Below are 43,942 nucleotides of genomic sequence, written 5' to 3'. Positions count from 1 at the left end.
TCATAGACTCTTGTCTGAATTAATTTAGACGGTACTTCTTCTACCTGTTCAGCCATTTAATTTCACCAGCTTTCAGAACCATATCATTCTCAATCTTTGTTTCGAGGAATATTTTAGCACGTATTCCTGCAGATTCCCAAACATATGTTTCTGAAGTATGACTAAAATTTGCGCTCTAACCTAAAGCAAAGTTCTGGCTTTCCTTACGCTAATTCAACTTAGAACCTACCTGCTATCTCTTACATATAATCAAACACATTAAGTACGTTTTTCGCCACTAGTGTTATACTCCTTTTCTCTTTATTTTAACTTACACTGTTATTGTATCCCTAAGTAACCGATAATGCAAGCACAAAAAAGGCCCTAACAGAAATTAATCTGCTAGGGTCTCGGATTTTATCAACGTTTTGATTATAACACTATCGGCAAGGTCATGCTAGACCTTTTTCAGGTATTGCGCCGGTGCCCACTGTTGGTTAGTGCCTAACTTATACCAAGTCCCGCCTTTCATTTCCTTTTTAGCGAAAACCTGCCAGCGGGTGTTGGTCTTGATGTACTTGCCCGTTAAATGGCCGTCACCGTCACGGAGGGCGATTTTCCAGTTTGGATCTTTGTTAATTACAGGGGCATAAACCGTAAACAAGGGCTTGGCCTCTGCCTTTGCCGCCGTCTTCTTTGCCGTTTCCTTCTTTGGTGTAGGTTTAGCCGCCTTGGTTTCCACGTTGATGTCTGCTACTGCCACATTGCCGTCAACGTTTAAGCCCTTCCAGTTTGAAGTAAACTGCCAGATTGCAACGCCGTCCATGCTCGGGAAATAGCCGAAATCAGCGCTAGAAACAGCCGCCATCGTTGGATAGCTAGCAACCCACAAGCAAGTCCCAAACTTTTTCACAATCTGTTCCGTGTCGATTGAGGACTTGAGCAAGGCTGCCCCTGAATACAGGCCCGGACGATAACCGGCTGCCTTAATCGTGGTCATAAAGGCCAGAATAGCCGCCGTGTTGGCCGATCTCGTGGCGTTAACGGCATTGGCGCTCGATGATTCCCAGTCAAGCCAGAGCATGCGTTTCTTGGAAATGTCGGCCTTCTTAACCATGCTCAAAAAGTAGTCTGCTTCCTGTTTGGCCCGGCTAGCCGATCCGCCGAAATTAGCGAAATGGTAGGCATGAGTATAGAGGTGATTTGCCCGGGCGCTTGCTACCTGCGCTTGTGCCTTAGGGTTGATGTAACCCGTGCCCTCGGTCAGCTTGACGATAGCAAAGCTTGCCCCTGCCTTGTGATATGCACTCATGTCTGTAGATTGATAAACCGCAACGTCCACGCCGTATGTTCTAGCCATTGATCTTTACCTCCACCGGGCTGTCGTCCATTACAACGCCCTTGCTATCCTTTGAAACGCTCTCAGAGCCGCTCTCAGCCGTTTCAGCATTACTTGCGTTAGTTTGGCTATGGTCGAAGCCGGAAGCCTTCCAAGCCGCTTGAATCGCCCCGTACACCATGGATTGGGTAATTCCAGTAATGCCCTTCTTTTGAAGCTGTTCCGTGATGATCTCGGCGGCGTATTCCCGCTTTTGAGTGCCTCCCATGCCGCTATATTCGGCCTCGTTGACCGCCCACACGGCCAGCTTGCCGATCGTGTCGATGGTCTTGCCGGCTGCGGATTTAGTGTCAATCTTGGCCTTGTATCTCGTGTAAACAGACGCAATCACGGCAAGGGCAACAGTGCCCAACGCAAAGATTACGTCAAACCAGTCTTTAGCTGTCATTTTTATCCTCCTTCTTATTGCCGCTTGTCGAAGACATAGCGACCGCTTTCTGAAGTCTGTAGATTTCTTTTTGTCTAGCTTCTAGCTGCTTGTCTTTCTGTTCAAGCAACTTTGTAAGCCGTTCGTTTTCTTGATTTAATCTAACAAACTGATCTTGCGTTTCTTCCTTGTCATTTTTGGCAACGCTTAACTTATAAGACGCCAAATACATGATAAGGGTTGGAATTAAGGGCAGTGCTTTAACAAGAATGTCTTGCCATTTAATAGTAACCACCCTTTCTAATTAACAGAATCATCTTCTTTTGTGTCTTCCGTGGGGCTGATCTTTGCCATGTACAAGGTAACGAAAAGCAAGGCCAGCTCGGAAACGCCGCTAGTAATCATGTTCGGGACACCCATTGGAGCAAACAGACCGTGCATGAACTCGGTTGCGCTCATTAGAGTGTAATAGGCGCTTGCCGTGGCGATCAAGAAACGGTTTAGGGCAACAGAATGCCGTGGGCCAAGCGCCCATTTAATCATTGCGATGCCAACGGAAAGCCCAATAAAGCCCACAGCGCTGTCATTTTCAAGCGCCGTAATCCACGCCGGTTGTGGAGGCCAAAAGAAATAATGGTGATGCGTCAACAGCATGACACCGATCACACTCAGGTTTGCGCCAACGACAAGATGCAGGACGTTTTGGCGGGCACTAATGCCCATTCTTTTCAGTCTTGCTTTCATCGTCATTGTCATCACCTTCCAGCTTTTTGATCTTGTCTTGCAAATCATAGATTGTAGCCATAAGTTTGATGTTTTCACCGCTGATTTCATTGACCTTGGCAAGCAAGGCCCGAATCATAGCGTCTTGACTTACGCCGTTTTCCATGGTCAGGCCTCCTTAATTGCTTGAAGTGCTTGACGTGGTTGAAGTGTCAGCGGAAAGCCATGCGATCATCTTCTTTTTGCATGCAGCCAGCTTTTCGTCATAAGTCATTTTTTCAAAGGTTACGCCGTCGGCCAAGTCTGACTGGGTTAAACGAACATACCCGTTGATATATTCCCCGGTTTCTTGGTTACGGCCTTCAAGAGATGCCGTCATAGCCAGAATGCTGTGCTTTTCTTCATCACGTTGGTAGGAATCGTTTGCAATGTAAATAATCATTATCTGTTCTCCTTTAATAGAAATTATGCAAAATAAATAAGCCTTTCGGCCCTTTTCTGTTTGACATTATGCTTTTGGTGGCGGCCTTGTTTCACTCATTTTCACTCCTATTTCAAGGCTTTAAGTTGCTTTTTAAGGGCCTGTACCTCTTCTTTCAGCGCCTTTACGACCGGAAGCAAGGCAACCCCGATACGGTCGTAGTTGATACCTTCTACTTGGCCGTCTGCCCCGTAGTTAACAAGCATGTCAAGCCCGGCGGCGTCCAAGTCGTCGGCAATCAAACCGTAGTAATAGCCCGGCTTCTTATTGTTTTCCGGATCTTCTTCATAACGCTTCTTTTCAGCCTTGTCTATCCACTTTTGCGGGGCAAACTCAATCAGCTTATCACCGTAATGATTGTCTGCGTCTTGAATGTCAGTTTTGTATTTCCGGGCGGAAGAGCTTCTTACAAGCGCCCCGTCATTGGCAACATAAACGTTAGCGCCGGCTGATGTAGTTTGAAGGTAGGTCGGGTATGAATGGAAATATTGTGCTTGAATTGCCACTCTGCCCAAGGTGTCAAGGTTTATCCAGTCGTTAGCCCAAATCGAAACGTTTCTTGCCTCTGCATAGAGCTGATTACCACGCTCATTGACGCCTGTTTGATACATGCTAGCGCCGTTGTGAGAATAAGCAGTGTTCCCGCCAATCACCAGCTTTGGCTTTTTGGTCCATTTAGCAGCGGAAGAATCTGTATAAGTAGGGCCGCCCAGCATTACAAGCGGGGCTTTGGTGAAAATGGAAGCCGGCTTGTCAAGAGCGTTTGGCAAATTGATGCCTGACCCGGCTTGCCCCACGTCTGTATAACCAGTTCCGGCCCCGAAAAGTGAACCGCCGGAATAATCGCTAGTTCCGATCACAACCCCTTCACGGCCCTTGATAAAGATCCCGTTCAATGATGATGAAAGCAAGTTGCTGTTAAACCCGATCGTCCCGTAAAGTTGGCTATTAAGCGTTCCGGAATAGACATTGTCGCTGTTCCAAATCGGCGTTGTGCTGAATTGAAGCATGCCGTCCTTGGCAACCAGCCCGGCGTTGTTGCTATTAAGAACTTTCAGCGTCGTGTCATTGATCCAAAGACCGTTGGAATTGCTGTCCGTGTAATTGTGTAGCCCGTCCTTATTCATCCAAAGGTGCTGGCTTGCGCTTTCTTGGAGGTGGTAGCCGTTGCCGTCAATCCAAAGCTTGGTGTTATTGCCCATGTCAAGGTAGAAGGATTTGCCGTCAATGGAGATGTTAAACCCGCCGTCGGTTGAATAGAGCTTGCCCTTGGTGAAGGCAACCGTCCCATCGTCAAGGTTGATGTCTAGGTTTGTCCCGGAAATTCTGCCGGAAGTTATGCTGTTGGCGTTGATGCCTATTGCCGTGATGTCGCTGAAATTCAGCGTACCACCGGAAATGCGGTCAGCGCTCATTGTCCCGGCCTTGATATGGTCAGCGGTCAGCGTGTATCCGTCCGTTACCTTTACATCGCCGTCGAGGAGAATCTTTGTCCCCGTAATCCTCACGCCCTCTGTAGATTGATTAATGGCCGTGATGACGTTTGATTTAAGGTTGTCGGAGTTGATATGCGTTGCCCAACCTGACCATGAACCCGTGTATTCCTCGGTGTAAACGGTGCTTGCGTTGTCCTTCCAAATCCGGTGATAGATCCGCTGGCCGTCGTCTGAGGTGATAACACGCAAAAATGCCCATGCGTCAACCGGGGAGTTGGTCAAAGTGCCTTTCAGCAAGTAATACCCGGCTGTCTTCATGTTGTGCACGTCCGTTGCCGATGTAATCACTGTAGCCTGCTTGGAAGCCGTGATTGCCGAGGTAATCTGGCCCGGAATAGCGTTGACGGTCGATACAAGGCCGGAATTGGCGTCACCGACCGTTGCTTTCAATTCCTTGGCTGTCTCTTGCAAGCTTGAAACATTGCCCTCTGCGTTGCTTACACGGGTAGTCAGGCCTTTCGATGTCGCTTGCAGCGAGGATATATTCCCCTTTGCGTCCTTCATGTCAGCCGTGAGCGAGGAAGCAGTTTGCTGGAGTGAGGAAATATCGCCGTTGGACGGTTTCCACGGTGTGGCTGTGTCACCGTATTCGAACTGTGGTCTTGCTAATTGAAGCAGTTCGCTAGTGGTCGTAGTACGTTCAATTCTGGGAGCAACATATCCATTCGTTGTTGCTGTGATTGTGAACGAATATCTAGTCCATGTCGGTGTGTACGTAAATATTTGGTTGTCGCCTATTGCATCTGCCCTATTGTATGAGCCTTCCTGTGCACTATTCAAAGTAATGTAGAAGCCAGCCGTATGATTGCTGTTGTCACCAGACTTTGCATCGATTGAGAAGGTGTACTTTCTACCTGCCTCAACAAAGACATATTGCTTTAAACCATTCCATTGTTGCGTGCTGGTCTGAACGATTTGGCAGTCATTTCCACCATCGTGATAGAAGTCGCCTTTATCCCATAACGCTAAGTTGCTCCAAATCGATGAATCATTTATTTCTCTGGTGTTACTAAGCAAGTTGCGCCCGCCGGTGCTAATCGTGCTGGTCAAGCTATCAGCTTTCTGTTGGAGCGCACTGATATTGCCTTGCGCATCACTCATTTTTGAAGTCAAATCGGTTGCCGTTTGCTGAACGCTTGAAATGTTTTTTTTGTTGTCCGCTACCGAACTTTCCAAACCCGAAGCTGTTTGTTTGAGTGTGGAAATGTCCCCCTTGGCGTTAGTGAGTGATGTTTGCAAATCAGTCGCTGTTTGCTTGACGTTGGAGATATTGCCCTCTGCATTGGTTACCCGGGTTGTGATGCTGTCCATCGTTTGCTTAATGGAGCTTACGTCTGTGCCCGTTGCAACACGCTCCCACGTTGTCCAGCCGCTATTATAGTTGCTACGCTCGTAGGCAACATTGTAGCTGTCTTTCCTAATCCGCTGAATCACCCGCGACTTGTCTGAGGTGGCGGTAACCGTAGCCATGAACCAAGCGGAAATTGGTGCATTTTTTGCGCTAAAGTCTTGAATCAAGTACGTTCCGGCCGTGGTCAGATTATTCATGTCAACGTTGCTGGTCAGTGGTTGCGCATTGGCCTTGTCGTTGATGTCTTTCTGCCATTGTTCCGGCAACTTCCCCACGGTGGTTTGCAAATCGGTTGCGGTCTGCTTCACTGCCGAAATATTTTTTGCATTGTCGCTTACACTTGTTTGCAATCCCGAGGCCGTCTGTTTCAGTGAACTTACATTGCCTTCCGCCGTGCTCATTCGGGTTGTCAGACTGTCGGCCGTCTGCTTTAATGTGCTGATATCGCCCTTGGCGTTGCTCAATCCCGTCTGCAAGGAATCGGCCGTTTGCTTTACGGTGCTGATGTCGCTCTTATTATTACTAATCTGCGTCTGCAATGACGTTGCCGTGGCTTTTATCGAAGCAACGTCCCCCTTGGTCGTACTGAGGTCTGCCTTGATTGCATCGGCCGTTTGACTGACTGTTGAAATAGCTTGGTCGGTGTCCTCCGGGGCGGGTGTCCAGTCGGTTGCCATTGTGCCTGTTTCAAGCTTGACTCGTGCAAAGCACGCTGCCACTGCACCTGTCACTTGCAGAGAGAGCGTGCCATCATCTGCGGTTGCTGTGGACTTAATCTGTCCAGTAAACCTCTGCCACTCTGTCGTCAGCGTGTGCGTCGGTCCATAGTCTGTAAGTGATCTGCTTGCTTTGACTTGAACAGTGCTATCAGCCTTGGCATAGAACGAATAAGAGTACGTAGTGCCAGCCTTCCACACTTTTTTTACCGGGCTGTACACCCGCATGTTACCCACGCTGTTCGGGGTGTATTTCAGATAGTGCCCGTATTCTGTGCTACTTTCAACAGACAAACTCCCGGCATCTGCTACCCAGTTGGTTTGTTCGTTTCTGAAATCGCTATTGATAATAAGGTTTCTTCCGCCTACCCGGATATTACTTACGGTCGTGCTGATCTCCCCAGCCGTCTTCTTGACCTCGGCTATCGCACTCGAGTTAAACATTATCATGCTGTCGGCCGTGGACAAACTCCCGGACAGCTTCCCGGTCTTGCTCTGCAATTCGCTGGTAGCCGTTGCCAATGACCCGGCCTTGTTAGCCAAGCTGTTCTGCGTTACGTTGTTCTGCGACTGCACGGCTGACAGACTGCTCTTAACGCTTGCCATCTCTTCACTCGTGGCCGTGCGCATGCTTGCATCTACCGCTGTGAGGCTGTTCTTTACGCTGGCAAGGCTATCGTTTACGTCACTCTCCATTTGGCTTGCCCGGTTATGCAAGCTCGTGTCAATGCTTCTGAGTTCTGCAACGGATTGGCTGTTCTGCGTGCGCAAGCTCTCAAGCCTGCTGTCAACCTCGCTCGTGGCCGTTGTGGCGCTATTCCACTGGCTCTCTGCCGTGCTTGAAATCTCGCTCTTGGTCTTGGTCAGCTCTGAATCTGTTTTCTTGTCAAGGGCTGCGATTTGGGCTTTAACTTCACCATCTAGCGGCGTCTTGATCCATGAAAATTGGCCGTCGTTTTCTTCATAGATCCAGCATTCAACGTTGTTACCGTTTTGCTTGTACCAGACATCGCCCTTTTTGGGGTTGCTTGGTGTACCTGAAAAAGATGGCGGATAAACGTTATTCCCGGTTGCCGTATGACGAACTTGCAAAGCTTTAACCACATTAGTAATTGAGTTAGCTGAACCGCTGTAAGAATAACCGCCGGCATTAGATGATGATTGGTTGGCTGAAATTGTAGATTCAAGCCCCCCGTTGAAGCTCATCGTGTATCCATTGATTGGCACGTTGAACGAGTTGCCCTGCGTGTCAGTCAAGGTTACCCAGTCGCCGGCTTCAATGCCCGGGTTGCCGAACCAACTCAATGTGTACGGATAGTAAGTGATGTCCTTAATGTCGGTCCAGATCGTATCTAGCAAGTTTTCAGTCATTACATCATTTGTCAGATCAATCTGGCTGCCCGTTGTCTCCCCGGCTTGAAGAGTACTCGTGTTGTCGACTTCCTGCCCGTTATCGTCGGTTGTCGTGCTGTTAACAGTAACTTTAATGCCGCCTGTTTTGTAAGTAACCTCGTTTTTGGTTAGGCCGGCCTGCATGTACTCGCTCGGGGAAATGGTGTAATCCGGAGTTGCGGTTGTACGGATTGTAAGCTGACCGTTACGATCAAAAGTAGCAAAACCTGCGTAAAGTTGGGCAATCCAACCCAGCGCCGTTCTAAGCGTCTGCTTGGTGATCGCCTTAGTGATGTTTGGCAAGGTGGGTAAATGCTGTAACTCGCCCGTGTTGACCGTTACACCGCCTTGATTGGCAATTTCTGCAATGATATCAAGAGCGCTAGCCGGATAGGTCAGCTTTGACGTATACGAACCTTCAAGCTTACACATTTGGTCCAGTGCTTTGATCGTGGTCAGGTTGTTGTTTCTATCCCTGTCGACCTCGGAAATGATGAAAGTACCTAATGGCGTATATTGGAAAGTCCCGTCAACGAGTACACCAATTTTCGGAAGAACGGTCAGACCCTGCTTGAAGGCCTCAATTACGCTCGCAAACTCGATTGAAACGGAATTCTCATAGGTTGAACCGATTCCAAGCGTATCGCCGGTGAAGGCCGCCGCATCATAGCTCAAAGTATTGATCTCTGTAGCTTGATATTCAACGTCTCCAACCTTGACGACAATGTCTAAAGTCCGATCGGTTGCCGCCCATGCCTGTTTAACTGCGTCCGTTTGTGAAAGCATTTAACCCCTCCTATTGTTCAACCAGATCAAAGCTAACGTCTTTCCAGAAATACCCGCCTAAATTGTCAATGAATGTCAGCGCCGGCGTGGTTCTATCGCCAACGTAAAATGTCCGGGTTGCCATTGCACCGTCAACCGGATCAAGATATTTAACCGTGAAAAACTCGTCCTTAACGGCGTTTAAAAGCGTTGAACACTCTTTCAAGGTTAATGGCGGCCATTGAGCGGAAATCTTGCGCTTAGTGGCGACCCGGTCACGATGGAGCTTGCCCTTGGCGTCTCTCGTGGCTTTTGCATCGATGTCTTGAATGGTTACCTGAAAGGAAGACGGCGTTTTAACCGCTGTCCCAGAAATAATAAGGCTGTAAGTTGCCAATAATAATCATCTCCTAAATCTTTAACATGTTGCGTCCGTTGGCTTGGTTGAACTGGTTAATACCCCTAACCGCAACCTCGCCCAACTTGGTTGAATCAACTTGAATGGTTACATTGAGCGGTTGGCTAGATTGCCCGCTATTGCCCATATTAGCCATCTGGAGGCCTTGCAAGATAGCGTTGACTATAGTTGCCCCTACGTCACTAGAAACGCCCTGTGAGGCCATTCCTGCGTTTTCTGCGTTGAAGCTCGTTTGACTGAATGCACTCGGCATTCTCAGGCCATCGCTAAAGTTGACGTCCATGAACTTCATGGCTTCCTGAATGAGCTGCAATGACCGGGCTTTGTTAGTAAGTGGCAAGACCATTTCCGGCTTGTCGCCTTCACCGGCCAAGTAAAGGCCTTCTTTGTTGATCCAGCCGCCGTTTTCATACCGCCGTGAGCCTTGAGGACCGGAGTGAAGCCATTCCATCTTTCTGTGACCCCAAATTGTGGTCCAACCAATGGAATTTGCCCAATCGGAGTTGTTGAAGAACGCAAGTAATTGGTCATACGGGTTCATGATGTTTGTATGTCCCTTAACGGCGTACGCCTTGAATGTTGGCGGGGTGTACTGCAAAATCCCCCGTGCCTCGTTGCCGCCACTGTTGACGTCATGAATCTGCTGAACGACGTTGCGCCCGCCGGATTCGTTCTGAATTACGGCTTGTAGCTTTTTGATGAACTCGTCCGAAGGGTGTACGTGCATTTGGGCCGCCGCTCTGCGAATCATTGACGGGTTGTAATCCCCGCTCATGCTACCGCCGAACTTCTTCAGGAAATTCTTTGCCCAATTTACAAGGTTGTCTTTCATTGTGCCAACAGTCCCGGCGAAAAACTTTTGCCCGATTGAAGACTCTTGGTTGTTTTTGCCAACAAACTTGTCAATCAAGAAATTAATCAGCTTAGACGGGTGGGTAATGTCTGAAAGCACGTCGTCAAAGGCGTCACTAACTGAACTTGCAATGCTTGAAACCGTTGAAACGGTGAAATTGCCGATGTTGCTCATCGTCTGCTGCAAGTTTTTAAGCCATTCAGACCAGTCACCAATACCGCTAGCATAATGCGGTAATGAGTTCATGACCTGCTTTACTTGACCCGCCGGCATAACCTTAGTGCCCGCCGGCATGTCTAATAACAGGTTTCTAACGGCCGGGAAAAGCCCTGTTTTACCGTTTGGAAGTTGGTAGGCTTCCTGATAGTCAGCGCCCTCTTGGTCGTTAACAAGCGCAAGCCCGCCCGGGTGTCCGTTGGTCCCGTTTTTATACTTGAAAGTCCAGTCAAAGGACCAATTAAACCCGGATTGGCCGACCTTCTTCAAGGCCCAATTAATGCCTTCACCAACCTTCTTAATTACCGACTGAATCGGGGCAATGATCTTGTTAGCAAGCTTGCCAAAGGTCGTTGTAATGACGCCCCAACCTTTCTCAACGGCTGTTGAAATGTTTTTGCCAAGGTTTCCAGCCTTAGTTACTAATGACGTAAACGTGCTTGAAACCTTGGTTTTAGCACTGTCCCAATGGTTGCCCCAGTCTTCTTTAAAGTTAGGCCACCAGTTTCTCATCTTGGTATTAAAGCCACTGAACATGCTGCCAGCGCCGGAAACCATGTCACCAAATACGCCGCTAGTGCTAGTGCCAACCTTGGTTTTTACACTGTTCCAGTGAGTGTCCCACTTTGATTTAAAATCGGTAGCAAAAGTGCCGACACTGGTTTTCATCGAGTTCCAAGTTGAAGATGCACCGGATTTAATCTCGTTGAAGATGCCGTTTTTACCGCCATCTTTGACCTTCTTTTTGATTGCGGTCCAATGCGTACCCCAGCTAGATGTGAAATCAGTCTTGAAGCCGTTCCAAGTCGTGGTGATGTTTCCCCACATATCGGAAGCACCGCCCTTAATCTTGGTCCAAACCCCGTTTTTGCCGGTTACGCCGTCTTTAATGCCGTTCCAGCCTTCCGACCATGTTTTGCCAAAGGAAGTCTTGAAAGTCTCCCAGCCGCCTGTAATGTCGTTCCAGCGCTCGCTGAACCATTTACCAAGCCCGCCGAATGCGTTGGAAATTGAACTCCAAATTCCATTGCACCAATTTCTGAAAGGCTTGTTGGTCTTATACAGGACCGTGAAAATCGCTACCAGAGCGGCGAATGCGGCCACAACGGCCATAACCGGGTTGGCTGAAAGAACTACCCAAAGTGATTGAAGGCCTTCACCAAGCGTGCTTAAACCGGAAACAATCTTAGTCCATGCGGTTTTAGCAAGGGTTGCGATGAAACTTGCCACGGCTTCCATGCCGGAAATCATTTTTGCCCATGCAACTTTAGCAAGGTCAACAACGACGTCATACAGACTTGAAAAGCCGTCAACAAGCTTGCTCCAAGCCGTTTTGGCAAGCGTTGAAACGAACTCGCCAATAGCCTTGACGCCTGAAATGACCTTTGACCAAGTCAATTTAGCAAGGTCTTTAATCGTGCTTCCTAAATCTGAAAGCCCGCTTGTGATCTTTGACCAGCTAGCGCCGGCAAGGTCTGAAACCGTGCTCCAGATTGTCTTTAGCTTGCCGCCAAAAGTTGAAAGGCTTGAGGTCAGCTTTGACCAGCCAATTTGCGCAACGTCCTTAGCATACGATCCGATCAGCTTGATGTTCTCGCCGATCTCTTTGATCTTTCCAAGGCCGGAAAAGTCGGTAAATGCGCTCAAAAGTGTCTTGAATACGCCCTTCTTTTCCCAGACTTCCTTGACAACGCCTAACATGCTGCCAAATTTGGACGTCGCTGTTTCAATAGCGCTTGTAGATACCTTGAACGCAAACCAAGTCATCAAAACTTTAGCGACATTTTCAATCAGTGTCTTGTGCTTTGAAGCCCAATCTGAAAGCCCGGTTAATGCCTTTGTCAACAGCTTCAAGCCGCTGATTACAATGTCCCCGGTCCATTTAGCGATTGGCTTCAAAAAGCTGTCCCAAACCCACGTAAACGCCGGCTTAGCCGCATTGATAACCGTATGAATCAGCTTCAAAGCGGCCGCAAGAGCGTCCATGGCCGCCGGTGCAAGGTCTTCTACCGCCCATTTAGTCAATGGTTGCAAGACGTTTGTCAGCGCCCAATAAAGCCCGCTGAAAGCGTCCTGACCAAGCGATCTAACACTTTTAAGAAGGTTGTCAAAAGACTTGAGAATTGGCCCAAAATTGAGGTTTTGATCGAACTTAACCCAGCTAGCGGAAGCCTTGTCGATATATCCGGCATAATCGTCAACCATGCCAAGCAATGTTTGCCAGATTGATTGACCAGTACCGCCCGCTTTCCAAGCCTTGTCAAATTGGCCCGCTAATGCGCCGACTTGATCCGCCAAATTGTGGGCGTAGTTGATTAAGTGCGCAAAAATGCTTTCACCAACGCCGGAATTGAACGCATTGCGGAATGAAACGCCAATGTCGTTTAACAGCCCTAAAACCTTGTTTAAAGCGTTAAAAATAGCTTGTACAGTGCTTGTTCCCCGGCCGTGGTCTTCCCATGCCTTGGCAAAAGCTTGCCCGACGTCACCGACAATGCCTAATAACGTTCTGAATAGGCTTAACAGCTTTTCAACCGTCTTTTCACCAGTGCCATTGGTCCAAACGGTCTTGAACGAGTTGCCGACATCGCCAACAGCCCGGCCCAATTCGGACCAGGCCCGCTTAGCGGCATCAATGACTGATTGACCTTTAGCTGACCATGCTTGTTTAAGCGGGTCGAACAGCTCGCCCATAAGCTTTTTGAAGTCCTTGGCCGCCTTGAAAGCACCGCCGTTCTCGTTAATTGGCGTGTTGAAATTCAGCCCGCCGCTTGTGCCAGTGCCGGTTGTGCCGCTCCCCGTGTCTGCTGAAACGCTTGGAACTTCCTGCGTTTCCTGCGGGGTAAAGGTCTTCTTTGGCGTGCCTTGGAACGTGTCTGAACTGCTGCTCTTGTCTTGGTCTAAGACGTTGATTTCATCAAAGCCCATCAGGCTGTTTTTGGTGTCCTCAGCGGCTTTCTTTTGTGCTTCCCAAGCTTTCTTTGCCTTTTCGTTTGAGGCGGAAATTTTTTCATTTTCCTTTTCAACCGCCGCCCGGCCTTCTTTGTTGGCCTGCTGAATCTTCTTATTGGCCTCCCGAACGGCTGCGGCTTGTTCCTGTTGCTGTTTCTTTAAAGCGCTGCTTGCTGAATTTGACGCCTTTGACGTGTCATTTAACGCCTGTACTTGCTCATAAAGTCCCTTGGCGCCCGCTCTGTTGGCTGACAGGCTAGTCCCGGTCAATGCACTTACAAAGCTTGCAATATAGCTTGTAGCCTTAGCTAATGCGCTCATTAAAGCGTTGATAGCCGGCAAAACCGTTTGATAAATCGGGTAGAAAGCCGTTAACAGGTTGACCTGAATCTGATTCAACGAGTTAGAAAACTGTTGATTGGTCTTCAGTGCGCTCACGAAAGAGCTGCCAAGGTTCATGATCGCTTGTGAAAGGAGTTGGAAGACAATGATTTGACTTGCCAACATTCGCATGGTCCGACTAAGACCGCTTGCGCCCTCTGAAGACGATCTAAGGCCCGTAGAAGCCCGCTTCCCTGCCGTAAGGGCTGACATACCAAACAGACTGAAATGGTTTCTAGCCGTGCTTATTGCGCTTCCTATGCCGGATAATTTCTCTTTGATACCAGAGAAAAAGCCACCGCCGCCGGAACTTGCTGATTTTTTAGCCAGCTCATCGGTTGAAGCCAATGAGGTATTAAGCTTGTCGATCGTGTTTTTAAGCGCATCGCCTCGGTCCTGCGTGTATTCGTAAGACTTTTCAAGGTCGTCTTGATGTGCAATCAGCTTGTCAAGGATTGAATCCTGTTTGTTGTACTCAGCCTTGATGTCTGAGGTATCTTCCCCGGCCTTTTCAGCCTCAACATACGCCCGTTTTAACTCGCTAACCTTTTGCCGTTGCTGTTCAATGGCGACTTCGTTCTCGTCCATTGATTTGGCGATCTTATTAAGAGTGTTAGGAATGTCACCAAACTCTTGCTTCATCGCTTGGGCTAATGCCCGTGCTTGGTTTTGGTAGCGTGTCATTTTAATGCGGGCTTGGTCGATTTGAGCGTCCACCCGTTGGAGTTGAAGCGGATCACCGCTAGACTTGACGCTTGAACGGCTGTTCATAAGCTCAACCAGCTTGGCCTGCTCTTGCTTGGCTTGTGCCATTCTTTCGTTGACAGTGTCATACAGGTCTGAAACGTCCTGCTTTGAACTCTCGCTCTGTTGCCGGATCACGTCATCAATGCCCGGGTCTGCCTGCTTAACGATCTTTTGCGCCGGTGTATCGGACCAAATGCGATCTGAAGCCGCCTTATATTGCTTGTAAGCTTCCTGCATGGCCGTTGGGTCAAAGTTGCCCGACATTGTAACGCCCTTCGTTGCTTCCGAAAACTTGTCGGCCGCCTCGGCCGCTTGTGTCATGGCCTTGTTTTCGTTGTCAGTCCACGTTTGGATTTCAACGGCTTCATGCTTCTTTGCATCGGCCGTGCGTTGATAGGCTTGCTGTTTCTTTTCCTCGGCTCTAACAGTCGATTCTGCGGCTTGATTGGCGCTCTGAACCCCGCTATTGGTTGCCTGCTGTGCCCGGTTTAAGTCGTTTTGGATATTGTTTGCAAGGCCGTTTGTCTTACTTTCAATAAGTTGATAGATCTGCTGGGTTTTTGAGATCAAATCCCCGTAATTGGCCTTGAAAACGACTTCAAGCTCTTCTAATTCCATGTTACCCTCACCACCTTTCTATTTACTTAATCTTCTTAATCTTTTGTGCTTGGCGCATAAACGCCTGTTTCATCTTGAGCCATTCCGGAATGGCTTCTTTCGGCTGCGGTTCCATTTCCTTGATGAACGGGTAGGCCTTTTCAACCGATGGCATTTTATTAGGATCATTGAAGGCATAGGCGATTAATTGAGCCAGCTCGTGGTCCATGTAAGCCCGCTTTTTAAGCTCTTCCTGTTCCCGCTTCTTATTTGCCCCAACTTGAACCATGATTTCGTTGAAGTCCATATTCCAGAACTCTGTAGCCTCAACACCCGCTGAAACAGCCTCCGGATACATATCTTTTAACAGCTCTGAAACGGTCGAATACTTCTTTACAGGTCCGTTTCCTCGTTGTCCAGATCCAGCAGATTCATTTCCGGCTCCGATTTTGAAGTAGTCTTCGTATTCTTGGCCTTGTTGCCGAAAAAACCTGATTCTTGAAGCAAATCACTTACATTGCTGAACAGGTCAACGGTAGTGCCGCCATTTTCGATGTAATCCTCAAAGGCTGAAATGATGTCTTGATCTGAAACGCCGTGGGTTTTGTTTGCCCCTTGAAGCACAATCAGCAATTCGTTAGCTGGTGGGAGTTGTGCATTGCCGTTAGCGTCCATAAAAAGTGACAGGATTGACTTGTGAAGCCGCTTTTCGATTGCCAGAATTGCCTTGCCGTCCAGCTTGCAATCCAAAGTCAACTTGCCTAATTGAATGCTCTTGCCTTGCTTTACCATGTTTATTTTTCCTTTCGTTTAAACCGTTATTTTTGCCCTCTGAGGGGCTATAGAGCGCTGGGGAGTCGAACCCCAACGCCCTTTGTTATCACGCCTGTGAAGACGTGGTAGACGTCGTGGCGGTGCTAGTCGTGCTAGTTACTCGCCGGCGCAAAGTCCGGGCCATCGCTGACAGTAATAGTGATAGTGAATGACAATGCGGCGTTAGTACCGAATGAATCAGTCTTGATTACGAATGAACCAGTAAAGGTTGCAGTCGTACCATCGCCAAAAGTAACTCTCCACTTATATTGCTTCTTATTGCCTGACAATGCGGCCAAGGTCTTAAAGTTGTCGCCTTGGTAAACGCATTGGAAAGCCAATGATTGAGACTGTTGAAGCCCTTCGATTGACTTTTGACGGGTTGAAGCCAAGTCGGTTACATCAATGGTCTGGGGAGAACCGCCCATTTCAGGAATGGTCTTAACGCCCGGAATTTCGTTGTACTTGGTGCCATCTTCGGAATATTCAAGCTTGGTACCTTGTGAAGACAGCCCTTCCATGGTTGCAAACTGTTGCAGATTAAATAACATTGGTTATCCTTTCTAATTTTCATAAACTTTCAGCGAATCATTGTCGACAACGCCTCTAAACGTGATTCCAATCCTTGAAATGTCGCTTAAATCTTGGTCAACGGCCGTGTATTTAAAGCCCATTGGCTCAAACTTGCCGATAATTTCGCTTGAAATATCATCTAAAGAACCTTCACCGAAAATATCCACGGTGAAGGTCCATTCTGTTAATTGTTCTTTTTGGTCAGCGTCCTTAAAAACGCTCTCGTGCTGTGTGCTGTATACAACGCACGGAAATTCAGTCATTTCGTCGGGGTATCGTGGGGAAATGTGCCCGGAAATGTCTGAAATTGAGTCCAGCGTTGAATATACAAGCGCTTTTACGTCATAGATCATGAAAGCCCCCTGTCTATCTCGTCTTGAACTCGTTTCTTGATGATCTCATCGGCCTCTTTTGACACCTTTTCAACGGCTGGTGTCATGAATTGGCGGGCAGGTTGGCCGTTTGTACGATAGAAATACTTGTCTTTAATCTTGATCCGTGGCATTCCATAGATTTTCTGTAGGTCTAAGTCGACTTGGTCAGCGGGAATAAACCAAGGGGTTTGTCTATAGTGCAAGGTAACGCCGTTTGGAACTGTTTTTGGGGAGGATTCCCCGTTTCTACCAGTACCAAATTCACGATATATCGCAACCGGGTCATTAGAGTAAAGCCGGCCGATTATTTGGCCTGAACTGTCAAGCTTGACCTCGGTCATGAGGCTTCTAGTCAGCTCACCGGTTGACCATTTAATCGTGCTTTGAAGCTCTTGAACGGCATATCCTTCGGCTTTGTCCAGTACATCAGCTTGGCCTTTCTTGATACCCGATTCATAGAGTTTCGGCAACTTGCCTAATTTCTGCTTCAAACGGTCAAGGCCTCGAATTTCAAAACTCATTTTGCGTCAACTCTCTTTTTCAGAGTGACGTTTTTGTGGGTTGAATACTCTTGAACGGACGTAATTTCATAGTCGGGGTCGGAATTGGCGTCAACGTACACGCAGAGGCCATTATTTTCGCTCTCCCCGGCTTTGATCGCGTTGCCTTGGTATTTGCCCGTAAGCATGTAAGCGAGGCTCTCGCCGTAAATTTGGGCGTTTACAGAGCCACCCGCCGGCTCAATGGTCATCTTGATTGGTTGGCCGTCTGACCAGCCTTTTTTGGTATAGCCGTATTTGTCTTTGGTACTAACGTACTTTTTCAAATAGACGGTTCTAAGCCGTTTCACCGCTAATCTCACTAGAACGTCACCACCTTGGCCGTCCGGTAGCGCATCAAAGCCTGCTTAATGTCGCTAGGCAAGCCGATTTCATAGCTCTCGCTTACTCCACCTTCTGAACGGCTAGAATCACCCTCAGTCCCTTGACGATTGAACATTACGATCACTAACTGTTTAACGTAAACGCCCATGTTACCGACCAACTTTGTTCTATTGGTATAGTCAAGGACTTGAGCTAATGCATCGTCGTACATGTCGCTCAAAAGGTCGGTATCGTCGGTTCCCAAGCGCTTTGAAAGGGCGCTCACTACTGAATCCTTGTCCATAAGATCACCTTTAAGCCAAAACTTGAGCTTGGAATACTTCGTCAACAGCGGCAAAAGTTGGCAGCATGGTTGCGGAAGCAAATTCCCAAGTAGCAACCGGGTCTTCACCGGATTCGTAAATCTTGGCAAAGACGTTGCCGATTTGAGCGGCTTGAACAGCACCAGAGGCAACAACACGCAATTCGTCCGGGGTTGGCCCGTAAAGCTTTTCGCCCAACAAATCGTCATTCATAAGGACAATGCGGTTTTCTGGGAAGTAACGTTCGGAAGTGTAACCGCCCTTGCCGTCTTCGGCCTTGTACTTGCCATCGTAAGAACGAATGATAGGCAAGCCACGGGCAGTTAAGAATGCGTCAAGGTCAGCTTGACCAAGAATCCGGCCTGAATTAGTCCCGTACACTTCCGCAATCAGCTTTTCATTTCTGTAGATGTTTGACAGAACTTTCTTTGAAGTCAATGCACGGGTTGGCGCAATGTCCAGCTTGTCAGACCAGTCTTCCAAGTCCTTCAAGATGTCGGCATCAGTGGTTGACCATGCACCAGACTTGGAAACATCGGCTTGGTGCGCCTTTGGAACACCGTAATCAACAGCGATGTTGTTCTTCTTATCGGTAATCTTACCGGTTGCCAGCATTTCCATAGTCATTGCTTCACCACGGGCCAGAACGCCTTGAACAAGTCGGTCAATGTCGTTATAAACCTGCCGGCGCAAATATTCTTGTTCAGCCGCATCACGAGGCTTTGCCAATGCGTACAGGTCGCTTTCCTTGAGCTGCATCTTGTTCTTTACGTAAGCCAATTCAGCGGTCATCTTTTGGGCGTCCCGTGAACGGGTGGTTGCTTCGGCGTCGAATGCTGAATAGTCAGCGATTACCGGCGTCCGGTTGCCTTCCAGCAACATGTCAACTTCAAGAGTGTTGACCTTGCGGGCCGGAAACAGAGTGTCACCCATCAAAGTCGGCCATTGGCGGTTACGGGTGTAATCCAACAGGTCATTTTGTGGGAAAAGTTCGGTAATTGGCGTTGCAAATTGTTGAAGATTGAAATTAATGTTCATGTTTACTCCCTTCTATTACTTGCCTGACGTGGTTGAAGTAGTTGACGTCGTTGACGTGGTTGAAGCCTTAGATTCGTTGTTGTCGGCGTCCATAAAGTGGATTGAAGCCATTGCGGCGATTGCGTCGCTTGATGGTGCTACCGGCAACTTGTCTTTCAGAATCCAGCCTGCACGGATAACGCCTACCAATGCCGGGTTGTGGTCAACGTAAACGTCATTGATAGTCACGCCGATTGCCTTGCTGTCGTTTGACGGGTAAACAGTGCCCGCCGGAACGTACTTGTGGCCGTCATCGTCGGTCTGAACGTTGTAATTAGTGGAATCGATCGTTTCAGTGAATGAAACAAACTTTTCGCTAGCCATAAAATTAATTTGGCTGCTGTTGGTTCTTTCTGCGTACATTTAGTACTCCTTTCAATTTATTTCCAAAAACTTTCAGAAAGCTTCTTTGCTCGTTCTTTCTCGTTGTTGGCGTCCTTAGCCATCTTAGAGCCTTCACTTTCAACCGCCTTGCCCTCTGCGCCTGCACCCGGGGCACCGGAAGACTTGGCTAAGTTGATTTGCGTTTGCTTATCTACTGCATTGCGGAAAACGGTCGACATGCTCTTGTATTGGTCTTTCAAGGTTTCAGTGCTTTCAAGCTTGAAAAGCCCGGCCAGTTCGGTTGGGAGGCCGTCTTCACCTAATTTGGTAATGACATTGGCCTTGTTTTCACGAATGGTCAGCTCTTTTTCCTTGGCTTGCAAGGCTTCGGTCTGCTTTTGAAGCTTATAAGCCGCCTTTTCTTCGGCTGTCATGTCGCTGATTTTCTTCTTCTCAGCTCCTTCAGATTCCCACTTTTGGCGGGCCTTGCTCAATGCCTTTTCAAGCCGCTTGTCAACGGTGGAATCCAGAAATGAATTGAACTCTTTTTCCGTTTGAAACGTCTTGAAAGGCTGATCTTGCCCCTTTTCAGTGTTGTCTGAATCGTTGTCAGCACTTTCGGCTGCTTGATCTTGGCTATTTTCGCCATCTTCGGCGAATTGTTGCAAATTAAACTTAAACTTGGTTTTCAGAAAATCTGTCATTTTTAATCCTTCCTGCTCGTAAGCCCATAAACGTCACTTTTTTGACCGCAAACAAAAAGCAAGCCCTCAAACGGCCATAATGGCCCCATGAACGCCTGCTAGCTGAATTGCGGTCGGTAACTCTCATACGCTTGTAATGCTCTCGGTTGGGCCTTTTAACGCCTTGCTCGGGGCGATTAATTACAGTCTTGCGATTATCTTAATCAACAAGATGATTACTAAGATCATGATTACGTCAAGAAAGCAACCACAACCCCGGTAATGTTCATTTTCATTCATTCGATCACCTTTCTTATAGGTGGATTATGGCAATAGAACGGCAAAACGGGTGCATTGGTGGCAAATTAACGCCCGGTTGGGCATCGGCCACGTTGAAAATCTTGCCATTCGTTGCCCTGCAAATCTTGCTCGTGCGTTGGTCTAGCACTGCCTCAAACTGGTATTGCTTGACCCCACGGGCTTTCCAGCGGTCAATCTTAACGGCGTTGGCAATATAGTTGCTTTCCGTTCGGATTAAGCGCTTTGCATTGAACATGCTAGTTTGAAATTCGGTCGCTAACGCCCTTGCCATTGCTGTCTCAGTCATTCCGCTCATCTCGTGGGCGTTGAAAAGCTCGGCCAGCCTCTGCGCTAGCTTGTCGGTGTTCTTCCAGATTCGCTCTGAGTAATTAGCACCGTCCCATTTGCGGCTTGCAACCTGCTTTGTGTAATCGGCGGGTATCTCGGTCACTCTATCGGGTGCTTGGTCAGTGTCAGCACTAACCTTTGTAACCTGTTTCCCGTCTTTGTCCTTGATTACAATCTCTTTTTTGCTGTTGGTTGTCAGCTCATCGCCTTTCTTCAGCTCAAATTCCCGCTCTGATTGAAAAACAGCACTCTCTGCCGTTGCTTGCTTCCATGTATCCTTAGCAATCTTTGTATAAAGCTCTTCATTCTGCTTTAATTCCGTTGCTCCGGCGTACTTGGCGGAAATATAAGCCTTGGCCTTTAGCTCTTCTAGGCGTGTTATACGGCTTTTAGCGGCAAGCTGATTCAGGTATCTGTTGATTGCCGCCGTTGCTTCCTTGTCCTCTATCGTGCTTGCTAGCGCCTTGATAGAGACTAGCTCGCTAGCACTAACAGACGTGTCAAGAATGTCTTGAACTTCCTGCTCTGTCATGTCGTCTTTGAAATAGCGGTCATAGATCTTCCGGACCTCAGCGCTCAAATACCTTTGTGCGATTATGTAGCCTTGGTTGATCTTGGCAATCCGGGTTGATGTGTCGTCATAGGCTTGTTGTTCATAGGCCATGGCTCTGTCTATCCAATATTCCTTGTTTGGTTTGACGGTCATGGCGTCACCTCTGCCAGTCGGTCACAACGCTGTCTATCTTGACATGCTCCGGATACTGTTCAGCAAGCTTGCTCATCGAGTTCAAATAAGCCTTATACAGGGCTTTATTGGTCTTTGTGTAAGGCATCAAGACAACAGACAAGCCCGCTCTTGCGAGGCTCTCAGCGCCTTCTACGTTGATTTCTAGTGATTGCGTCAAAGCGGAAACGGCTGCGCAAACCAGATCATGACCATACGGGCCAAATCCAGCATGTCCACTAACTGTTAGCTGAATTAGATCCCCGCTTTGCTTGCTTGTCAGTCTTATCATCGGGAACCTCCTTGTCCTTTCGGCCTTGGTCTTGCTTGCCTTGGCCTTCCATGTAATCCGGATTGCCTTCAAGCATGGCCTGTTGTTGGGCCTTAATGGATTGTGCTGTCTGCTCTTGCATCATCTCATCAACCTCTTTCGGGTCGTCAATGTCAGGCAACCAGCTATAAGCAATCTCCCTTGGAATGTGCCCATCGGCCGCAACGACGTTAGAAACGGCCTCAGACAAGTTAACAGGAATGTTAGGCGTGATCTTGATACCACAACCGGAAACATCGGCCGCTTGTCCACGTACTGCAAGAATGTTCTGAATGAGTTTCAGCCGCTTTCTAAGCCCCTCTGTAAAGTATCTAGTCTTAGTTGCTAACAGGTTTAGAAGCCCAAATAACTTGTATTTCATGGCCTCACCGCTAACATTGCCCATAAAGTTGCTGTCGTTCATGTTCGGAACATAGCTGGTCTTGTGAATATCATCTTCCAATGACTTTTTAAGCAATTCGACTTGCCCCTCATCGAACGTCTTAACCAACCATTCAGCGCTTGCCCCGTCGCTCTTACTTGGCGCATTGTTAATAAAGCCGTGCTTTAAGTCTGCTTGGTCGTCCTCGTTGATTCCAAATCCGTAAAAGATCAATAGAGCATCAACGAACGCCTCTTTGTCGCTTACTCTGTCACTTTGGATAGTGTTGTAAGCGTCAATCAAGCTCACTTCCTGTTCAAAGTCGCCTTGTCTTTCCTCGTTATTGCGGTATTCAACGATTGGAACATCGCCAAAATAATGCGGGCGAATTGTCTTCCGGGTTGATTCGTCAATTCGGTAGCCCTCAAGGGTGCGGTATTCAATAATGGTTGTCTTCGTGTAAACAGTGATTAACCAGCCATTTTGAACGCCGTCTAAGTCAAATTTCTGTTGTGCATAGATAGCAAATAACGGCTCGTGTTCTACCGTATCATCAGTAACCATGACAACCGCCCGGGGGTCAATGCACTCAATCTTGGTTTGCACTCTCTGTCCGTTGATCGGTTCAGGCAACTCTTTCAAATACAGAATTTCATAGCCGTATCCCATGACAGAACAGTCTTTTTCAAGCTCTGTATCGTGTTTCTGCAAGTCCATGGTGTCCATTTCATCAAGCACGGCATCGATATTCTTGCCCTTGGCTGCGGTGTACTTGATCGGATTACCAGTCATGAAACCGACGTTCATATCAGTAATGTACTTGGCATGATTGACCGTTACTTTAATGTTTTTGGTGGTTCGGTCATTATTAAAGATTCGCTTTTGAATGTCCTGCTTGCCGTCATAGTAATCAGACAATTTCTGTAAGCGTGGCTTTTCAAGCATCAGCTTATCTAGCGCATGATTGACAATCTTGTAACTTGGATCATCAAACGTGTTGCCGTCTTGACCGAACAGACTTGCATCTACTGCTAATGATGTCATTTTGCCCCTTTCTAGCCCCAAATAGACCGGGGCTTGGTCTTTATATTCATCTTGATTCCCCGCTTGTGTCGGGTGTAAATTCCATATCTCACGGCGTCCATTACGTCGTCATGTTCTTTCAGTGGCTCGCCGGTCTTTTCATTCCAGACATACTGGTAAATTTCATCGAGGAAATCTTCTACTTTGTCTTTCACGTAAAAGAAATGCCCTGTTTTCATCAAAGAGCCGACTGTTTCAACGCCTGCCATGATGGATTTATCTGCGTTTTGAGACATCAAGCCGGCTGTTCTGAACGCCTGTACGTGCTCCGGGCGTGCGCTATCGCAATAATATCTAATTCCCCGGCCGTATCGCTTTTGAATGTCTTTAGCAACGTCAATCCAGTAATCAATATATTTATGCTTGCCTGTATGCTCTTCAAGTAAGTATGTATTGCCGTCGTCGTCGTCACCAAAGACAACAATAGAGGTCTTGTGTTCAAAACCCCAGTCGACGCCAACATAGTAATGGAGCGGCTTGTCCGGGGCTTTGCTAATGCCCATGCGCTGTTTATCAAAGTCCGAATAGACAACGCCATCACCGGATACCCACAAGCCCAAAATAGAGCGGTCATAGAACATGCCGCTTGGCGTTGATGCCTTTAATGATGTTACATAGTCCTCAGGCAAAAAAGTATTATCGTCTAGCGTAAAGCGAAAAGACTTAATCCCGGCCTTGTCGTTCGCATTATCGATATAGTTTTTCTTCAGCCAGTGTTCGGGGCTGTCCGGGTTGGTATCGCAAATAATCCGGGCGCCTGCCTTTGAACAACGGTTTACAATTTCTTGAAAAACAGATTGCGTTGATAGCGATGTTTCGTTTATGTAAGCGCCGTAACTGGTCATACCACGAATAGAGCGCATACCTCTTTCATTCCCCGTGTAAGCCGGGACAATCTCAACGCCAAAAATATGATAATGCCCGTTTCTGTCCGGGCTTAGCTCAATGCCGAATGTGTTTTCAAGTTCTGAAAGTACGTTGTTTCTGATCGTACCGTTTGAGAACCCGGCCAGAATGTATTTAGGGTTCGGCTCGCCTTCCTTTTCAGCAAGTTCCTTAACTCTTTTCATTTCATACATGAAAATAAAGTTATTTATGAAAGTCTTGCCAGATCTAACTGCCCCGTTCAGAATCAGTATCTTCCACCGGTCTGTTAGATAACTCTTCAGCACCGTTGCTTGTTTCTTGGTCAACAGATCCGCTACCGTCATCAGCCGTCACCCCCTTTGCCAACTTATCAAGGATTTGCTCTAACTGCTGATTGCCTTGATCTTCCATGTGGTTCAGCATTTCAAGCTGTCTCTTGGATATTTCGGCTTGGAACTTGGCCTTTTCAGCTTGCGCCTTGGCCTGCTCTGCTTGGGCGTGGTTAAGCTCTTGATAGCTCTTTTCCCGATACTTTTCGGGCATTCTGTTCTTCATGAGGAACATAAGCGCCCCAACGTCCGGCGGTAGTTTGTTTTCAACGATGGACCAAACAATCTTTTCATGCGTTTCAACATGCTCAACGGCTGCTATCGACGCTTCTTTTTTGCTTGCGTCCGGGTGCTCTTCCAGATAACGCTCTGCATAACGCAATCTGCGGGCTTTTAAGACGCCTTCATCGACTTTAGATACCCTGTACGTGGTCGTGGTTGTCTTAGCCCCTATGGCCTTCTTAAACAGCGCATTTTCCAATTCTACGTTGACTACCTGCTTGCCTTTTTTAAACGCCTCAAGAAACTCCGGGTGTCGCTTTTTCCATTCGTATAGGGTTGTCGTTGAAATGCCCATATTTTTTGCGATTTGCTCATCACTTAGGCCGTCTCTTGCCCAACCTTCAACCAATTCTATGTTTTCCGGCGTATACCACTGATTCCAGCTAGTCCGTGATTTCTTCTGTTTCTTGGGCTTGGCTGTTTGCTTCTGCTTGGCTATATCTGTCACCCCCCTTTAAGCAAAACAAAAACAGCAATCGAATTGACTGCCGTTTCATTTCTATGAGTTCTTAAACCCGTCGATCCACCAACTGGCATTGGTGTTTTTCAATGTGTTTCTGCCGTATTTACGCAAAAACTTGAAATACTTGTTAATGTTTTCCTTGTAAGTGTTGCGGAAACTTTCTTTTGACATCTTAGATTTGGCCTGAGCGTCAAGGATTGTAATCTGACTAGTCAACTCTTTCTTAACGGTGTCATAGAACTTGTTAATCGCCTTAGTGCGGGCATCAATGACCGCCTTTTCCTCGGCTGTCTCATTCTTTCCATGCTCTGCAAAGCTCAAAGACTTGCGCCGGTCGCTTTCCACGGCCTTGTCTAAGTCGTCATGCTCCCACCAGAGAAAGCTTTGCATCTTTTCAATAGTCAAATATCTTTGCCACCGTGGAACTGCCCCGCTGTCGTTAAAAGAGCCGGCCTGCAATTCCTGCTGTGAAAGTACGCCGTATTTTCCAAGCAAGTAAGCTCGGTCATCTAAGAGATCTCCCCAGCGCTTATAAGATTCGTCTTTACTGCTATGTTCGATCGACCAATTATAGGCTTCAACAAAGTCATTTCTGATCCTGTTTGCCCATTCAATTTGCTTGTCAGACCCTTCAAGCTTCGGTAACTGCTCGGCCTTAATCGGGGTGTTGTAATCCTCGCTCTCGGTCTTGGTCTTTGTCTTGGCTCTCTTCTTAACCTCTGATTCAGCATGTCCAGAACGTGTTACATAGAAACTACGGCCGTAATACGCGCCACGTCCACCCATTGTTATGATTCACCTAGTCTCTTTTTCATTTTCTCGCCAAACGATTCAATCGGAATCAGCGTCGGATCACCTTTCAGCTCATCGATTATCTGCCCGTAATACAGGATTTGCGTTGGCTGTAGCCTGTCTATCATGGCGTTGTAACCTGCTAAAAAGCTTTCTTTCGTCTCTTTGCTCTGCATAACGCCAACCGTGCTTACTGCTACCGGCTTGTGTGTTGGCTCTCCGTCAAAACACCATTCAAAGCTTGATTCATCACTCCATGCGATTGTTGGAATGACGCTGATTCCTTGCATTTCCATGTAAGCCCCGATCCAGTGCTTCCGGTAATGATTCCAGATCTGCATTGCCTTGGGGAAATCCACATACAAAGAAAAATCCGGGCTTGTAACGTACGTTGCCCTTTGTAAACGGGTAATTTGGCGGTCAATCTGCGTCCATTCACGTTCAAATTGATAGTCGTCAATAAAGTGATGTACGCCAAACGCTCCCGGCTCTTTGTACGAATTCAGCATGTTGAAGCTGATCCAGTCCACCGGCTCAATAAAGTCAACGCCCTTAATTTCAGGAATCCCATATTCTCCGACCCCGTCAAACAAGGCTTTTTGTGCGTTTTGAAATGGCGCTTCAAAGCCGTCATCTTCGTCTTCCAGATCGTCTTCAATGTCGTCTGTCGGTATATCAAAGCCAAAATCGCTCATGTCGATGTCTGTTATGTCTGCCAGCTCGGTTTCCAGCTTGTCCAAATCCCAGTCGGCCGCCTCGTTTGTCTTGTTGTCTGCAAGTCTGTAGGCCTTAACCTGTTCTTTGGTCAGGTTGTCTGCCACTACCACCGGCACTCTGGTTAGTCCTAAATGCTTTGCGGCCGCTAGTCTGGTATGACCAACAATGACAACGCCATTTTTATCTACCACAATCGGCTGCTTCCAGCCAAATTCTTGAATAGAGTTGGCAACGGCTTTAATAGCGCTCTGGTTCTTTCTCGGATTGTTTGGATACGGCTTGACGTCGCTAATTTGCCAATCTTGCACAATCATAAGTCAATCGTCTTGCCTCCCATTCGTTTAATCTGCGCTTTAAGGTCATGGTATTCTTTGCGGATCTGCGTCAATTCGTTTTCAGCTTGCTTTCTGTTCTTTTTCAGCATCTTGATATAAGCCGCTCTATCGAATTTTTGCCCGCTAAACTGCGCCATTTCCTCAGCACGTTTGACCTCACCATTAAGCCATGACGTGTTACCAGTCAGCGCCCATGAGCGCTTAACTACTTCGTCATGCCATGCGCTCGCTTTTCGTCTAAGGGCTTCAATTTCGGGACTGGTCTTGTACTGCTTTTCCTTTGGCTTTGACGCATCTTTTTCAGCTTTCAGCAAATCAAAAGCCTTTTTATAGTTGTCAACCGATTGCTGATAAGCCCGGCGCTTGTTTGCGTCCTTTTCAGTCTTTAACAGCTCCCTAATCTCTTTTTGTTGGAGAAACGTTGACTTCTTAGGCCGGTCCTCCGGTTTCATGTAGTCCTTATTTCTCCAGTCCGTAATGCGCTTTTTCCACTCTTCAACGGAAATCACGTTGCTTTTACGGGTTGTGCCATAATAAGAACCTCGTCCACCCATTTTATCCCTCCTTTAGGCAATAAAAAAGAGCGCTGATTTAGCGCTCCGTGTTATTCATCATCTTCGTTATCTTCAATCTCATCACCGCCTGTTAAATCATCAAGCGGATCATTGTCTACCAAGACTGAACCAAGCTCATTTACTGCCAGCCAGAACGGCCAGCCAATAAACTTGTTTTCAATCGTCGGGTCGTCCACAAGCCAACAATAGCTCTTGCTTCCTAATGCTTGAAAGCTTTCGCCAATGTATCTGCCTAGAATCAGGCCGTTTTCTTTTGCATACTTTTCAGCAACTTCTAGTGCTTTTTCTTTAGTTAGCAATTCTTTCATTTTTTCTCGCCTTACTTCATTTTAACCGGGCGCACAATGCTATTTTTTTACTAGTCTTTGAATGTCAAACTCTTTATTGTCTGATCGCATAAACGTAAAGCCATATTGGTCAATCATGCCAAGCAGTTTCTTTCCCAAATACTTGCCCATTGTCTTGGCCTTTCTGCCAGTTTGTGCATCAACGTAAAGCAAGCCTTTTGCTGTCCGCTCTACGTTGATTGTGTGCCCATTCTTGCCTCCCCGCCAACCCCAAGAAATAATACCATGTTGGCCCGGTTGCAGGCCTTTTAACAATTCTTGGTCAACCGTCGCCGGTCGTTTTGTCGTTCGCCTTGGAAGTACAATCATTTCTGAACGGCTCCGAATGAGACTATTAAATTCTTTGTAGCCTATGTCCCCTCTCTTGCCGCTGTTGCTTTCTGCTTCAACCAGATAACCACGTCTGCGCATTTCATAAGCGATAACAGACCGTTGGCAATTAATACTGTAAGCCTTGTTTGCCTTAGCAATCTGCCGCATTTTGCCAACCGCTGTCGCATTTTTGTCAAAAGCTGTTTCAGCCGCCCGTTTCATGCCTTGACTGCCACTCAGCTTGTCCCTTAACGTATCAAGATAAGCATGGAAAGCCTGATCTGCGGCTCGCTTGTTTGCGGTATACTCTGCCCGGCCTTCAACGCCGCCGTGGTAGCTTGGATTAGCATTGTGGTTGTCCGCTTGGTCAACCTGCATCCGCTCGCCTTTATAAACCCCTGTAGCCGGGTCTTTTTGCAGCTTTGGTGCCTTTTGTTTCTCTTTCTTTTCCTTGAGCACTTTCTGTTTTGATCTAAGCGCACTCCCTCTTCCGCCCATATATCCTCCTAAGTGAAAAATACCCGCCAATTAACGCTGTCCAGCTTGGCGGGGTAATTATAACGCCGCCGGGATTCGAACCCGGCTAACGCATCGCAATGTTTGCTCTTGCCTGTCGTGTCGTGTCTAAGCAGGCCCCTTATCGGGGTTATTTGAGCAATAAAGAGTAACAAACCTCCGCAGGTTGAAAGCTCTCTCATGACACGCTCACCGTCTGATAGTTTACCCGGGTCATCGCATGTCTAAACCTTGAGGAAGGAGTCGAACCCTCAACAAGGCTGAAATACTAGCTGATAACTAGCAATGACTGTCAAACGACACTGCTATTACAACAACCGCCCGGAACCGTCCGGGCAAAGGCCTGTGCCGGAATCGAACCGACACTAGAACCACTCAGGCCTGCTAATAATTTTTTGGAAAAGAAAATTAGTGCAAAAATGCAATTACAATGAGAAACTCATCTACTGTTCACTACCCGGCAAAAGAGTGAAGGATGTATCAACAAAATAAAAATAGGATCACACCAGTAAAAAATATATCTTTAAAAGAAAGAGAAACCTTAAAATATGACAAAATAATTTTACATACCAAAAGGTCGCCCCGGGAAAAAGTGAAACCGGGGCTATAAGCGCCGACGGATTCGAACCGCCTTGCGCCTATTTGCATCAAAGTCTTGTATTCCCAATGCAAATTTGAAGCAATTATTACTAAATAATGATGTGTGTTGTGAAAAACGATGTAAAAACGGAAATTATTTGAATTAAAAGTAGAAAACAAAAATGTTGGTTTTTGCTGTCGCTTAGTGCCCGTATTTGCGGGCTATGCTCTTGTTTAAAAAAGACATTTTGAAAAAGACTAAGCCGCTAACAACCACAACTAGCGGCTAAACTGATTGCGGGAATCGAACCCGCCACTTCCGGCGCTTGCAACATAGACTTAGTTAGATCTTGATCTCATTTATCTATTGCCGTAAAGCTGGCCCTCTGCCAACCAGTTCAATGTGTATTCCTGCTCATCGAAAGCGATCTCCTGCCTTGAGTGTCTTTCAATCACTTTCGACAATACTATAATAAAGCGTTTCAGCCGCATCTAATCCGCAAACTTTGCGCAATTTTTGGCCCTTTGCATGATTTGCAAGCATGGTTGGTCCTGAACATGATAGACAATCTTCCAATACTCGAACCGGTCTGCAAATTCGCATTGCGCCATGCGCTTCTTAAAGTCAAATTGCCGATCACTGTAGCCTATCTTTTGGGCAATCTTGAAGTTCTGCAAGCCTCTAATGTAATAGTCAACCAGAATCTGTTTATAAGGCTTTCTGTAATCAAAGTCTGAACAATTTTGGATAGTTGCCACAATGGCGTTAACGACCTGCCCGGCGTACGTGCCTTCAATTATCTTGGCTTCCTGCGCATTGCCCGGCGATCCGCTTGGCATGCCGTTCATTGAAGGGCTGCTAATGTCTGTCCGGTGCTTGCCGGAAAGTCTTAAATACCGTTCAAAATCGTGTTTCAGGTATCTGTCCACTGCCTCGCCGGTTTTCTGTGGGTCAACTTCTAACATGAAACTCATAGAAACGCCCCCAAATCGTTCAGAATCGCCTTAGGAAGCTTTGTAATGTCGGTCAAGGCATAATCAGCCATGACTGCCTTAGAAAGGCCTCTATCGTACACTAAAAGGCCATAACCGTCGGCCATGCTGTCACCGCAAACAATGGTTTTGATATTGCCAAAATTGTTGTATACAGAAAACCCGGCCGGGACTGTCTGCGGTGTAATTCTTTTTGCTGAAAGGTAAACGTGATAGTCTTTCATTCTCTAGCACCCCCAATAAATCGACATGAAACTTGTAATCATTAGCACTGTAAAGGCTAGAGTGCTAATCCACGTTGGTTTAAGAATCAGCCAGATCACCGCAAGGATCCACAAGCCCCAACTAACGCTAATAATTGTCGCCGTCATTGTCCACCTCTTCCATGATTCTGTTTTCAATTTCCTGCAAGACACGGGACAACCGCCAACCTGCCAGTCTGTCCTCCGTAAAGAATCGCTTGTCAAAAGACATAAGCGCTCTGTTTTCTTTCATGACTACGATCTGCTTGCCTGTCTCCGTAACAGTGTAGCCATAGATCTTATAATTCTTAAAACTCATTCCAATTCCTCAATGGTAATCTCTACTCTTGCCTCTGGTCCGTACACCTTAACGGTGTTTGTCATGACAATCTGCTTGTCGTCTTCATAAGCAAGGCCATTTAAGGCATCGTACACGCCCTTTTCAATGTTGTCCGTGTCAGGCTTCTTTGTCGGCCATTCTAAGCCCTTCAAGCAAGCTTCCGTCCGGGATTTAGAATATGACTTCGGAACTCCAAACACGGCCTTAATTGAGATCTTAACCGGCTTTGTCAGCGGCTTTCCGATGTAAGCCTGCTGAAAGCTTTGGGCAATCTTGGCCTTGTACTGCCGGGACTTGGGCGGGTCGTACGTATGAACGAACTTGCCTTGTCTTGCAAATCTTGGCCGGCCTTGTCCGACCGGATCACCATTTACCACAAAATCAATCTGCATTGTTCACCTCGTCAATAATCGCCGCTATGTCTTCCGGCTTAATGCCTCTGTCAATCAGCTTGCCAAAAACGGCTGCTGTCTTGGCCTTGGCAATGATGTCGGCATAATGACTGCCAAGAAACAGCTCCCCGGCCAATTCCTGCCCTTTGTGCCAGCTATCCAGCCAATCATTTTCTTTCATTTTCCTGCTCCTTTAACTCGTCTCATGTCTCTCGTCTCTGTCTGCTTATCTAATACACAATTTCAGCGCTGTAGTCGTACTTCGTAACTCTAATTGCGTCTCGCTCTGCCTGCCGTCTCAGCCTGTCAGCTTGTGTCATAGCTGTTTGTAAGCTCAAATAGACCATTGCATGACCGTGGCTGTTATGCACGATCTGCCAAGTCAGGCCTTCCCGACGCATTACTGCCCACAAAGTCGGGTTCTCGTTGTCTCTAATCCATGTCGTCATACTCTTGTGGCTATTCTTCCTTCAATGCCTCCGGGCTTGACATCAACCGCCAAGGCCTCATCAATCGGGACAAGCATGCTATCAACAGCCTCTTGCCACGCTTCCGGCAACCATCTTTCTTTTTCCTGCTTCAATTCGTCCATGGTGTACGCCAATTCGTCCAAGCTCTCCCGGCTGGTGGTGCCGTAACATACCAGAAATTGGTTGTCGTCACCAATGCGGAAAACTTCCCAATAACCCGGTTGGGGCTTACAGTTCAGAATTACATACCTTTCCGGCTTTTCCCGCTCTTCTTCGGGCGTTTCTGCAAATTCAACCATTACTTTCAGCGCTTCCGTGTTGAAGATGAACGTTTCTTCACCAAAAAACGTCCAATTGTCATCGCCTTTTGTAAGCCGGGCAACCACCGGCGGATTGTCGTAAACGCCTTGCCCAAAATAGGCAACCGCAACCCCGGTAGTCATGAACGTTTCCTCATAGGCAACAAGCCCGTGCGGCTTGCCAACCTTGTTAAATGCCTTGATAAACTCGCTAGTCTTCATTGTCTTGCTCCAATTCCTTGACCTCATCAATAATGAACTGCACTACCTCACCAATAGACGCTGCTATCGCCAACGCAAACAGCGCCGTGAACGCCATCTTGAAAAATTCAAGCATGCTTACCCTCCTCTGTAGATTTATGAACTTGCCGCTCAATTTCAGGCATTTTTGACCGCAAAAACTCATACAGGCTCTTGACCATAACCGGTAATTGTTCATCGCCCAATTCCCTAATATTGGCTGATTCTTTCTGCAATTCCTCGATTTTCCCTGCCGTGTTGGACATCTCCCATTCTTTCAGCAATGTGTGTGCAATTTTGATGTAAATCTGCTGAAATTCTTTTGGGAAATAGCTTTGATGTGTTTTGATCCATTGCCAGACATCAGCGGCACGATCCGTCTGAGGGAGCTCCCAGCTATACGGCAATTTATGGACAAATTCGGCTGCTACGCCTAATTCGCTCTTTTCGCCACGGTGTTCCATTAACTTGTCATAGTGGTTATTAAGGTTTTCAACATGGCTAACAGCGCTCCAAGGAATTAAATGTTCCCGGCCGGATTTGTCATAAACCAAATACACTTTTGAAAGCGCATTGCCACTATCGAGCACTTTGCAAAGCTCATCAAAGCCTACCGTTGCGTCCAAGCAATCGCCATTAGCGAAATAGAATCTAGTTTGAATTTTCATCGGTAATTCCTTCAGCTTTCTTTCTTGATGTCTCGTTTGTGAATCAGCTTGATTTCGTCTCCGGGTTTCCAGAGATAGATTCCGCCTCTGTCGGCCTCCTGTCTCATCAAGTCGTAATTCCCATTCCGTTTCTCGCCAATAATGACCGGCGGAACAACCTTGTAGCCTTTTAAGATCTCACCGCTTTTCAGCGTCACGGTTTCCTCTTCGATCACATAGCCAGTGTCTACCTCAAAATAGGACTTTCCTTCCAGACCTCCCCCCGGCCATTCAGCCTTACTATTGCCGAAAACCGGTGCTGCTCTTTTTACCAAATAAAGCATTGTTTCCGGAAACTCTGTATAGCACTTCCATGTTTCCGGGTGGATAACCGCTGTGTGCATAGTCCCGAATGGCTTGCCTGACTTGGTAGAAACAATGTTGATGAAATTCACGTCAATAATTCCTGCGATCAAGTCAAGGCCTTCCTTTTCTGCCACTCTAGTAAGCGTGTCAGCCAATTCAAGCGTGTTCATGTCTTTTCTCCTTCACAATTTGCGGTGCGGTCTAACGTCAAAGCTGACTTTCTTGATGTCGTGGGCGTATACCGCTTTTGTTCTTTCGCCGTCCCAGATCCACATTCTCCCCCACCGTTGCCAATCGTCCGGGAAATGAAAGTCAATAACTCTGTAGCCTTCGATCTGTTCACCGTATTCTGTTTCAATGGTCGCCTTCCCTGAAACAGTCCCATAATCGAACCAGAAACAGCGGGTTAAACGAGAATGCTCATCTTGCGTCTGCATGTTGTCATCTATTGGGGCGTCCAATGAAATGACCGGGCCAACCCGGTTGATGTAAATAACCATATTTTCGAAAAATGAATAGTTTATTTCGCATCTCCACAAGTTCTTACGCATCAATGATTTAAAAATCTCTCCAACGACTTTCCGCTCTCGCAAGCTCACGATATCAATGAAATGCTGATTGATCGGGTTGACTTTCGCATAAAAGCCACCCCAGCGGGCAATCTTGTTGAACCGCTTTACAAAAAACTCGGTCGTCATTTCTTTCTTGAAATCATCAGAATCCATGTTGTTTCCCCTTTGCCATTTCTTTGCAAACATGGTCAATCCTCATGCTGTTTAGCAAGGGCTTCAAAGTCTGCTACTAACGCTTGATAGCGGTCTGAGGCTTTCCGAATTTCTCTCGGGTCGTTGGCAAGATTAATCATTTCAACGCCAATTTTGCCAAAATCTTTTCCTGTAGCCTTGCCGCTTTCCAGCAAGTAAATAACAAGCAACTTCAGTGCTTTCAGCAACAGCCGCTTATTGTCCATGTCGTTGACAACCCTTGCCATGTAATCGATCCAGATTCCGGCAAACACATCGGCGAAATCTTCCGCATTCAATTCCAAACTGTATTTCTTTTCGTCTTTTTGTTCTTTCGGCTCTTTCATTTCAGGTCTCTCTTTCTTTTAACTAAAACGGCAAATCGTCACTCGAAACGTTGATGTCCGGCTCTGGTTGCGCTGGTGTACTCCAACCGCCCGCCTGTCGGCTGAAATTGCCCGCTTGTGGGGCTTGCGGTGTCGGCTGTGGTTGATTGCCTTGAGCTTGGTTAAAACCGCTCTGTGGGGCGTTATAACCGCTGTAATAGTCCCCTGATTGTGACCGTTGACTTTCCAACAGCTTAAAGTCATGGCACATCACTTCAGTAACATAGACTTCCTTGCCGTCCTTGCCCGGGTAATGCCGGGTTTGGATAGATCCGGTAATGCCAATCATGCTGCCCTTGTGCGCATAGGTTGCCAAGTTCTCGGCTTTCTTGCTGTATTTGGTGTTCCAAATTACACAATTAATGTAATCTGCTTCACGGTTGCCCTCTGCGTCCTTCGTTGACCGGTCAACAGCCAAGGTGAAAGTCCCGACTGCCGTGCCGTTTTTGGTCGTTCTCAAATTTACGTCCTTAGTCAAACGGCCAACCAATACAACGTTGTTAATTCCTGCTGACATGCTATTTCTCCTTTTCTCTTCTAGCCTTGATCTTTTGCGCCCAATCTTCGTTTTTGATCTGTACAAAAGCCCGGGCAACTTCCTGCTTGTATTTCTGTTCGTGTAGATTCATCTCTTCCTCTGAGTTGAACCCCAACCGCTGCCAATTTGGCGGCACTTTCTTAATATTCATCTTGTTTCTTGTCTCCCTCGAAAAAGCAATATTTTTGGATCCACTCCGTAGTAATTCGAAAGTTTCTCCAACACTTCCCTTTTTGTCTTGCGCCTCCCATTTTCATACTGAGAAATGGTTGACAACGGGATGCCAGTCGCCTCTGAGACTTGCTTGAGGGTCAGCCCCCTTCTTTCCCGTACACGCTTTGCCCCCATTGGCGTAACCGTGGTGCAGCAATACCAAACCGGTTTAGCAAAGCGGACACTGACCGGGCAGTCGTCTTTCAAATAGTCAACACTAACGCCGAAATAATCAGCTAACAGCCCCCACATTTCAGCCGTAGGGCTATTTTTTTCGTTTTCCCAACGTGAAATTGTTACGTTAGTTATTGGCTTCTTTCCGTGCTGGACTAAAAATATTGAAAAGTCGTTGGCTAAATCACGCAAAGAGAAGCCTTTTTCAGCTCTTAATTGCTTAATTCTGTTCATGTCCCATCATCTCGATAATTGTTCTTTTGATCTTGCTATAGTCGGCATAGCTGTAATTGACCGGATTCATGAGCATCACGCTAATGGCAATTAGAACGGCCTTAACAGGCTTCCGGTAGACGTGGGCATAATTTAACCACGATTCCCTTGCAAACCTCGCTACGGCCTTCTATAGCGCTTCTAGCGAATGCTTCAGCTAAAAGGCTCATACGCCCTCCAGCCGTTTGTCTGAAATGCCTGAGAAATCAAACCGGGTATTTGCCGAATTGGCAAAAATTCTAGAAAAGATCTTGGAATCATAGACTTGACGTAATTGCTTGTCAGACAAGTTTGTTGTAATGATGATTCTGTCTTGATTCTCCAAAACGTCATAGATCACGTCTTGAACCCACCGGCTGGCTTCCTGACCTTGCCGGCCCATTGAAGACTCTGTACCCAAGTCGTCAATGCAAAGCAAATCAACGCTTGTCATGATCTGAATTGCCTTTTCCTTGGTCCAGTACTCAGTCGGGTCTTCAAACGAGTTCTTAATCTTGTTAAACAGGCGGGAAATGTTGACAAAGGCCATTGTCTGCTGGCTTTCCTTGTGCACTTTCTGCATCAAAGCCATGGCTAAATGGCTCTTTCCTGCGCCCGGTTGCCCGTACAGGACCGCATTGTGTGCGGTGTTTTTGGCTGCGAAAGCGTCTGCCGCCCGGCTAATTTTGTGTTTCATGAACGCCTCCCGGGTGTTTGGTGCGGCCACAAAGCTGTCAAACGTACATGCCCACATTTTCGGGCTGACAAGCGAATTGTCTCTGAACTTTCTTTCGTTGATAGACCGGCTGGCCTTTTGGTCGAATTCGGCCTGCATCTTCAATAACTGCTCATTCTGGCATTCAGGACAATAAGCCTCGTCCTGCTTTGTTCTCAAAGAGAAATACACCAGCTTGTCGCAACCATGGATAGGGCACTTCTGCCCGCTTCTTTTGGCTTCCAGTGCGTTTTGGAAAGCCTCCATTGCAATGCTCATCTTGCTTCCCCCTTTTTCATCGACGCTTGAACACGATCAAGATAATCGTTATCAAGCGAGAATTTGACGATTTTGAGATGGTCTTTGTCGTAGTACTCACGCAAGCGCTTGTACTGTACACGGGCTTTTGAATAGCTGGTGTACAACATCGCATGCCGTGTACTTGTTTGTAAGATCTTCCATTCACTGAAAGGCCGATCATTACGGCCAATCAGCGCCCAAATCTCTTGTTGATCTAACAGAATCTGTGTCATTTTTAATCCTCCCTAGAACGGCAGATCATCTTTGTCCGGATCCCAAGTATCTTTAAACAGGTCTTGGTATTCCGGCGGCGTATCGTCCTTTTCTACTTTCTCGTTCAGGTACTGGTCAAACTTATTTCCGAAAAGAGTTGACGGGCGTAAGTATTGATTCATGTTTCTGCCGTCTTTAGATACTGTGTCTGCCCAATCAGCAACCTTGTTGTCAATGACTGTCTTGAAGTCATCAAGGCGGTTGCCTTCTTTCCAACGGGCTTTAATCATCTTTTGATTGCCTGCCACATTCTTGTAGCGAGAACCTGTTTTCTCGTTAAGGTAATCAATGATCTGTTGATAAGGGATTCTCTCAGCGGGGGTGGTAGAGCTTTGCTCTACTCTATCCTCTTCTACTGATATATTCTCTTGATCTCTTAAATTGATATATTTAGGGTCGTCATTGCGACCTACCCTCGGTTGCGCCTGCGACCTACCCCCGGTCGTGTCCTCGGCCAACCCTTGGGCGCTCCCACGACCTAGTGAAGGGCCAAGGGTTATATATCTTCCAAGAATCTGCTTTTTGTCATCGCTATAGACAACCTGCCGTTTGATGTATCCTCTGTCTTCCAGCAAGTTCAAATAGCCTTTAAGGGCTGTCTTCTTACAGTCAAGCCGTTCGCACAACAGGCCGTTTGACATGTAGAACTTGCCCGTTGCGTTCAGCATGGTGAAGATTTCACCAAACAGAATGATCGCTTTTGGCTTCTTCAACAGCTCCGGGTCTCGTGAGACCTTCGTTGGAATCATCAAAAAGAATTTACTGCCTTCAAATTCGCTCATTGTTTCCTCCGTCTCTCCCGGGCATAAGCCCGCTTGTGCTGTCTCCTTCGTTCGTCTGCCCGGCGTACGCTTGGCGGGACTTCTTCCGGGCTAACAAGAATGTCAACGACACTCACACCCATTGCTTCGGCCAAGTAGCGGGCCATGGTCAAGCTTGGCTTGTTATGGTAGTGAAACCACTTTGAAAGGAGATCACTATCAATTCCAGCCTTTTCGCAAAGCTTGCGGGCTGAAACGTGATTGACCCTCAGCCATGTCCGAACGTAAACAACGTCCAGAAAAGGGGCATCATCTCCGTAATGCCTCATTTCCAAGCTCCCGTTGCCTGCACTCTTTGAACAAGAGCCATGTTTTGCGCTGATTGGTGCGCCCATGCGTCAAGCTCTTGACTCTTTGGACTGCCCTTGCCGGCTTGCATGGCTTCCGCATAGAGTTGAAGCAAGGTCGTTCCGTTGGCGTCAACGATCACGCCTGCCGCTTCCTGCTTGGTTGCCTGCTTGGCTTCAAATTTGGCGGTCGCTTCTGCCCGCAGCCGTTTCTGTTCGGGTGTCTGCCGCTTGATTGGGCGGATCGGCTGCGAATTGCGGTCGTCCGTGTTGTCCAAAGAGTCTGCGTCGGTGCTGTCGTCCAGTAAGAACAGCTTTAGCAGGGCATACTTAACGGCATAGCTTGAAGCCGTGCCCATGCATTGCTCGGGACTCATTCCCTTGTGCATGGAAAGCTCTGCGTAACCGTGGACAACTACGCTTCCTTCATCGTCGGTGTAGGTTGCGGTTGCTACGGTCATTGCACGCCCGACGATCTCTTTGATCTCTTCGTCGACATGCAACTTTGCCCCGTACTTAACAAGCAATGGCTTGGCCGCCTCGTAAATGTCGGTCGCTGACCGGTACTTGTAATGCCCAAAATCGTTGTCTTTGCTTTTGCCTACTTTCATTTCTGATTGAATCAAAGTGATGGTAGGTACTTTCTTTTCAGTCATCGTTCTGTCTCCATTCCTGCTTCAAGGCCTCGTCATAGACCTTGCTGATAACATCGTCAATCGCCTTTGCGCTTAGTGCGTACTGAACGACCTGTTCAATCGTTCCCGCATAAGTGTCGGGCAATTCGCTTTTCAATTTCTTTAAGTACCTGATCGACCCGGCCGGCGACTTACTCGATTCAACCGCCTCAACATAGAGACGGCTTTCAAGCTCGCTGACTTGGTCGATTATCTGGTCTTGATAGCTCTTTAAGATTTCAGAAATCGTCATGATGTTCCTCATAGTCTTCAATGTCGTGCAACAGGCTTTCTAAGTCGTCCAGCGTTGCGTCGGCTAAGAAATCCCCGATGTCTTCAATGCTTCCAAGCCCCGTGGATTCTAACAGGACGCCCACAACCGTTGTCCGGTCGATCTCGTCAATCAGGTATTCCCGTTGGGCTTCCTCGTCGGGGTTGTCAACGTCCATAAGCTCGGCGGCCTGCTCCATGATGAACTTTTGCCGGGCTTCAACAATCATGTGGTTTTCAATCTGCTCCATTTTGTGGTACACTTCCTTTGTAGATTTATTAGATATTAGATTGTCTCGCTGCGCTTCCTTACCGGGAGCGCTTTTTGTTTGCCGTCGTGAATGCGTTTGACGCTTCCAACAGCTTTTTGATTGTCTCTTTTGACACCAAACCACCTCCTTTCTAGTTGAAATACTTCTTCTTATCCGGGTCGCCAATGACGACACCGGCCAACAGACCCAACACAAACCAAGCAACGCCTTCAATTACAGAAATCATGTTTACCTCCTAATTCACTTTGCCAACCGCTCATTCCAGTCAATTTCTAACTGGTGTTCTTCAATCCAAGCGGCCGCCCGCTTTTCAAAAATGATGGTCCCCCTTGACCCCTCGGCCCGGTGCGGGTTGACACACCAGCCGCCGTTGGCCCAATCGGTTTCAGGGAATCGATCAAAGACAAAGGTTCTGACCCATTCTGCTGACTTTCCACCGCAATATTTACGGCGGAACTCATTGATTCCGATTGTTCGGCCGGTCAAGTCCTCTTCCAGCCGGGGGCGTTGCTCTTGAACTGCCTTGGCGATCATCTCAGCCAAGGCATTTTCGTTAATCAGATTCATTGTTGTCTCCTTTCAAAATCTTGTTAAAGCGTGATCTGCCCTCTGGTGTAATGAACGTTTGGGGAAAACCGGAATGGGTGTCCTTCACTTCAAAGTAGCGGCCAACGTATTGAGCGTATGGTTGAAGACGTTTGTTAGCGTCTCGGTAGACGTACTTGCGGTCTAACAAAGCGTTGATAAACTTCTTTTCTTTCAAGTTAAGTAATTGAGCTGTCCGGCGGAAATTCGTTAAGCCGTGTTTGTCGATTACCTCGTCGTAATAGGCAACTTTTGGTGCTTGCAACTTGAGTTGCTTTTGTGCCAATTCCCGTTCTTGCTCTTCCTCAATCCAACGCTTGGCCCGTTCTACTTTGTTTTCGATCATGTAACTGTCAGGCTTTTGGTAGCTTCCAGTCTTACGAATGTCTGGCAATACTTTGCTGGTCACCCAATGTTTGAAGACCTTAGCGGTTGGCAACTTAGATGAAAGAATCAGACCATAAAGTCCAGATTCGTTGATTAACGTCATTTCTCTGCGCTGACCTGCGTACTCGATTTGGGTACGCAGGGTGTCTTCTTCATCAACATGCTTTTGAACAGCGTTACGATAATTTGAGTAGCCTAGGGCCTTGGCAACATCATTGCCAACAAACCAAGGTTGGTTATCAATGAGCAAGGCTCTGATTTTGGTCTCTTCAAAAGAGAAAGCTTTGATTTCTTTTTCGCTCACGTTATATCCTTTCTAAACGTTTTGTTGAACTTTATTTTAAAAAAATGCGGTAGTCGACACCAAGCGCTTTTGCAATGGCAATCGCTTTGTCGGCCGTAAGCTTTCTTCTACCGTTTAGAATCAAGCTTACATACTGCTCTGAAATGCCCATCTTTTGGGCAATCCAGCGATTTTTGACGCCTGAACGCTTCACTTCTGCATTCAGCATTTCAAGAGCGTCGTTTCTTAATACAGACATAATGCCTCCTTTCCACTAAACGTTTTGTTTAGCTATTGATGTTTACATTCTACTATACATTATGTTTAGAATCAACCCTTTTGCTAAACTTTTTGTTGTGGTTTCTTTTCATACTGTTTAGTTTGGCGTAAAATGTGCTTAAAAGTATTGAGAAAAGGAGGAAACTTAAAATGTCTGACATTAGCACAAGACTGACATATTTGAGAGAGCGCCAAGGTTGGACAAAAACACGGGTTGCGCAGTCGCTCGGAATGAGTCTCCAAAAGTACGCCAACTATGAATACGGAAGCCGTGAACCGGATCTAGAAACGATCTCAAAGATAGCAGCACTTTACGACGTGTCCACTGACTACCTTTTAGGTAGAGAAAAGCCTGAAAAAAGAGAAATCGATCTTGCAAAAGATCCGGAGGTTCTTCTTTATAACGGTCACAAGGTCTCGCCCGATGACATGGGAATCATTAAGGCAATTCTTGAAAGACACGAAGGCAAGAATTAACAGCTATGGATAATGCAATCGATTTTGCAATTAATGCTGTTCTTGGCTATGGTGTAGGTATAGAAATTACCTACCAGCGGCCTGATTTCAAATCTTGCGCCGTAGTACAGCATAATTTGGTAATCATTAACCCTAATGCCAATCCTAAGCCAATGCTCCCCTTTGTCATTCTCCATGAACTAGGCCATATCGTGTTAGCACATCATGAACTTGATTGCGTTTCACCCTCGGCCAAGATCAAGCAGGAACACGAAGCAGACGAATTCTCAACCGAATTGATTTGGACCTACTCCCAGCGGTTGGGAATCAGCTATAACAACGCTTATGACTTTATGTCAGCGTTTGGAATACCTAGCAAAATGTTTGGCACGGTGGTTAATTTGATGAAATTTAGTGTGTGATAAATCCGACTGTCGAAAATTCGGCAGTCGAAAAAAGAAAGAGTGAAAGAAAATGGATGACAAGAAAACTACTCCAACGAAGAAAACAGAAAATACTGAAAAGAAAGAACCGAAATTCTGGAAGGGCGATACAGCAAGCGCCTTTGCTTACGCCATCACGATTGGCTTCTTTGTAGGTGCAGCCAACATGATTTTCCTTCATTGGGGCTGGCACCCGGGCACTGTCTCAATGATCTTGACCTTTTTGATCGTTGGCACTAACCCGGCTTTTGCAGACAAACGGACGCCTGAACAGCGCAAAGCCGACGCAGACAAGGCGATGCAACGGATCCACGAAGAACGGCTTCAAAAGGAAGCCAAGGCCGCTAAAACGCAGGCACAAGCAGACAAGATGGACATGCAATTAAAGAAGAATCAGCTAAAGATCCAAAAGCAACAGATTAAGGACATGAAACACTCTATTAAATGCCCTCATTGCCATAGTCACAACGTCAAGCCCATCGGCGTGCACCGGAAAGACTTCAGCCTCAGCCGTGAAATTATGTGGGGCTATGGATCAGGATCAAACGGCAAAGCAACCAAGAAAACTGATTTTGTTTGCATGAAATGTGGCAAACGGTTTGTTAGATAGAATAGCGCCAACATGGCGCTTTTTTCATACCAGCGTAGTTGTAACTACGGAGGTTATAAAATGCCTTACATTGAGAAACGAAACGGAAAATGGCGGGCCAAGGTCTCTTGGAATGGTGTAGATGGAAAGAGACACACAAAATCAAAGCAAGGCTTTGATACCAAACGGCAAGCCATGCAATGGGCGGCTGAAATGGAAGTTGCCAAGGGAAAGAAACAGATCTCTAATCAGGACCCGGTATTTGCGGATTACTACCTTGACTGGCTGAAAACCTACCGCTTAATGAAATTGTCGGAAGGTTCAAAGAGTGTCTATCTGAACACACATAAACAGGTATCTTCTTTTTTCGGAACAGCCAAGATCAGCCGAATCAGCCGGCGGGACTATCAAGAATTTGTAAACAAGGTCGGCGCAGATCATTCCAAGTCTTACATGCAAATCATGACGGGCTTTATAAGGTCGTGCGTCCAGAACGCCATTGATGACGGCTTGATCTCTGTAGATTTTACGAAGAAGTCAACGATGGTTTGGAATGACAAGAAAACCCGCAAGGTGGAATATCTGTCAATCGCTGAAATCAAGCAGCTAATCAGCACGCTTGAAGACGGCATTAAACCAACCCAGACGGCCCGCTATATGATCTTGACGGCCATTTATACTGGCATGAGAATTGGGGAGATAACGGCTTTGAAATGGTCTGACATCGACTTTGACAAGCATGTAATTAAGGTTAATCACACGTATGACGAACGAAGAAAGCAGGTCAAGAAACCTAAAACAAGCCACTCAATTCGCACAATCCGGGTATCTGAGGATTTCTTAAATGAATTGCGTAGCTTGAAGATTAACAGGCAGCCGTTTGTTTTTGCCAACGTGATTGGTGACTTGCCAACTCAGAGCACTGTTAACAGCAATCTGCGCAAGTATTTAAAGCTGGCCGGAATAGCAAAGCGAGGGTTTCATTTCCATAGTTTACGCCATAGCCATGTTGCCCTCTTGCTTTATCATGGCGTCTCGTTGTATGCTATAAGCAAGCGACTAGGACATGCCAACATGACGATCACGTCGGACACGTATGCCTATTTGATTGACGAACTCAGGCAACAGAGCGATGACCACATTGAACAAATCCTAGATGAACTATCCAATTAAACAGCAAAAAAAGGGCACGTTTGAGATCAAAAACGTGCTCTTTTTATGTCTTGGTTCCCGTTCGGTTCCCGCCTGCCTATTGAAACCTTGATATAACAGGGCTTAAAGGCCATATTTGTAAAATACTTAATTTATCTTAAAGTAGGCCGGTTTCTTAACAAAATTTCAAAGTTATTGCAAGCCTTGACTTTATTTTTTCAGTTTATTTTGCTTAGTTAACTTAATTTTTACAGGACTAAAAGACAGCGTTTTCATCCTGCCAGCAGCTTGCTTTACCTGGATTTAACTTTTGGCATTCCCTCCCGCTTTGCTGGTCAGCGGCCTAAAGATATATGCTAGAATCATTATGTAAGCAGTTAAATTTATCGAAATTTTTCAGGAGCATAACAGTTGGGCATCAGGACTGTTTGTGAAGGAGTTGAAAGCCAAGAGCAGTTTGACTTCCTTAAAGATGCCGGCTGCAATCTGGCCCAGGGCTACCTGTTCAGCCAGCCAGCGCCTTTGGATGAGCTTTACCAGAAAATGGCGCCTTATCTTTAGCCAGCAAAAAATACCCGCTATGATATGACCCCCGAAATTAGGACACTAATTTCGGGGGTTATTTTCATGACTAAATACACTAAAGAAATAAAACTCGCTATCTACCACGAATGGGTAGACGATCATAGAAGAGGCACCTACCTCAGCCGAAAATATGGGATGGAGCGTGGAGGAAT

General features: G+C 47.0%; 58 protein-coding genes. 5 read left to right on the top strand and 53 right to left on the bottom strand.

Going from position 1 to position 43,942, the window contains the following annotated elements; genetic code table 11:
- Positions 1-436 precede the first annotated feature (436 nt).
- The 53 genes from lacNas_RS08660 to lacNas_RS08405 form a co-directional block, all read right to left on the bottom strand.
- The gene (locus tag lacNas_RS08660) at positions 437-1,339 is read right to left on the bottom strand and encodes a GH25 family lysozyme (RefSeq protein WP_201331938.1); all 903 of its coding nucleotides are present in this window, start codon (positions 1,337-1,339) and stop codon (positions 437-439) included.
- Complete coding sequence (locus lacNas_RS08655) at positions 1,332-1,766, bottom strand: phage holin (RefSeq protein WP_201331937.1); 435 nt, start codon at positions 1,764-1,766, stop codon at positions 1,332-1,334. The genes lacNas_RS08660 and lacNas_RS08655 overlap by 8 nt, the downstream gene beginning before the upstream one ends.
- The gene (locus tag lacNas_RS08650) at positions 1,756-2,040 is read right to left on the bottom strand and encodes a hypothetical protein (protein ID WP_201331936.1); all 285 of its coding nucleotides are present in this window, start codon (positions 2,038-2,040) and stop codon (positions 1,756-1,758) included. The genes lacNas_RS08655 and lacNas_RS08650 overlap by 11 nt, the downstream gene beginning before the upstream one ends.
- A 5-nt stretch (positions 2,041-2,045) precedes the next feature.
- Positions 2,046-2,495: a hypothetical protein gene (locus lacNas_RS08645; protein ID WP_244660753.1), complete on the bottom strand. Its 450-nt coding sequence runs from the start codon at positions 2,493-2,495 to the stop codon at positions 2,046-2,048.
- Positions 2,458-2,634 (bottom strand): hypothetical protein, encoded by a 177-nt coding sequence (locus lacNas_RS08640; protein WP_201331935.1) that lies wholly within the window; start codon positions 2,632-2,634, stop codon positions 2,458-2,460. The genes lacNas_RS08645 and lacNas_RS08640 overlap by 38 nt, the downstream gene beginning before the upstream one ends.
- 12 nt (positions 2,635-2,646) lie before the next feature.
- Positions 2,647-2,910, bottom strand: a complete 264-nt coding sequence (locus lacNas_RS08635) for a hypothetical protein (RefSeq protein WP_201331934.1) — start codon at positions 2,908-2,910, stop codon at positions 2,647-2,649.
- 107 nt (positions 2,911-3,017) lie between these two features.
- Positions 3,018-8,690 carry a gp58-like family protein gene (locus lacNas_RS08630; RefSeq protein ID WP_201331933.1) on the bottom strand — a complete coding sequence of 1,891 codons (5,673 nt, stop codon included), beginning with the start codon at positions 8,688-8,690 and terminating at the stop codon, positions 3,018-3,020.
- A 10-nt stretch (positions 8,691-8,700) separates the two neighbouring features.
- A complete protein-coding gene (locus tag lacNas_RS08625; protein WP_201331932.1) occupies positions 8,701-9,066 on the bottom strand; it encodes a DUF6711 family protein in 366 nt (121 codons plus the stop codon).
- 13 nt (positions 9,067-9,079) lie between these two features.
- The gene (locus lacNas_RS08620) at positions 9,080-14,854 is read right to left on the bottom strand and encodes a hypothetical protein (protein WP_201331931.1); all 5,775 of its coding nucleotides are present in this window, start codon (positions 14,852-14,854) and stop codon (positions 9,080-9,082) included.
- Positions 14,855-14,876: 22 nt separating this feature from the next.
- A complete protein-coding gene (locus tag lacNas_RS08615; protein WP_244660752.1) occupies positions 14,877-15,140 on the bottom strand; it encodes a hypothetical protein in 264 nt (87 codons plus the stop codon).
- 86 nt (positions 15,141-15,226) lie between these two features.
- Positions 15,227-15,625: a DUF6096 family protein gene (locus lacNas_RS08610; RefSeq protein WP_201331930.1), complete on the bottom strand. Its 399-nt coding sequence runs from the start codon at positions 15,623-15,625 to the stop codon at positions 15,227-15,229.
- A gap of 134 nt (positions 15,626-15,759) precedes the next feature.
- The gene (locus lacNas_RS08605) at positions 15,760-16,197 is read right to left on the bottom strand and encodes a phage tail tube protein (RefSeq protein ID WP_201331929.1); all 438 of its coding nucleotides are present in this window, start codon (positions 16,195-16,197) and stop codon (positions 15,760-15,762) included.
- A 12-nt stretch (positions 16,198-16,209) separates the two neighbouring features.
- The gene (locus lacNas_RS08600; protein ID WP_201331928.1) at positions 16,210-16,572 is read right to left on the bottom strand and encodes a hypothetical protein; all 363 of its coding nucleotides are present in this window, start codon (positions 16,570-16,572) and stop codon (positions 16,210-16,212) included.
- A complete protein-coding gene (locus lacNas_RS08595) occupies positions 16,569-17,114 on the bottom strand; it encodes an HK97 gp10 family phage protein (RefSeq protein WP_201331927.1) in 546 nt (181 codons plus the stop codon). The genes lacNas_RS08600 and lacNas_RS08595 overlap by 4 nt, the downstream gene beginning before the upstream one ends.
- Positions 17,111-17,443 carry a hypothetical protein gene (locus lacNas_RS08590; RefSeq protein WP_244660751.1) on the bottom strand — a complete coding sequence of 111 codons (333 nt, stop codon included), beginning with the start codon at positions 17,441-17,443 and terminating at the stop codon, positions 17,111-17,113. Before lacNas_RS08590 ends, lacNas_RS08595 begins: the two co-directional genes overlap by 4 nt.
- An 11-nt stretch (positions 17,444-17,454) precedes the next feature.
- Positions 17,455-17,760 (bottom strand): phage head-tail connector protein, encoded by a 306-nt coding sequence (locus tag lacNas_RS08585; RefSeq protein ID WP_201331925.1) that lies wholly within the window; start codon positions 17,758-17,760, stop codon positions 17,455-17,457.
- Between the two features lie 10 nt (positions 17,761-17,770).
- Entirely contained in the window at positions 17,771-18,817 is a 1,047-nt protein-coding gene (locus lacNas_RS08580; RefSeq protein WP_201331924.1) for a major capsid protein, read from the bottom strand.
- Positions 18,818-18,832: 15 nt separating this feature from the next.
- Positions 18,833-19,219, bottom strand: a complete 387-nt coding sequence (locus lacNas_RS08575; protein WP_201331923.1) for a hypothetical protein — start codon at positions 19,217-19,219, stop codon at positions 18,833-18,835.
- A 17-nt stretch (positions 19,220-19,236) separates the two neighbouring features.
- Positions 19,237-19,884 carry a DUF4355 domain-containing protein gene (locus lacNas_RS08570; RefSeq protein WP_201331922.1) on the bottom strand — a complete coding sequence of 216 codons (648 nt, stop codon included), beginning with the start codon at positions 19,882-19,884 and terminating at the stop codon, positions 19,237-19,239.
- Positions 19,885-20,176: 292 nt separating this feature from the next.
- Positions 20,177-21,217, bottom strand: a complete 1,041-nt coding sequence (locus lacNas_RS08565; protein WP_201331921.1) for a minor capsid protein — start codon at positions 21,215-21,217, stop codon at positions 20,177-20,179.
- Positions 21,218-21,221: 4 nt separating this feature from the next.
- Positions 21,222-21,527 (bottom strand): ribosomal-processing cysteine protease Prp, encoded by a 306-nt coding sequence (locus lacNas_RS08560; RefSeq protein WP_201331920.1) that lies wholly within the window; start codon positions 21,525-21,527, stop codon positions 21,222-21,224.
- Positions 21,475-22,971, bottom strand: a complete 1,497-nt coding sequence (locus lacNas_RS08555) for a phage portal protein (protein WP_201331919.1) — start codon at positions 22,969-22,971, stop codon at positions 21,475-21,477. The genes lacNas_RS08560 and lacNas_RS08555 overlap by 53 nt, the downstream gene beginning before the upstream one ends.
- 11 nt (positions 22,972-22,982) lie before the next feature.
- Positions 22,983-24,221 (bottom strand): PBSX family phage terminase large subunit, encoded by a 1,239-nt coding sequence (locus tag lacNas_RS08550; protein ID WP_201331918.1) that lies wholly within the window; start codon positions 24,219-24,221, stop codon positions 22,983-22,985.
- Positions 24,124-24,936 carry a terminase gene (locus lacNas_RS08545; protein WP_201331917.1) on the bottom strand — a complete coding sequence of 271 codons (813 nt, stop codon included), beginning with the start codon at positions 24,934-24,936 and terminating at the stop codon, positions 24,124-24,126. Before lacNas_RS08545 ends, lacNas_RS08550 begins: the two co-directional genes overlap by 98 nt.
- A 51-nt stretch (positions 24,937-24,987) precedes the next feature.
- Positions 24,988-25,737 carry a hypothetical protein gene (locus lacNas_RS08540; RefSeq protein ID WP_201331916.1) on the bottom strand — a complete coding sequence of 250 codons (750 nt, stop codon included), beginning with the start codon at positions 25,735-25,737 and terminating at the stop codon, positions 24,988-24,990.
- Positions 25,738-25,739: 2 nt separating this feature from the next.
- Positions 25,740-26,774, bottom strand: a complete 1,035-nt coding sequence (locus lacNas_RS08535) for a DUF4417 domain-containing protein (RefSeq protein ID WP_201331915.1) — start codon at positions 26,772-26,774, stop codon at positions 25,740-25,742.
- On the bottom strand, positions 26,771-27,349 hold the full coding sequence (locus tag lacNas_RS08530) for a hypothetical protein (protein ID WP_201331914.1): 579 nt from the start codon (positions 27,347-27,349) through the stop codon (positions 26,771-26,773). The genes lacNas_RS08535 and lacNas_RS08530 overlap by 4 nt, the downstream gene beginning before the upstream one ends.
- Before the next feature lie 50 nt (positions 27,350-27,399).
- The gene (locus lacNas_RS08525; protein WP_201331913.1) at positions 27,400-27,678 is read right to left on the bottom strand and encodes a hypothetical protein; all 279 of its coding nucleotides are present in this window, start codon (positions 27,676-27,678) and stop codon (positions 27,400-27,402) included.
- A gap of 39 nt (positions 27,679-27,717) precedes the next feature.
- A complete protein-coding gene (locus lacNas_RS08520; RefSeq protein ID WP_201331912.1) occupies positions 27,718-28,527 on the bottom strand; it encodes a toxin glutamine deamidase domain-containing protein in 810 nt (269 codons plus the stop codon).
- Between the two features lie 1,089 nt (positions 28,528-29,616).
- On the bottom strand, positions 29,617-30,090 hold the full coding sequence (locus lacNas_RS08515; RefSeq protein ID WP_201336161.1) for an ArpU family phage packaging/lysis transcriptional regulator: 474 nt from the start codon (positions 30,088-30,090) through the stop codon (positions 29,617-29,619).
- Positions 30,091-30,095: 5 nt separating this feature from the next.
- Positions 30,096-30,341, bottom strand: a complete 246-nt coding sequence (locus tag lacNas_RS08510) for a hypothetical protein (RefSeq protein ID WP_201331910.1) — start codon at positions 30,339-30,341, stop codon at positions 30,096-30,098.
- Positions 30,342-30,468: 127 nt separating this feature from the next.
- A complete protein-coding gene (locus tag lacNas_RS08505; RefSeq protein ID WP_201331909.1) occupies positions 30,469-30,678 on the bottom strand; it encodes a hypothetical protein in 210 nt (69 codons plus the stop codon).
- A complete protein-coding gene (locus lacNas_RS08500) occupies positions 30,675-31,091 on the bottom strand; it encodes a RusA family crossover junction endodeoxyribonuclease (RefSeq protein WP_201331908.1) in 417 nt (138 codons plus the stop codon). The genes lacNas_RS08505 and lacNas_RS08500 overlap by 4 nt, the downstream gene beginning before the upstream one ends.
- On the bottom strand, positions 31,081-31,272 hold the full coding sequence (locus lacNas_RS08495; protein WP_201331907.1) for a hypothetical protein: 192 nt from the start codon (positions 31,270-31,272) through the stop codon (positions 31,081-31,083). Before lacNas_RS08495 ends, lacNas_RS08500 begins: the two co-directional genes overlap by 11 nt.
- A gap of 264 nt (positions 31,273-31,536) precedes the next feature.
- Entirely contained in the window at positions 31,537-32,082 is a 546-nt protein-coding gene (locus tag lacNas_RS08490) for a hypothetical protein (RefSeq protein ID WP_201331906.1), read from the bottom strand.
- Positions 32,072-32,197 (bottom strand): hypothetical protein, encoded by a 126-nt coding sequence (locus lacNas_RS14435; RefSeq protein ID WP_280515187.1) that lies wholly within the window; start codon positions 32,195-32,197, stop codon positions 32,072-32,074. Before lacNas_RS14435 ends, lacNas_RS08490 begins: the two co-directional genes overlap by 11 nt.
- Complete coding sequence (locus lacNas_RS08485; RefSeq protein WP_201331905.1) at positions 32,190-32,768, bottom strand: hypothetical protein; 579 nt, start codon at positions 32,766-32,768, stop codon at positions 32,190-32,192. Before lacNas_RS08485 ends, lacNas_RS14435 begins: the two co-directional genes overlap by 8 nt.
- An 11-nt stretch (positions 32,769-32,779) precedes the next feature.
- Positions 32,780-33,283 carry a hypothetical protein gene (locus tag lacNas_RS08480; RefSeq protein WP_201331904.1) on the bottom strand — a complete coding sequence of 168 codons (504 nt, stop codon included), beginning with the start codon at positions 33,281-33,283 and terminating at the stop codon, positions 32,780-32,782.
- A 12-nt stretch (positions 33,284-33,295) separates the two neighbouring features.
- Positions 33,296-33,871, bottom strand: a complete 576-nt coding sequence (locus lacNas_RS08475) for a hypothetical protein (RefSeq protein ID WP_201331903.1) — start codon at positions 33,869-33,871, stop codon at positions 33,296-33,298.
- A gap of 2 nt (positions 33,872-33,873) precedes the next feature.
- A complete protein-coding gene (locus lacNas_RS08470) occupies positions 33,874-34,203 on the bottom strand; it encodes a hypothetical protein (RefSeq protein ID WP_201331902.1) in 330 nt (109 codons plus the stop codon).
- 22 nt (positions 34,204-34,225) lie between these two features.
- Complete coding sequence (ssb, locus tag lacNas_RS08465; protein ID WP_201331901.1) at positions 34,226-34,759, bottom strand: single-stranded DNA-binding protein; 534 nt, start codon at positions 34,757-34,759, stop codon at positions 34,226-34,228.
- 1 nt (position 34,760) lies between these two features.
- Positions 34,761-34,931, bottom strand: a complete 171-nt coding sequence (locus lacNas_RS08460) for a hypothetical protein (RefSeq protein ID WP_201331900.1) — start codon at positions 34,929-34,931, stop codon at positions 34,761-34,763.
- Entirely contained in the window at positions 34,928-35,401 is a 474-nt protein-coding gene (locus lacNas_RS08455) for a helix-turn-helix domain-containing protein (protein WP_201331899.1), read from the bottom strand. Before lacNas_RS08455 ends, lacNas_RS08460 begins: the two co-directional genes overlap by 4 nt.
- Before the next feature lie 205 nt (positions 35,402-35,606).
- Positions 35,607-36,413 (bottom strand): ATP-binding protein, encoded by an 807-nt coding sequence (locus tag lacNas_RS08450; protein ID WP_201331898.1) that lies wholly within the window; start codon positions 36,411-36,413, stop codon positions 35,607-35,609.
- Positions 36,410-36,667, bottom strand: a complete 258-nt coding sequence (locus lacNas_RS08445; protein WP_201331897.1) for a hypothetical protein — start codon at positions 36,665-36,667, stop codon at positions 36,410-36,412. Before lacNas_RS08445 ends, lacNas_RS08450 begins: the two co-directional genes overlap by 4 nt.
- A gap of 12 nt (positions 36,668-36,679) precedes the next feature.
- Positions 36,680-37,489, bottom strand: a complete 810-nt coding sequence (locus lacNas_RS08440) for a conserved phage C-terminal domain-containing protein (protein ID WP_244660749.1) — start codon at positions 37,487-37,489, stop codon at positions 36,680-36,682.
- The gene (locus lacNas_RS08435) at positions 37,486-37,797 is read right to left on the bottom strand and encodes a helix-turn-helix domain-containing protein (protein ID WP_201331896.1); all 312 of its coding nucleotides are present in this window, start codon (positions 37,795-37,797) and stop codon (positions 37,486-37,488) included. The genes lacNas_RS08440 and lacNas_RS08435 overlap by 4 nt, the downstream gene beginning before the upstream one ends.
- A complete protein-coding gene (locus lacNas_RS08430; protein WP_201331895.1) occupies positions 37,794-38,471 on the bottom strand; it encodes an ERF family protein in 678 nt (225 codons plus the stop codon). The genes lacNas_RS08435 and lacNas_RS08430 overlap by 4 nt, the downstream gene beginning before the upstream one ends.
- Positions 38,464-38,742 (bottom strand): hypothetical protein, encoded by a 279-nt coding sequence (locus tag lacNas_RS08425; protein WP_201331894.1) that lies wholly within the window; start codon positions 38,740-38,742, stop codon positions 38,464-38,466. The genes lacNas_RS08430 and lacNas_RS08425 overlap by 8 nt, the downstream gene beginning before the upstream one ends.
- Positions 38,729-39,022, bottom strand: a complete 294-nt coding sequence (locus lacNas_RS08420; protein WP_201346775.1) for a hypothetical protein — start codon at positions 39,020-39,022, stop codon at positions 38,729-38,731. Before lacNas_RS08420 ends, lacNas_RS08425 begins: the two co-directional genes overlap by 14 nt.
- Positions 39,023-39,271: 249 nt before the next feature.
- Positions 39,272-39,598 (bottom strand): DUF771 domain-containing protein, encoded by a 327-nt coding sequence (locus lacNas_RS08415; protein WP_201331892.1) that lies wholly within the window; start codon positions 39,596-39,598, stop codon positions 39,272-39,274.
- Positions 39,585-40,307, bottom strand: coding sequence for a BRO family protein (locus lacNas_RS08410; RefSeq protein ID WP_201331891.1), 723 nt, complete (start codon positions 40,305-40,307; stop codon positions 39,585-39,587). Before lacNas_RS08410 ends, lacNas_RS08415 begins: the two co-directional genes overlap by 14 nt.
- A 31-nt stretch (positions 40,308-40,338) precedes the next feature.
- The gene (locus lacNas_RS08405) at positions 40,339-40,545 is read right to left on the bottom strand and encodes a helix-turn-helix domain-containing protein (protein ID WP_201331890.1); all 207 of its coding nucleotides are present in this window, start codon (positions 40,543-40,545) and stop codon (positions 40,339-40,341) included.
- Positions 40,546-40,715: 170 nt separating this feature from the next.
- On the opposite strand from lacNas_RS08405, the gene lacNas_RS08400 reads away from it, so the two are divergent.
- The 5 genes from lacNas_RS08400 (at position 40,716) to lacNas_RS08380 (ending at position 43,766) form a co-directional block, all read left to right on the top strand.
- Positions 40,716-41,042, top strand: coding sequence for a helix-turn-helix domain-containing protein (locus tag lacNas_RS08400; RefSeq protein WP_201331889.1), 327 nt, complete (start codon positions 40,716-40,718; stop codon positions 41,040-41,042).
- A 5-nt stretch (positions 41,043-41,047) separates the two neighbouring features.
- The gene (locus lacNas_RS08395; RefSeq protein WP_201331888.1) at positions 41,048-41,443 is read left to right on the top strand and encodes an ImmA/IrrE family metallo-endopeptidase; all 396 of its coding nucleotides are present in this window, start codon (positions 41,048-41,050) and stop codon (positions 41,441-41,443) included.
- A 52-nt stretch (positions 41,444-41,495) separates the two neighbouring features.
- Positions 41,496-42,074, top strand: coding sequence for a hypothetical protein (locus lacNas_RS08390; protein WP_201331887.1), 579 nt, complete (start codon positions 41,496-41,498; stop codon positions 42,072-42,074).
- Positions 42,075-42,134: 60 nt separating this feature from the next.
- Positions 42,135-43,226 (top strand): site-specific integrase, encoded by a 1,092-nt coding sequence (locus lacNas_RS08385; protein WP_201331886.1) that lies wholly within the window; start codon positions 42,135-42,137, stop codon positions 43,224-43,226.
- A gap of 390 nt (positions 43,227-43,616) precedes the next feature.
- Positions 43,617-43,766: an EAL domain-containing protein gene (locus lacNas_RS08380; RefSeq protein ID WP_244660748.1), complete on the top strand. Its 150-nt coding sequence runs from the start codon at positions 43,617-43,619 to the stop codon at positions 43,764-43,766.
- The last annotated feature ends 176 nt before the right edge of the window (positions 43,767-43,942 follow it).

Origin of the sequence: Lactobacillus nasalidis, from assembly GCF_016587775.1 — a bacterium.
Lineage (GTDB): Bacteria > Bacillota > Bacilli > Lactobacillales > Lactobacillaceae > Lactobacillus > Lactobacillus nasalidis.
The sequence above is the reverse complement of the archived record's forward strand: the minus strand, read 5'-3'. Positions and strand labels throughout refer to the sequence as shown.

Coding starts and splice junctions, on each gene's coding strand:
- lacNas_RS08415 (WP_201331892.1), bottom strand. CDS start 39,598: ATGAATCTGATTAACGAAAATGCCTTGGCTGAGATGATCGCCAAGGCA.
- lacNas_RS08455 (WP_201331899.1), bottom strand. CDS start 35,401: ATGAACAGAATTAAGCAATTAAGAGCTGAAAAAGGCTTCTCTTTGCGT.
- lacNas_RS08635 (WP_201331934.1), bottom strand. CDS start 2,910: ATGATTATTTACATTGCAAACGATTCCTACCAACGTGATGAAGAAAAG.
- lacNas_RS08445 (WP_201331897.1), bottom strand. CDS start 36,667: ATGACACAGATTCTGTTAGATCAACAAGAGATTTGGGCGCTGATTGGC.
- lacNas_RS08535 (WP_201331915.1), bottom strand. CDS start 26,774: ATGATTGTGCAAGATTGGCAAATTAGCGACGTCAAGCCGTATCCAAAC.
- lacNas_RS08510 (WP_201331910.1), bottom strand. CDS start 30,341: ATGAAAGACTATCACGTTTACCTTTCAGCAAAAAGAATTACACCGCAG.
- lacNas_RS08505 (WP_201331909.1), bottom strand. CDS start 30,678: ATGAGTTTTAAGAATTATAAGATCTATGGCTACACTGTTACGGAGACA.
- lacNas_RS08435 (WP_201331896.1), bottom strand. CDS start 37,797: ATGAGGCATTACGGAGATGATGCCCCTTTTCTGGACGTTGTTTACGTT.
- lacNas_RS08595 (WP_201331927.1), bottom strand. CDS start 17,114: ATGAGTTTTGAAATTCGAGGCCTTGACCGTTTGAAGCAGAAATTAGGC.
- lacNas_RS08475 (WP_201331903.1), bottom strand. CDS start 33,871: ATGTTTGCAAAGAAATGGCAAAGGGGAAACAACATGGATTCTGATGAT.
- lacNas_RS08525 (WP_201331913.1), bottom strand. CDS start 27,678: ATGAAAGAATTGCTAACTAAAGAAAAAGCACTAGAAGTTGCTGAAAAG.
- lacNas_RS08540 (WP_201331916.1), bottom strand. CDS start 25,737: ATGGGTGGACGTGGCGCGTATTACGGCCGTAGTTTCTATGTAACACGT.
- lacNas_RS14435 (WP_280515187.1), bottom strand. CDS start 32,197: ATGCTTGAATTTTTCAAGATGGCGTTCACGGCGCTGTTTGCGTTGGCG.
- lacNas_RS08400 (WP_201331889.1), top strand. CDS start 40,716: ATGTCTGACATTAGCACAAGACTGACATATTTGAGAGAGCGCCAAGGT.
- lacNas_RS08640 (WP_201331935.1), bottom strand. CDS start 2,634: ATGGAAAACGGCGTAAGTCAAGACGCTATGATTCGGGCCTTGCTTGCC.
- lacNas_RS08385 (WP_201331886.1), top strand. CDS start 42,135: ATGCCTTACATTGAGAAACGAAACGGAAAATGGCGGGCCAAGGTCTCT.
- lacNas_RS08615 (WP_244660752.1), bottom strand. CDS start 15,140: ATGGACTTCAACGAAATCATGGTTCAAGTTGGGGCAAATAAGAAGCGG.
- lacNas_RS08425 (WP_201331894.1), bottom strand. CDS start 38,742: ATGACGATTTCTGAAATCTTAAAGAGCTATCAAGACCAGATAATCGAC.
- lacNas_RS08620 (WP_201331931.1), bottom strand. CDS start 14,854: ATGGAATTAGAAGAGCTTGAAGTCGTTTTCAAGGCCAATTACGGGGAT.
- lacNas_RS08600 (WP_201331928.1), bottom strand. CDS start 16,572: ATGATCTATGACGTAAAAGCGCTTGTATATTCAACGCTGGACTCAATT.
- lacNas_RS08530 (WP_201331914.1), bottom strand. CDS start 27,349: ATGGGTGGACGAGGTTCTTATTATGGCACAACCCGTAAAAGCAACGTG.
- lacNas_RS08395 (WP_201331888.1), top strand. CDS start 41,048: ATGGATAATGCAATCGATTTTGCAATTAATGCTGTTCTTGGCTATGGT.
- lacNas_RS08550 (WP_201331918.1), bottom strand. CDS start 24,221: ATGACGGTAGCGGATCTGTTGACCAAGAAACAAGCAACGGTGCTGAAG.
- lacNas_RS08490 (WP_201331906.1), bottom strand. CDS start 32,082: ATGAAGACTAGCGAGTTTATCAAGGCATTTAACAAGGTTGGCAAGCCG.
- lacNas_RS08610 (WP_201331930.1), bottom strand. CDS start 15,625: ATGGTAAAGCAAGGCAAGAGCATTCAATTAGGCAAGTTGACTTTGGAT.
- lacNas_RS08500 (WP_201331908.1), bottom strand. CDS start 31,091: ATGCAGATTGATTTTGTGGTAAATGGTGATCCGGTCGGACAAGGCCGG.
- lacNas_RS08655 (WP_201331937.1), bottom strand. CDS start 1,766: ATGACAGCTAAAGACTGGTTTGACGTAATCTTTGCGTTGGGCACTGTT.
- lacNas_RS08630 (WP_201331933.1), bottom strand. CDS start 8,690: ATGCTTTCACAAACGGACGCAGTTAAACAGGCATGGGCGGCAACCGAT.
- lacNas_RS08660 (WP_201331938.1), bottom strand. CDS start 1,339: ATGGCTAGAACATACGGCGTGGACGTTGCGGTTTATCAATCTACAGAC.
- lacNas_RS08495 (WP_201331907.1), bottom strand. CDS start 31,272: ATGAAAGAAAATGATTGGCTGGATAGCTGGCACAAAGGGCAGGAATTG.
- lacNas_RS08440 (WP_244660749.1), bottom strand. CDS start 37,489: ATGAGCGAATTTGAAGGCAGTAAATTCTTTTTGATGATTCCAACGAAG.
- lacNas_RS08480 (WP_201331904.1), bottom strand. CDS start 33,283: ATGAACACGCTTGAATTGGCTGACACGCTTACTAGAGTGGCAGAAAAG.
- lacNas_RS08575 (WP_201331923.1), bottom strand. CDS start 19,219: ATGTACGCAGAAAGAACCAACAGCAGCCAAATTAATTTTATGGCTAGC.
- lacNas_RS08555 (WP_201331919.1), bottom strand. CDS start 22,971: ATGACATCATTAGCAGTAGATGCAAGTCTGTTCGGTCAAGACGGCAAC.
- lacNas_RS08390 (WP_201331887.1), top strand. CDS start 41,496: ATGGATGACAAGAAAACTACTCCAACGAAGAAAACAGAAAATACTGAA.
- ssb (WP_201331901.1), bottom strand. CDS start 34,759: ATGTCAGCAGGAATTAACAACGTTGTATTGGTTGGCCGTTTGACTAAG.
- lacNas_RS08460 (WP_201331900.1), bottom strand. CDS start 34,931: ATGAATATTAAGAAAGTGCCGCCAAATTGGCAGCGGTTGGGGTTCAAC.
- lacNas_RS08570 (WP_201331922.1), bottom strand. CDS start 19,884: ATGACAGATTTTCTGAAAACCAAGTTTAAGTTTAATTTGCAACAATTC.
- lacNas_RS08580 (WP_201331924.1), bottom strand. CDS start 18,817: ATGAACATTAATTTCAATCTTCAACAATTTGCAACGCCAATTACCGAA.
- lacNas_RS08560 (WP_201331920.1), bottom strand. CDS start 21,527: ATGATAAGACTGACAAGCAAGCAAAGCGGGGATCTAATTCAGCTAACA.
- lacNas_RS08485 (WP_201331905.1), bottom strand. CDS start 32,768: ATGAAAATTCAAACTAGATTCTATTTCGCTAATGGCGATTGCTTGGAC.
- lacNas_RS08565 (WP_201331921.1), bottom strand. CDS start 21,217: ATGACCGTCAAACCAAACAAGGAATATTGGATAGACAGAGCCATGGCC.
- lacNas_RS08605 (WP_201331929.1), bottom strand. CDS start 16,197: ATGTTATTTAATCTGCAACAGTTTGCAACCATGGAAGGGCTGTCTTCA.
- lacNas_RS08470 (WP_201331902.1), bottom strand. CDS start 34,203: ATGAAAGAGCCGAAAGAACAAAAAGACGAAAAGAAATACAGTTTGGAA.
- lacNas_RS08515 (WP_201336161.1), bottom strand. CDS start 30,090: ATGTTAGAAGTTGACCCACAGAAAACCGGCGAGGCAGTGGACAGATAC.
- lacNas_RS08645 (WP_244660753.1), bottom strand. CDS start 2,495: ATGACGATGAAAGCAAGACTGAAAAGAATGGGCATTAGTGCCCGCCAA.
- lacNas_RS08450 (WP_201331898.1), bottom strand. CDS start 36,413: ATGAGCATTGCAATGGAGGCTTTCCAAAACGCACTGGAAGCCAAAAGA.
- lacNas_RS08430 (WP_201331895.1), bottom strand. CDS start 38,471: ATGACTGAAAAGAAAGTACCTACCATCACTTTGATTCAATCAGAAATG.
- lacNas_RS08520 (WP_201331912.1), bottom strand. CDS start 28,527: ATGGGCGGAAGAGGGAGTGCGCTTAGATCAAAACAGAAAGTGCTCAAG.
- lacNas_RS08585 (WP_201331925.1), bottom strand. CDS start 17,760: ATGGACAAGGATTCAGTAGTGAGCGCCCTTTCAAAGCGCTTGGGAACC.
- lacNas_RS08405 (WP_201331890.1), bottom strand. CDS start 40,545: ATGTCTGTATTAAGAAACGACGCTCTTGAAATGCTGAATGCAGAAGTG.